The sequence below is a fragment of the Methylomonas methanica genome (assembly GCF_001644035.1).
Lineage (GTDB): Bacteria > Pseudomonadota > Gammaproteobacteria > Methylococcales > Methylomonadaceae > Methylomonas > Methylomonas methanica_A.
Genome location: NZ_LUUG01000082.1, coordinates 1 through 57,671, shown reverse-complemented (window position 1 = coordinate 57,671; position 57,671 = coordinate 1). Strand labels below are relative to the sequence as shown.

Genomic DNA, 57,671 nt, shown 5'->3' with positions numbered 1-57,671 from the left:
TGCGCCTACTAGTACGCCGCCCTCGCCGTGATCCTTGGCTTCCTTGCGGTTAAACGCGAACGGAATATCGCGCTGCAAGCGGGAATAGGCAATCGAGGTGGTACTGACCAAGGGGATGCCTTTATAGGCCGGCCCGTATAATACATCTACCTCGACACCGGCGCTGATCAGCGCCTGCGCATAAAACTGCCCCAATTTATCCAGCTGAGCGCCGCTGTTGAATAGGCCGGTATTAAAGAAATAAGGGCTGACTCGTCCGGACTTTAAGTGAAATTCGCCAAACTTTAATACGCCGCAATCCAAGGCGTACTGGATGAACTGTTTTTGGTAATCGAGCATTGGAATGTGACAAATCTAAAATGAAAGCAATTATACCCGTGCGCATTTAAACGATGAACTTTTCTAGGACCACGTCCAGAAAATCCCAGCCTTTTTCTGTACAGGTATAAACCAAGCCCTCCCTGCGCAGCAGGTCTTGCTCCAGACAAACCGACAAGTTCGGCTCCAAGCTATCCGCCGCCAAACCGGTAGCCGCTTCATAGTCGTTCAGACTAAATCCAGCCTTCAATCGCAATTGGTTCATCAGAAACTCTAACGGCAATTGTGCGACATCAATCACTTCGCATTGCGACCCACCGGTTTGAGACAAATACTGTTCCGGGCTTCTCGGTTTAACCGTGCGAACGATGTCGTTAGGCAAGGCCCGGCTGACTTTGCCGTGCGCACCGGCGCCTATCCCCAAATAATCCCCAAATTGCCAGTAATTGCGATTATGCCGAGACTGCTTGCCTGGCTTTGCATACGCAGACACTTCGTACTGCTGGTAACCGTGTTCCGCCAACAGTTGCTGGCAGCGCTTTTGCGCGGCAAATATCAGATCGTCTTCCGGCAGTTTCGGCGGAAACTTATAAAAATACGTGTTGGGTTCCAGCGTCAATTGATAAAAGGAAATATGGGTTGGGGCCAGGCTGACGGCGGTTTCCACATCATTCAAGGCTTCGCTCTCGCTCTGATCAGGCAAACCGAACATCAAATCCAGATTGAAATTATCGAACCCGGCTTTAACGGCAATTTCCACCGCAGCCATGGCTTCGGCGGCGGAATGCACCCGCCCTAATGTCCGCAAATGCCGATCCTGAAAACTTTGAATACCTATCGACAGGCGATTGATACCTAGAGCCCGAAACTCATGAAACTTTGCACTTTCGAAAGTGCCTGGATTGGCTTCCAAAGTAATTTCGCAATGCTCTGCCACGGGTACTGATTGCCTGACGCCGGTCAACAAGCGGCACAATGCTTCCGCCGAAAACAAGCTGGGAGTGCCGCCCCCCATGAATATGCTATTGATGCTCCGCTGCGCACCCAGCAGTTCCAAATCGGCTTGCAAGTCAGTCAGCAAGGCATCGATATAAGCCTGTTCGGGAATCGGGTTTTTAACCGCGTGGGAATTGAAGTCGCAATACGGACATTTCTGGATACACCAGGGGAAATGGATATAAAGACTCAGCGGCAACAACTCGGCAGACCTTACCACACGCCGACATTCGCCATGGACGCCCACGGCTCTTGCGGCGGCAAAGCCTGGCCTTTTTGTAACAATTCGATAGAGATCTGGTCTGGCGAGCGCAGAAATGCCATATAACCGTCGCGCGGTGGCCGGTTAATCGTTACACCTTGCGCCATTAACTCTTGGCAAACCGCATAAATATCGTCCACTTCAAAAGCTAAATGCCCAAAATTACGGCCACCGCCGTAATCCTCCGCATCCCAGTTGTAGGTCAACTCGAGCAATGGCGCGTCAACCGTTGCGGCGTTTTGCCGGTCGCCAGTGGCAGCCAGATACACCAAGGTAAAACGTCCGGCTTCGCTTTCCATGCGCCGCACTTCAATCAAACCAAGCTTATGGCAATAAAAATCCAGCGATTCGGCAAGATCTTTTACTCGAACCATGGTGTGTAAATAACGCATATTGGCCGCCCCAGAAAATAAAAGCGCAATTATGAACGAGTCGGCGGCGGAGAATAAAGTTTTGCGCTCAAGTCAGACGAGCCAGAGCGGCCCTATGAACCCAATGCTTTGCGATAAACCGAGGGCATGATGGTTTGCAGCTCGGTTTTCATGCCACTTAACGACTCGGAATGGCTAATGAAAAAATAGCCGCCGGGCCGCAGGTATTTAACAATTTTGTCCAGCAAGCGTTGCTTGGTTTCAATATCAAAATAAATCATTACGTTACGCAAAAAAATCACGTCGAAACTCCCCAGGTCCGGCAATGTTCCAATCAAATTGGCATATTCGAACTTAACGCGACTGCGTAGCTCCGGCGCAACCAGCAAAAAACCATCATATTCACCTGTCCCTTTCAGGCAATACTTTTTCAGCAAGGTTTGGGGGATTTTTTCGGCGGCATTACTGGGGTACAAGCCACGCCGGGCTTTTTCCAGAATCCGCGTGGAGATATCGGTCCCGACAATATCCCATTGCCGGGTTCGCAGATACTCCGCCAACAGCATCGCCAGCGTATAGGCCTCTTCGCCGCTAGAGCTGGCAGCGCTCCACACCCGAAACGGCTTGGCCGGGGATTGCTGCGGCAAAATTTGCTCAACCAGATAATCGAAATGCTTGGACTCGCGGAAAAAATAGGTTTCGTTGGTGGTTAGCAAATCGATAGCCATCGTCGTTTCATTTTCGAAGCCCGGCTTGCCGAATTGCCGAAAATACTCGCCATAGCTATCGATGCCATGATGACGCAAACGCTTCTCCAAACGCCCCATCACCATGGCCTGCTTACTATCGTTTAGGACAATACCAGCGTGCTTGTAAAGATAGTCCCTGATCCAGGCAAACTCTTGCTTATGAAGTATCGGCGCGCCGACACGATGGATTGACGACACTCTATACTCCTATTTGTAAGTTATGCACATCAACTCTCCCAAGTAATACGGTCGCTTGTGCCTAAAACCGCTCGAAGTGATTAAGATCGAATTCCGGTTCGCTGTTTTCGTGGAATTTAGGTTTTTTAGTGTACAGTGTTTTTTTCGTGGTTTGCCGTCGATTAGAGTAAGCAGCTCTCTCGTTTGGCGATTGCTCGCCAGTCATCCTAAAAAAGCTCATCAGCAATTGTAATTGCTCGGATTGTCCGGTCATTTCTTCGGCTGTTGCCGCCAATTCTTCGCTCGCGGAGGCATTTTGCTGAGTCAGCTGACTCATCTGATTCATAGCCGTATTGATCTGACCAGCCCCTGTCGATTGCTCCTGAGAAGCGGCAGCGATTTCCTGCACCAAATCCGAGGTTCTGGCAATACTCGGTACGATAGCGTCCAGCAGCTTGCCTGCGCTTTCGGCCGTCATCACGCTGCTTTCCGCCAATTCACCAATTTCCTGCGCGGCGATTTGGCTGCGCTCGGCGAGTTTGCGCACTTCCGCTGCCACCACCGCAAACCCCTTGCCATGATCGCCTGCCCGCGCCGCTTCGATAGCGGCATTCAAAGCCAGCATATTGGTTTGATAAGCAATGTCATCGATGATGCCGATTTTGCTGGCGATTAATTTCATGGCTGAAACGGTATGCTTAACAGCCTCACCGCCCTCAATGGCTTCCCGAGACGCTTGACTGGCCATGCCTTCTGTAATCCTGGCGTTTTCGGCATTCTGATTAACACTGGCCGCCATTTCCTCAATGCTGGCACTGGTTTCATCGACGCTGGCAGCTTGTTCGCTTGCCGACTGAGCAAGTGACTGGGAGGTTGCACTGATTTGCTCGGAAGCATTTAACAACTCGCCAGCCGAGGATGTCACCTCACTTACAATTTTCGACAAAGCTTCGACGGTGCCGTTTATGCCGTCCTTGGTCTCGCCAAACAAACCCGGATACGCTTTAATAATGGTTTGCGACAAATCGCCGTTCGCCAACGCACCGGCCACCCGACTTATATCCTGCAAAGCCACTTCGGTTGTCTCGGTCAACTGGTTTAATAACTGGGCAATTTGCAGATCGCTGCCTTGCTTGCCGTCCAGGCTCATCTTGGCACTAAAATCACCACTTACCGCATCTTCCACAATCATGCGAATTTCGGCAACATTACTACTCAGCCTAGTCTGCATGGCTTTTAAACCCGATAACACCTGACTGACTTCATCATCTCCTTCCACGTCAATCACGGAGTCCAATTGACCACTGGAAATTTTGTCAAAAACTCCAAGCGCCTGTGCGAGGGGCCTGGTGATCGACCGGGTGATGGCAAAACCCAACCAAATCAGAATGGCTATCGATCCACCCAACAAACCAAAAGTCACCATTTGCACGGTTTCATAGCGACTGACGCCTGCCTTGTATTCGCTCTCAGTCATGGTCAACAGATGGTTTTTTAACGCTTCCAAATGTTCATCTACGGGAAGATAAGAATGCTCAACAAGTCCTACCAGCTTTCCTGCCTCACCAGTACGACCTGTACGTAAGGCTTCAAGTCCAGGCAACATGATAGCTGCTTCAAATTTTTTATAGGTGTCGTCAAAGCGTTCGGCAAGCCGTTTTTCATCTTCCGTCAACGAGGAAACCATGTAAGTCTTCCATCTATCCTTGATTTCCGCTGTATTTTTATCGATAGTCTGCAACGTATCTGAATTACTTTCTGACCCCGTCTTACTTTTAGCCAATTCATCCAGCATCCCCTTGAGCTCGTTTACACTGTCACCGATCAATTCGTTCATCACTGCCAGGTTCTGCAATGGCTGCATCCGATTTTCATAGACTGTCTTTAGACTTTGCTGACTGGCGTTTAAGCCCTGCAAACCTTGCACTGCCAAGATAATTGCAACCAACACGCCAAGGCTGATCAAACCGGCCAGGCGGGTACCTATTTTGAATTTGAGTAACATGTTTTTAATTCTCCAAGATAAATTATCTCTGACCACTCTGCCCTGATAAATGCGCATGCCTTTGGCTTCGGCTTCACGGAACAACCGATAAGCATTTTCAGCGACATCAATTTGTGAGCGCGTCTGCTTGTGCCTGACCGATGTATAGGCGATAACTTTGCCGTTTTCAATAATGGGCGTGGCATTTGCCACCACCCAATAATGATCGCCATTTTTGCAACGATTTTTGACCAATCCTGTCCAGGTCCGACCAATCCTCAGAGTTTCCCAAAAATCAGCAAATGCCTCGACTGGCATATCGGGATGCCGGACGATGTTATGCGGTTTGCCTAACAACTCGGCTTCAGAAAAGCCGCTGATATTGACAAAAGTGTGATTGATTTGGGTGATTTGGCCCTTTCCATCGGTTTTGGAGAAAATTAAATCATCGTCACCAAGATTTATCTCATGCTGGGTAACCGGTTGATTATTTCTCATGAAACAGTGCGAGTTGCGAATGACCAATTAAAAACAGACTACTCCGTCAGTTGGACCGTGCAAGGCCAACGACATATAGAAAAATTCGACTCCCGCTGTCCGCCTACTCAAACTGCGCTTGACGTTCATGCCCTACCTTGCTTAAAGCGGACATTTCTTCCACCGACAATACTTTGCTGACGTTTAATAAAATAACAAAGCGACCGTTCCGCTTAGCCATACCGTTAATAAAATCAGGTCGAATCCCCGCCCCAAAACTTGGCGGGGGCTCGATATCCTGCTGAGAAATTTCGACCACTTCGTTGACTGCGTCGACGATGATACCGAGGTCCTGAGAACCGCCATCCTCATCCTCACTGGCAGTTTCGACGATGACAATACCTGTGCGCTTGGCAATGGGCGTCGATCCCTTACCGAAACGCGCCAGCAAATCCACCACCGGCACCACGCTACCTCGCAGATTAATCACACCGCGCACAAACACCGGCATCATCGGTACTTCAGTAAGATTCCCGTAATCGATGATTTCCTTACTACTCAAAATGCCCAGTGCATAAAGCTCTCCACCAAGGGTAAAGGTTAGGTATTGACCCGCCAACGCAGTCTGTTTGCTCTGCGTGGCCGGTAACTTTTCCTGAATTGTTGCAAGTTCTGTCATGGCCCGCTCCTAGAAACGTTCGAACTGGTTTAAATCGAAATCATGATCGATATTCGCACTTGACTGAGCGACGGACTTTACTTTGATAGCCTTCTTTGCCGCTTTGACTTCCGTTGGCGTCGTAGCTTTTCTAACACCATTGTCGAGTCTAAAAAAGCTCATCAGCGATTGCAGTTGTTCAGCTTGACTGGTCATTTCTTCGGCGGTTGCCGCCAGTTGTTCGCTGGCGGACGCATTCTGCTGAGTAATCTGGTTCATCTGGTTCATCGCATTGTTGACTTGGCTGACACCGGCCGATTGCTCTTGCGACGCGGCGGCAATCTCCTGGACCAAATCGGAGGTTCTGGCAATGCTGGGCACAATTTCGTCCAACAGTTTGCCGGCCGATTCGGCTGTTTCCACGCTGTTTTCCGCCAACTCGCCGATTTCCTGCGCCGCCACCTGGCTGCGCTCGGCCAGTTTGCGCACTTCTGCGGCCACGACCGCAAAGCCTTTGCCATGATCGCCGGCCCGGGCTGCTTCGATGGCGGCATTCAGTGCCAGCATGTTGGTTTGATAGGCAATGTCGTCGATGATGCCGATTTTTTTGGCAATCTCGCGCATGGCGTCAACGGTCTGCTTAACGGCTTCTCCGCCTTGGCTGGCTTCGGTAGCCGCTTTACTGGCCATGCCGTCGGTGACTTTGGCATTGTCGGCGTTCTGGTTGATGCTGGCCGCCATTTGCTCGATGCTGGCGCTGGTGATCTCGACGCTGCCCGCCTGCTCGCTGGCGGCTTGCGATAGGGATTGGGAGGTGGAACTGATCTGCTCGGACGCATTACCCAGCTGATCTGCCGCCGAAATAACCTCGGAAATGGTTTGGGAGAGTTTGGCGACAGTGTTATTCACGGTGTCTTTGAATTCACCCAACTGGCCTTGGTAGTTACCTGTTACGGTGCGGGTCAGATCGCCTTGTTCAACCAACGCCAGCACTTCGACGGCTTCGTTGAGCGGTAAGATCACGCCATCCAGGGTTTCGTTGACACCTTGCACAATTTTGCGGAAGTCACCTTGGTGTTTGCTGGCATCGGCACGGGTTTGCAGGCGGCCTTCGACGGCGGCCGTCGCCAGCATATTGGCGTCAGCCACCAGAGCATTGACCGCATCAATACAGGTGTTGAGGTTGTTTTTAATCGTGTTGAAGTCGCCGTTGTAACTATCGGTGATTTTGGCCGGAATGTGTCCTTTGGAAATGTTATCGACGTAGTTGGCAGCCACATTCAGCGGGCCGATCACGGCATTCAGGGTCAGGTTCACGCCCTCGACAATCTTGCGAAAATCGCCTTGGTGTTTAGTGGCATCGGCTCTAGTCGCCAGGTGGCCTTCTACTGCTGCGGTCGAGAGCATATTGGCGTCGGCCACCAAACTGTTAACCGCGTCGATGCAGGTGTTGAGGTTGTTTTTGATGACGTTGAAATCGCCGTTGTAATTGTCGGTGATTTTTGCCGGGATGTTGCCTTTGGCAATGTTGTCCACGTACTCGGCGGCGACGTTGAGCGGGCCGATGACGGCATCCAGGGTGTTGTTGACGCCTTGGACGATTTTCCGGTAGTCGCCTTGGTATTGGCTGGCGTCGGCCCGGGTAGCCAGACGGCCTTCAATCGCGGCTTTCTCCAGGTTCATCGCTTCGGCGACCATGTTGGAAATCGCGTCGATACAGTTGTTCAGGTTGTTTTTGATGGTGTTGAAGTCACCGTTGTAGTTGTCGGTGATTTTCGCCGGGATCGCCCCGCGCGAGATGTTGTCCACGTACTCGGCGGCGACGTTCAAGGGCCCGATCACCGCGTCCAGGGTGCTGTTGACGCCTTCGACGATTTTACGGAAATCACCTTGGTGCTGGGTCGCATCGGCACGGGTGGCCAGACGGCCTTCGACCGCAGCGGTCGCCAGCATGTTGGCGTCAGCGACGAGGGCATTAACGGCATCGATACAGGTATTCAGATTGTTTTTGATGACGTTGAAATCGCCGTTGTAGGTGTCGGTGATTTTCGCGGGGATCGCACCTTTAGAAATGTTATTCACGTACTCGGCGGCGACGTTGAGCGGGCCAATCACCGCATCCAGGGTATTGTTGACGCCTTGGACGATTTTCCGGTAGTCGCCTTGGTATTGGCTGGCATCGGCCCGGGTCGCCAGGCGACCTTCAATCGCGGCTTTTTCCAACGCAGCCGCTTCCTCCACCATGTTGCCGATCGCGTCGATGCAATTGTTCAGGTTGTTTTTGATGGTGTTGAAATCGCCGTTGTAGTTATCGGTGATTTTCGCGGGGATGGCACCTTTAGCGATGTTGTCCACGTAAGCGGCCGCCACATTAAGCGGCCCGATCACCGCATCCAGGGTGTTGTTGACGCCTTGGACGATTTTCCGGTAATCGCCTTGGTATTGGCTGGCGTCGGCGCGGGTGGCTAAACGGCCTTCAATCGCGGCTTTTTCCAGATTCATGGCTTCGGCGACCATGTTGGAAATCGCGTCGATGCAGTTGTTCAGGTTGTTTTTGATAGTGTTGAAATCGCCGTTGTAGTTGTCGGTGATTTTCGCCGGGATCGCACCTTTGGAGATGTTATCCACGTACTCGGCCGCGACATTCAAAGGTCCGATGACCGCATCCAGGGTGCTGTTGACGCCTTCGACAATTTTACGGAAATCACCTTGGTGTTTGCTGGCGTCGGCGCGGGTGGCCAGGCGGCCTTCAACGGCCGCGGTTGATAAGCTGTTGGCGTCGGCCGCCAGGGCGTTAACCGCATCAATACAGGTGTTTAGGTTGTTTTTTATGACATTGAAATCGCCGTTGTAGTGGTCGGTGATTTTCGCGGGGATGGCACCTTTAGCGATGTTGTCCACATACTCGGCGGCCACGTTCAAAGGACCGATGACGGCCTCCAGCGTATCGTTGACACCTACGACGATTTTCCGATAATCACCTTGGTGTTTAGTAGCATCCGCACGGGTAGACAGTTGGCCTTCTACAGCAGCGTGCGACAGCATAACGGCATCGGCAATCAAAGATTGCACGGAGAACACGGCCGCTTTGACCCCTTCATTCAGTTGATTGAATTCCAAGCCATAGTTATGACTATCGTTTTGCGGCATTTGGCCCCGGCCGAACAGGGTCATCGCATGAGTCATCGCATTCACGGGACGGAGTACGCCCATGACGATGTACCAACTCATTGCCAGGAAACCGAATAGCAAAATCGACAGCACCAGCAATGTGGTGTTTAGAATCTCATCTAATCGCGTCACACGTGCATCCAAACCTGTGTACAACAGCTTGCTGAATCCGGATGACAGCGCGAAGTTTTGTTGGATGGCTCGAGTAAATGTACTGAAATATTCATTTACCGAAAACTCGAGCTTCGCGGCTTGCAAAATTTCGGTTTCGACCAATGTCAGAGCTTGTTTGGCATCGGCGCTAGCTTTCAGTAATGCCGAGCGGAATCCGGCATCCATATTGCCGATTTTGGCAGCGCTCTCGTCGATAATAGTCAGGATTTCTTCGGTATTTGCAATAACCTCCCGCAGATAAGCTGCTTCAGCCGGCGTAACCGTTTTTCTGAGCAAAATCGGCGAGCCTACCCCTCTTAGCATACCCAATTGTTCCGACAGGTCGGGAAATAAGCTAATCGCCAACACTTGTGCATAATACGTATCGATTTCAGGGTCCAACGCTAATCCTGAAGCGTCTGTCACCTTACGGTTGAATGCATGCAATTGCTTGATAAATTCGCCATGCTTGGCAAGGTTAGTCTGAGCATCGAATGTGTTAGCCGAAGCCGCCAACTCCTGCCACTTTTCCCGTAAGGCTTGCCAGGGCAAAGTCAACTTTAATGCAGACAAACGGCCGTCCAATGCGGAGATATTGACAATCTGCTGATTGACTTCGTTGCGTTTAGCCTCCCGGCGACTAGCTTCCTGTGAGTTGCCGGCGATAACCATCGCATTCAAGCCACGGTGCTCCACCACCAGCTGCATTAATTTAATAGTCTCGGCGGTGTAATCGACGCCCTGTTTTTCCTTTAATGCAAAGTCTTTATCTACAATTCTGTCTACTACCAAAAAGTAGGTTGGCACCGCGAACATAGCGATAGCCAGAACGACCAGGGCAACAAATTTTTGCCAAAGTTTTATCTTGTTTAGTAGGCTAGAAAATTTTCCTTCTTTGAAAGGCGCTTTAATACGACCTGCTTTGATATCGGCGTATAAAGCGGCTGCCTTTTTAACCTCGTTCCCGTTGGGTTTGAATCGGATAGAACGATAGCCGATAGCTTGTCCTTCGCTATAAATTGGCGAGACGTTGGCTTCCACCCAATAAAAATCGCCATTTTTGGAGCGGTTTTTTACCAAACCGCGCCAGGTACAACCGGACTCGATGGTCCTCCACATCCATTCATAAGCTTCTTCGGGCATATCCGGGTGGCGAACCAGATTATGTGGTTGGCCAATTAACTCCTGTTCGCTAAAACCGCTTAGCTTTACGAAGGCCGGGCTAACACTGGTGATATATCCACGCAAATCTGTGGTGGAAGTAAGAATGTCTTCTTCGGAAAAAGTCAGTTCGACGTCGGTAACAGGTTGATTATTTCTCATGGCTATTGTCCTTAGTTTGCAATTGGCGTTTTACCAATTTGGCTCAAGCCTGAGCCAAGTGCATATTGCCCTGAAGCTTATGTTCAAAGGCACTCACCAGTACTGGTACATCCAAAATTAAAGCGACTTCGCCACTGCCCAGAATAGTCGATCCACCCAGCCCCTCCAGGTGACCGAATAACTTGCCGAGCGGTTTGATCACGGTCTGGAACTCGCCGATTAAGCGATCCACAACTAAACCGGTTTTGACACCGGCAGCATGCACCACTACCACGTTCGGTCTGCGCGGCTGATCACCGCGAATATTGAACAGATTGCGCAGGCGGATAAACGGTAATACCTCGCCGCGCAAATCCATGTAATCTCTATCATTTAAATCGCCGGATAACTCCAGACACTCGACAACTCGGTCAAGAGGAATCACATACGATGACTTACCCACCCCCACCAGGAAGCCATCGATGATGGCTAATGTCAGTGGTAAGCGAATACGGATGGTGGAACCTTGGCCCGGCCTGCTTTCAACTTCGATATCACCGCGTAAGTCGGTAACATTCCGCTTGACAACATCCATACCCACACCGCGCCCGGACAAATTGGAAATCTGGCTGGCGGTGGAAAAGCCGGGTTCGAAAATCAAGCTATAAATTTCTTGATCGCTTAGCTTCGCATCGGGTTGAACCAGACCTTTTTCGATGGCTTTTGCCAAAATACGATCTCGATCAAGGCCACCACCGTCATCGCTGACTTCTATCGCGATACTGCCCGACTCGTGGTAGGCGTTCAATCTCAGCTCGCCGCGGCTGGATTTACCGCGGGCGGCGCGAACTTCGGCAGACTCGATACCATGATCCATCGCGTTGCGGACCAAGTGCATGAGCGGATCGCCGATTTTTTCGACAACCGATTTGTCAACTTCGGTATCGCCGCCGGTAATTACCAAGCTGATATCTTTGCCCAGCTCTTTTCCGACATCGCGTACCACTCTCTGGAAGCGGCTGAATGTGGCGCCTATGGCCACCATGCGTAGTTGCAATGCACCGTCGCGTACTTCTTCGACCAAGCGCATCATTTCGCTGGTCGCTTCCAGTAGCGCGGAATCGCTGGTCTGTAAGGCGCGCAGATTGACACCCGCACCGGAAATAACCAGCTCGCCTATCACATCAATTAGTTTGTCCAGACGCTCGGCATCGACGCGTATGGTTTGGTTTTCTCGGGCTTTGTTGTCTTTAATCTGTTGTTGTTTTTCCAACGCCGCATTCACCAGCGGCTGTTGCACCACTTGTTGATCGACCAGAATTTCACCGAGACGCGTATTCGGTTGCGGCACTTGCGCTTGTTGCGCATTGAGTCCCTCTTGCAGTTCGCGCTGGGTAATCACACCGCTTTTCAGCAACAGTTCGCCGAGTTGGGAATTGTCTTCACCCAGCGAATTGATCAGTTCCACGTAGTAGGGGATTTTGTCTTCCAGCGGCAAAATATGGATGTAACTGCCATCGCGCACAAAATCGAACACGCCTTCGATAGTGGCTTTGTCGGCATCGCTTTTTAGGACAATTTCAAACCCCAGGTAGCTGCTTTCGGGATCCATGCTTTCGGCATCCGGCATCGCGTGACTGAAAGTAGTCAGCGACATAATTTCACCCAGCGTCGCCAAATAACGGATGAAAGACAAGGGATCCATGCCGTCCCGTAGACAGTTTTCGCCGAATTGAATAAACAAATGCCAATTGCCGCTGTCGATTACGCCGCCACCGCTGGCTTCGAACTGCTCGCCAGCAGTCTGCGCGGTAGTCATCGCCTGCTTCGGCTCCGGCTTCAAAAAAGACTCTAATCCATCGAGCAAATGTCGTTCAGCGTTCGTCATTGATGGGTTGGCGCTTACATTTCCGTCGGCCACAGTTTGAATCAGCTCAATCATATGGTCGCAGCAAGGTAGTAGGATGGCGACCAGTTTCGGTGAAACGCTCAACTTTCCGTCGCGCAAGGTATCGAGCACGCTTTCCACCACATGGGTGAAGGCAACGATGTGATCCAGACCGAACAATCCCGCCGAACCCTTGATAGTATGTGCGGCGCGGAAGATGGCGTTAATTCGTTCGGATGGCTCCTGATCGTCTTCCAGACCGAGTAAGCCGTCTTCCATGTCTTGCAACAACTCCAGACTTTCAATCACAAAAGTCTTCAGAGCATCCCGCATTTGGTCATCAAAACTCATTTCGCATACTCCTTAATTTTGGGTCAGTACAACCTGATCGCCAAAAGCACCCGTCAGATTCGCTAGTTCCAATACATCCAACACGGCTTTGCTGTGCATCACGAAGCGCAGGGTTTTGCCCAAATGCGCGGCTTCCCGTTTGATTAGAATCAACAACTGTAGGCCGGCAGTATCGATTTCGGTGACGTTGGCAAGATTGATTTCCAAATCGTCCCCAGCCGTTAGAAACATCAGCAGATTGGATTTCTGATCTGCCGCGGTATAGATGGTTAACTCGTCTTTAATAGTTAGGCTGGGCATGGACGATCTCGATAGAAATAGGCTGAGGTGTTTATATGAATCGGCGGAAACCGTGCGAACGACCGCCCTTCATATCCGATCAAGGCAAAATTAACTTGGAAACCGCCGCTAACATTTGCGCAGGCTGAAACGGTTTGACGACCCAGGCTTTGGCGCCCGCAGCTTGGCCTTCCTGTTTTTTGCCTTCCTGGGATTCGGTAGTCAGCATAATCACCGGGGTAAATTTATAGGCCGGCAACTGTTTAAGTTCCTTCACGAAGGTAATGCCGTCCATGTTCGGCATATTGACGTCGGATATGATTAGATGAATCTTCTGGCCGTTGAGCTTGCTTAGCCCATCCTTGCCGTCGCAGGCTTCTATCACGTCGTAACCGGCACCTTTCAGAGCAATACCTACTACCTGACGGACCGAAGCCGCGTCGTCCACTACCAATATTGTTTTTGCCATATGCTTAAATCCTAGAAAAATGTAATTTCTTGCGTTTGAGGTTCAACTGCTTGACCGCCATGCCCATGGGCTTGGTGTTCGGATTCCATGGTATAGGTACCGGTTAAGCCGCTTAAAATGTGATCCGCATCTATCGGCTGCAAGGCAAATACGCCACCGGCATGGCTGCGATTGAGTTGCTTGGGGAAATCGGCAATGCTGTCTTTGACGTGTTGCAGAATTTGGCCGATCCGATCTTGAAATTGAAAATGCACCAAGGATTCGCCTATCTCACCTTTTATGGCAAGCGCCGAATGGCTTAGGTTGCTTGAATAGCCTTGCAATTTGGCAAACACGTCATGCAGGTTATCCATTACTGTTTGAATATTGCCGTTACAGGTCGATACGGCCTCCGCCTCGTTTTGTGCACTTTTTTCCACCGCTACCAACGCGGTTTGAATAGCGGAGCTAACTTGCTCTACTTTGGAACCGATCTGCTTGCCGGTTTCGCCGGACAAGTTGGATAGCTTTCTAACCTCATCTGCTACCACGGCAAAACCGCGGCCGGCTTCGCCCGCTCGAGCGGCTTCGATAGCGGCGTTCAAGGCAATCAGATTGGTTTGTTCGGCAATCCGCGCTACTTCCTTGGCCATCTGTTTTAATTCATCTATAAATCCAGCCAAGGATCGGATTTTTTGCAAGACCGCCAAATTCTCTTGCAATGCCGCATCCATGGAGCTAACCACTTTTTGCAAATGGGTGTTGCTGTTTACGAATACCTCTTCGCCATTGCCACCGAGAGTGGAATGAGAAGATCTCAAAGCCGTATCCAGATTACTGGTGATCCCGGCAAAGCGTTGAGTCAACAAAGTAATCGCCTGTTCGATTTGTTGCCGGGTCGAATCGATTTGCGCTGCCCATACCGGCGTGACTTGCTCGGCAAACCGATCCAGACCGGAAATATATTTTTCTACTTCGGCTGCCGATAAGGCAGGGGCCTTGTCAGCCAAGGTGTTTTTGGCGGCGGCAATGCAGCGTCCTTTAGTAATCCAAGCGGCTAGTCCTGCCGAGATCAATGCAACGCAAATCAATATCGCGAATTGGAATATAGACATGTTGGCGTAATCTCCCTTGGTCTTTATGATTTCGCAGCACAATTACCGCCGGTCATTTCGGTTCAGTGGCCTTGAATTCAACTTGAAAAAAAAGTATAGGCAGGAAAAGTCGGTTTATCTACAAAGCCTCCGTTAAACTGTAGGATTAGTCCCACAACTCATATTTAATTTGCGAACTTGCTAACGGATGTCGCTTGCAATACGTGTTTAAGGCTTTTAAAGTGCCGAACTGTTTTATCCAGTATTACAAGGACATTTGCTTTCATGACTCAATACCCAGAAAAATCTTGCAGCATCGACCGATTGGTTCGTCACCCGAAATTGGTGGCGGCAACGTTGGCCGGCGAAAAAACCCAGCAACGCCGCGACGGTCTATATGCGTACCCCGGCGAAACCTTTGTGTTGGAAGACGTAGTATTTGAAGTAACTAGCGTGGAGCGGCAGAGAATAGGGGAAATGAGCGATGCGGATGCCAGGGCGGAAGGTTATCCGAACTTGGCAATATATAAGGATTTAATACTGAAAATGCACAGCGGCATGGAGTGGAACGAGGACGGACTGGTCTGGGTACACAGCTTTAGGCGTCAACAGCTGGAATAAGAATACCTTTCTCGGCTAGTTCCCGCAGCATCGGCGGGCCGTTTACCATTAAGGCTTGGCTATCGAGGTGCGGGAATTCCGTGGCAACCGTTTGTAAACAGTGCTCACCGGTCATCGGCCCCCTATCCTGCAAAATTTGCAGCAAGCGTATGGTCAATCCGGTGGTTTTGAGGAAATGTACGCTGTCGAGATTGTCGCGGTAAACGATCAAACAAGTGGGTTGCTCCGGCGGCTCTAGCGGTAAAAAGCCAGGGCCTATTGCCTGCACCGGATAGCGGTACAGCAGCGGCCAGGCCAAGGGCGATAACGCCATGCTGCGCGGCAACAAGTTCTCCAGAAAATTGCTGTCACCCATCACCGGCGTGTCCTTGGCAATCGACAAGGCCATTTCCACCCACTCGTAATGCGCCAATTCCAGCAGAAACGGATAATCGTTTGGATTGCGACGTTCGTTTTGCAGATAGGCTAAAAACTCTTCAGCAATTTCCGAGAAATAGGGCGTTTCGCAGCTATGCCGGGTAAAAAAATCCTGGGTGATTTCCAGCCATTGCTCATCATTCAGAATGGCTCGCAATACCGGAAAATTACTGGCAATAAAACTGTCGATATTGTTGAAAAACAACTCCCGATACATCGCCATGCGCCGTGGCTCGACATCTCCCGGCGGCGGATTATTTTCCGGATCGCGAATATGAGCGGCAAATTGGCCTTGGGTAGCCTGAAAATCGGTAGCCATCAGGCCACCTGTTTTTGCCGCTCAGCCGCATAATGCTGCTGAATGGTTTGGATGGTGTCTACTTCTTTGCTTAATTCAAGCAACGAGGGAATGTTGAAGTCCCGCTCCAGCAGGGTAGGAAACACGCCGAAAAGCTCGTAAGCCTTGCCCAACAAAGTCCAGACCGGATCGACCACCGGCGCGCCGTGGGTATCGACCAGAAAATCCTCTGCTTCCACATAATGACCGGCGATGTGCGCGTAAGCGATACGCTCGGCAGGCATGGCCCGCAGAAAGCTCTCGGCATCGTAGCCGTGATTGACGCTGTTGACGTAGATATTGTTGATGTCGATCAGCACATCGCAGTCGGCTTCAGTGACTACCGCGTTGAAAAAATCGATTTCGGCCATTTCCTGACCCGGTGCGGCGTAATAGGAAATATTTTCGATAGCCATCCGCTGTTCCAGAATGTCCTGAACCCTGCGGATGCGCGCGGCAACATGCTCGACGGCATCTTCCGTAAACGGTATCGGCATCAAGTCATACAAATGCCCGCCGTGACTGCAATAGCTGAGGTGTTCGCTATAAAACTTGATACCGTGTTCGCGCATGAACGTTTTCAAGTCGCGCACGAATTGCTCGTCTAGCGGGTCGCTGCTGCCTATGGACAGAGACAAGCCATGACAGACAAAATTAAAGCGTTCGGTCATGGCCCGAAACTGTTTGCCGAACTTGCCGCCTATGGTCATCCAGTTTTCCGGCGCCACTTCGTAGAAACCGACATTGCTCAGTGGCGACTCGACAATCTCGCTCAAAAACGAACGCCGCAAGCCTAAGCCGGCACCGTGAACGAGATTGCGAACGCTGTCCATGACTTACTCTTCCGGCGCTTCTGGGGTTTCCGGTTTGTGCGTAGACCGCCAAAACAAGGCTACGCCAATGGCCACCAGTACGCCCAGGATATACATTTCGTATTTTTTGACCTGGCCCATGATGGACTCGGCAAATTCGCCGAAGGTGTAGCCCAGATAACCGACCGCTATCGCCCAAATGCCGGCGCCGAGGAAGTTCAGCAAGAAAAACTTCAAGGGATGAATCTTACTGGCACCGATCACGAACGGCGTTACGTTACGTACGCCGTAGAGAAAGCGAAATCCCAATATCACCGGTATCTGATGCTTGTGGAGCAAATCGAAAACCTTGTCGGTTTTGCTGTGCCAAAGCGGACGTTTCTCCAGAAAAGCGATACCCTTCCAACGGCCCAGATAGAAAAAGGTCTGGTCGCCGGCAAAAGTACCTAAAAACGCCGTCAGCATCACCCATTCCAGCTGCAAATAGCCGCCATGCGCCAAAAAGCCGGCGATGACCAGAATGGTTTCGCCTTCCAGATACGTACCGATAAACAAGGCTAGATAGCCGTAATCGATAACCAGCTGCTGTAAATCATTAAAATCCATAGTGTCGGTCTATTGGCGATGAGTCGAAATTAATGGCTGGCCGCTTTGTCGGCATCCATTTTGCTTCCGCAACTGCCTTCTTCGCCTTTCATCATGGCACCGCAGCTATGTTCGCCGGATTTTTTGTCGCCACCCATCATGGCGCCGCAGCTGCCTTCTTCGGCTTTTTTAGACTTGTCGGCACTGTGATCCATACCGCCCATGCTGCCCATACTCATCATGCCGCCACCAGTCATCATACCCATACCGCAAGCGCCTTCTTTACCCTTCATCATCGCGCCGCAAGAGCTTTCCATGCCTTTTTTCATTTTGCCGCCGCTCATCATGCCGCCGCACATGCCTTCGCCGCATGAGCCTTCGGTTTTCTTCGCTTCGGCTTTTTTAGCTTCGCCCTTTTTAACACCGTTGCCGTCCATCGCGTTGGAACCGCAAGCGCCTTGGCTAATTTTGCCGTTGGAATGATTGTCGGCAACTTGCATATAGCCGCTGGACAACTCGGAAACGGCGAAGGGGTTGGTATCGGCCTGCACGTTGACAGCCATACCGGACAAAAGCGCACCGCCCATCGCGGCGGCCAGCGGAGATTTATTAAATTTTTTCATGCGTTTATCCTCTCGTGTGATTTTTTAATTATGCTGCTCCAGCATACAACTGCCGGGGCTTACGACTGACGCGTAATCTTTATGGCTCTACTCTGATTATTGCATATTCAGTCTAAATTCTTTGCCTTAAATTCGCAGACATCGGCGATGCAGCAAGCAGCGCAACGCGGCTTTCTGGCAACGCAAATATAGCGGCCGTGCAGAATCAACAGATGGTGTGCATCTTTCTTGTATTGCTTGGGCACGGTTTTATCCAGCTTCCGCTCTACTTCCAGTACATTTTTGCCCGGCGCCAGACCGATGCGGTTGGCAACCCGGAAAATATGCGTATCCACGGCGATGGTCGGCTCGCCAAATGCAGTGTTTAAAATCACATTGGCCGTTTTACGGCCCACACCAGCCAGCGCCTCCAGCGCCTCCCGCTCGCGCGGCACTTCTCCGCCATGCTGTTCCAGCAGAGTCTGGCAAAGTTTTATGACATTTGCTGCCTTGCTGTTGAATAAGCCGATAGTTTTGATATGCTCCTTCAAACCGTCTTCACCCAAGGCCAGGATCGCCTGCGGCGTATTCGCCACCGGAAACAACTTGGCCGTCGCCTTATTGACGCCCTTGTCGGTCGCTTGCGCCGACAGTACTACGGCCACCAACAATTCGAACGGTGTGGTGAAATTCAGTTCGGTGGTCGGATTCGGCGTGGCCTCGGCCAAGCGCTGAAATATCAGCAGGCGTTTTTCGTTATTCATGCTCAAAAATCGATTCAAAGCCAAGCTTTCCAGGATTGTCCCGGCTTGCAAGGTAAATATTGGTAGCGTCGTTATTCGCCCACTAAAGAGCGATACGGTAACGAGTAATTTATTTAATTTGGAACCAAACTCCCGCGCATCAGGTCACTAGCTAGCACTCAGAAAGGGTGCGGAAAATCACAACAATTCAATCCGGGGGAATTATGAAAACATTTACAACCATTACCATTAGTGCACTACTGTTTGCCAGCGCTGGCGTATTCGCCGAAGAACACGCCGCCGCCGCGCTGGAGCACGCGAACCAGGCGGTCACTCACGGCAAAGCCGGCCATAGCCCGATTTTGGTGGAACATGCCGAAGCTGCCTTAACCCATGCCAAAAAAGGCGCCGAAGTCGCCAAGGGCGAATCTAAAACGCATATCGATGCCGGTGTAAAATCATTGGAAAGCGCGATTGAGCACGGCAAAATGGGCCATGCCGACGTAGCTACTAAAGCGGCAGAAGAAGCCGTCGGCCATATCAAGGCCGGTAATAAATAGATCCATTAGCGATCAAATAGGTAGAGACGTCAATTTCAGCGTCTCTACCTACTTCCCTAAACGGAAACAGCACCGGCGATATGCCGATGCGCTTGATAATCCAACAATTCGAAGTCGGCAAACTCATAGGAAAATAGCGATTCCGGCCGGCGCTTGAATTGCAGTTTCGGCGCCGCCAAGGGTTGCCTGCTGAGTTGTAATTCGACTTGCTCGAAATGGTTGCTATAAATATGCACGTCGCCGAACGACATGATCAGCTCCCCCACGTCCAAATTGCATTGCTGCGCCAGCATATGCGTCAACAAGCCCACACTGGCCTGATTGTAGGGTACACCCAAAAAGCAATCGGCACTACGCTGGGTCATCATGCAGGACAACTTACCGTTCGCTACGTAAAATTGATACAACACATGGCAGGGCGGCAGCGCCATTCGCCCGGCAGCGGCATTCTCGCGCGGACCAACGGTTTCGTCCGGCAAAAATGCGACATTCCAACCGCTGACGATATGCCGACGGGAATCCGGTTTGTTTTTTAAACCGTCCAGCAGAATTTGTATCTGATCGTAACACTCACCGTGCGGCCCCAACCAGTTGCGCCACTGCGCACCATACACCGGCCCCAGTTCACCCTCAGGCGTGGCCCATTCGTCCCAAATCGTTACGCCGTGATCATTTAAATACTTGATATTGGTATCGCCGCGCAAAAACCATAGCAATTCGTAAGCAATGGATTTGAAATGCAACTTCTTGGTGGTCAACAGCGGAAAGCCCTCGGCCAAGTTGTAGCGTATCTGCCGACCGAACAAGGAGCGGGTCCCGGTCCCGGTGCGGTCGCTTTTGTCGATGCCGTTAGTCATGATGTCGGCGAGAAGGTCCAGATAAGGTTGCATAGCGCTCTAAGGTCAAAAATTGGCGGGCAGTATAACTTGCCGGCTTGATGAATACGACTGTCACATGGTGGTGTTTAAGCAGCACTGATGGCTGCCACCGAGAAGCTTAGCGACACGGCAAAACCGCTTGTCGTTAGCTCTGAACGGCTCGTGGGCACCGCCAACGGATAAAATGGCACCGCTGAACAGCTCGGAAGCACCACCTAAGCATTGGCGGGTATTTCCAGGATGCTCACTGGCACCTTAGAACGAAGTGGCATTACCATCAATCAATTCGCCGCAATATCCAGACCAAAGTGTTGGCTTTTTTTACACTGGTGAACCAAAATCAACGCTGCTTCCACTACACCGCTTCAATAAACCGATTAGTTTTAATCACTTATCTATGAGTGGCGCCAATTTTGCTAGTGGTTTTATGAATAGTCGAAAACCGTTTGGCACAGACTACGCAAACCCTTGAAAATAAACGATAGACCAACAGCGCAGCAACTTCGGAGAACGCCATGCAATTTAAAATTTTATTACCTTCGGCTATATTGGCACTTTCCGCCATACCTACCGCTAGCTCTGCCCAAGGTGTGAGTTTGGCATCGGGCTTTACAGACTTCAGCACATGGAGCCTTTATGGCTCGGCAACCGCAATTAACGCAACTCCCGGCAACGGCTTTACCTACAGTAACTTGGAGTTGACCTTGCCGGGAACCGGCGGTAGCGCCGGCGCCGGATTTGCTCCAGATGCGACTACGCTAGACTTCAACCAAGCCTTCAGCTTTGACTTTCATTTCTTTATTCCGGCAAACACCGGGATTCGTGGCGACGGTTTAACTTTCACGCTATCGGATGCGCCCGGTGTTGGCGGCGGCGGTTCGGATTTGGGCTACGCCGGACTATCAAACAGCCTGGCATTCGCTGTCGATACATTTAATTTCGGCGGCGAACCGGAATCTCCCAGTATTCAGATTCTACAAAATGGCGATGTCAATCCACTGGCCTACACCGAAACAGGCTTGGGAGATTCAATCAGAGACCCAAACTGGCAATGGCGCGCTACTTTTACCTACACGCCATCGGGTTTGCAGGATGAAACGGGCGATCTGACCGGCACTATTTACCACACAGATTTGGGCACTTTTTCTGTCACCGCTACGTCAGTCGATTTAAGCAACCTGGGTACGGCAGTGGCAGCTGGTCATCAGTTGTATTACGGCTTTACTGCCGCGAACGGTTTAGCCGACGATGGTCATTTTGTCACTTCGGCTACCCCCGTGCCTGTTCCAGCTGCGATATGGTTGTTCGGCACTTCTGTCGCCGGTTTGTTTGGGTTCAACCGTCGCCGTTTGGCATAACAGTTTTCGGATTCTTTGACCCAAATAGCCAAATTGGCGTGATTTTCACGCCAATTTGGTTGGACTATATTAACAGACTAGCAAAAACAATTCGCCGCCATTAAGGAAGCTCTTAACAAATTGACTCCGCTTATGCTTTCAGGGCAAAAGTGGTCAGCAACTGTCTTTCTGCGCTGCTCTCATTCCCGCACCCTTACAGTCGATTCCAAGTGGAATCAATAATGTATTTGTCGTCTTTATGCCCTTGGATGCTGAATGTGTCGAAGGGCATAAAATCAGCGCGTCCTTAAGCACGTTGGATTCAACAATTCCGCCAAAAGCTCAACCGTTGGCGGACAGAAACATGGCTTAAAGTGTTTCAGCCAAAGCCGCGGGTCTCATAAACTCCAGCAATTTGTTATGGGACATCGGCTTGGCATACAGATAGCCCTGCCCAAACGTGCAGCCCATTTTCCGCAAAATCAGTTCTTGCCCGGGCTGTTCGACGCCTTCGGCTATGGTTTTAACCCGAGGCTTTTAGTCATGGCCGAAATCGTCGATTGCGGTTTCGACCCCGTGCGCCTTTAATTCTCGCAACTGATCAGAGTTTTAAGCGGCTGGATATTGCCGAAAAGACTGATACACTTCGCTGTCAAGATCATGCCCGGAAATGACTAGTCTGCAAACACCACGGATTTTTTGGCACGATGCGAAACTGACACAGGGCAATAGAAAAAATTTATTTACACTGATCTCAAGCTGAGTAATAGTTTTGCCCCAGCGTTTAATCTACAGGAATCCAATGAAAAATCTGTTCTTCGTTTTTGCCCTGTGCCTGTCCGTGGACAGTTGGGCCGGGGTTTTTAAATGCACTGATGCAAGCGGTCACACTAATTATCAATCTTCACCCTGCACGGTGGAACACAAAGCGGTGCAGATGAATACTAAAACCGGCAGCAGCGTCGATTTAAATGCGCTGGAAAGACAGCAAGCTGCAGAAGCCGAATTGAAAAAGCAGCAGTCTGCGCAGGAACAAACCGAGCAACAGGCCAAACTCGACGCCATCGCCAAAAATAAACAAGATGCCAGAGTTCAGAGCGAAATGACGCAGACTCTAATCAAGCAAAACCCCATGCAGTTTTCCGCATTCGCCATCCCACCTTACGATCCGGAAAAGCTACCTGCGCAAGTCAAACCCTTTGAAACCCGTCTGCCGGATGTCGAAAAATTCCGGAGGCTGGCCGCACAAAAAGCACTGGCCAGCGGTGAATGTCAACGCATCGAAACCGACGAACTGACCGCGAAAAGTAAGCTGGATCAACTAAATTTTCTAATCAATTGCAGCAGCGGCAAAACCTTTTTCTTCAACGAAGCGGATCTCGTTCAACCATGAGTGTGGGCAAAACGCTGTTCGTCACCGGCTGCTCCTCCGGCATCGGTTACCACACCGCAGTGTTTTTAAAGCAGCGCGGTCATCGGGTGATTTGCTCCGCGCGTAAGCCCGATGACGTGGAACGCTTGCGCAGTGAAGGCTTCGAATGTCTGCAACTGGATTTGGCCGACTCGCTGAGCATCCAACAAGCAGTTCGCGAGTTAATAGCGCTGACCGACGGCAAGATCGATGCGCTATTCAACAACGGCGCCTTCGGCCAACCAGGGGCAGTGGAAGATTTGAGCAGGGACGTGCTGCGCGATCAATTCGAAACCAATCTGTTCGGCACTCACGAGCTGACTAACCTGCTATTACCCGTAATGCGCAAACAAGGCCATGGCCGGGTGATCTATAACAGTTCGGTTTTAGGCATTGTGGCAATGAAGTTTCGCGGTGCCTATAACGCGAGCAAATTCGCCTTGGAGGGCTTGGCGGATACCTTACGCCTGGAATTGCGCGGTACCGGGATTCATATTGTGTTGATCGAACCGGGACCGATAGAAAGCCGCTTCCGGCAAAACGCCTTTGTTTTGTATCAACAGCACATCGACGCCGAGCATAGCTTTCATAAAGATACCTATAAGGCCATGGAAGCCCGGCTGCAAAAACCCGGCCCAGCCGCACCGTTTACATTACCGGCTAGCGCAGTCGCGGAAAAAGTGGCGCATGCTTTGGAGTCGAATCGGCCGAAAATTCGCTATCGAGTGACGGTACCCACGCATTTGTTTGCCTGGCTAAAACGCCTACTGCCCAGCGCATGGCTGGACAAGCTGCTAGTCAGCGTCGAATAAGGCCGCAACGGCATTTTTTCGCCGCCGAAAAAACCATAAAAACCGCTATAAACAGACTAGCAAACAGAATGAACTGTGCTATCATCCCGGCCCAACATGTAGTGGTTAAAGCGGTTGGGTTAGCAGCTATATGTTCTTATAAAAATAACTGTGAGGTTCAATACATGAAAATTTTAAAAAGTGCTGTTATCGCGTTCTCTTTAGCTGCTGCCATGGGTTCTTTTTCAACTGCTGCTGTTGCTGAATCTGATCCAGGTAGAGCTTCTTACAAACCTACCGATGTAATCAATGAGGTTGTAACGCGTATTACAGCTGCCGAGACAGCAATCAATAACGGTGCGGAAGGTGACGCAGTTGTCGATTTGATCAAAAAAGCGTCTGATTTCATCAAAGAACTCAACGCAAACGACAAAGTTGCCAGATATGCGGATAAAGCTAGAGGCCATTTGAAATTAGCGATTACTTCAGCTAAAGCCGCTAACCTGCAAGAAGCCAAACAACATTTGGCGGCTGGCAAAGAAGGCGTTGAAGCTTTGAAAAAAATGCTTTAATTCTGTCCCGGGGTGTCTTTCGGGACACCCCGTATTTTTCTATCCCTCCCCGTTCGTCGCCAGCTCTGGCAATATTTACAAATAATACTGACTTTTCTCCAGTTGGCTTTCCAGCCAAGCTAACAACTCCCTCGCATTCCCGGCTTTTGTCTCAGCTAAATTGAACGTGGCAGCGCGGTTTAATACTTGCCAACGATTCAGCAGCATGTGCAATTTAGCGGCATTGGTCGCCGTGAAATGAAACTGTTCAAGCCACTGTTTGTATAACTCGCTTCCCGATGTCGGCAACGATTCCCTGAGCCTAGTCAGCACGGCGATCATATGTTCGACGTCAGCAATACGCGCCTGCACCCAAGCCGCGACCGACTCTTCATTGATTTTCTCCAGTGCCGATTCGGCATTATCCGACACCACTTTTAAACAGTGAATCAATTCGCTGGAACTGAATTTAACGGCTATTTCGTAAAACGCCGACGCCTCCATATCGCGCAGATTCTCGTCGCTATAATCGGCATCGGCTCTGGACAAGGTGATTAGCGGTAGAGTCGAGCAAGGAGCATCGAAAGCCAATTGCGGATAAAAGCGCCTTTGTGTTTCGGCATCGGTGATTTTATCGGCTAAAAAACAACTGCCTAGCGCCTGTTGGCGATGCCCGGCGATACCGAAATTGAGCAGGATAGGTTGGGCGACATCGGGAAATTGCGCCATTGCGTAAGCCACCGCGCCAGCCATCGCTATTTTGCCAACGCCGCTAATCACGACAACGATGTCGGCGTTTCGGTATAGTGCAAACGGCTGCTTTTGCGGTAGTTTTTTTAGCCGCCATGCCTGAATTAACGGCTTGGCCTCACAGGGCAATGCGACAAAGATAAAAGTTGATGGTGCAAAGTCAATCACAGTTTTTAAGAAAAATTCCCTTATATTTTAATCAATTGTTGAATATTCATGATAATTCACATAAATTTAAGGTTCGTCAATTTTCAAAGGGAGACGTGCCGTGACTGAAATGAATTCCGTAGCTAACAACACCAGTTCAAATAACTTGCATCTGGTGACAGCATTGCAGGAAGAACGCTCCGCCGTCTGGGCTTTGTATTGTCAACTCGCCGAAATGAAACCATTCTCCAGCGAGAACGCGATTAGGCCGATGCTGTCGGAGTTTTCGCAACTGCTGATAGATTACATATCGCTCGGCCACTTCAGCATCTACGAACATCTAATAGCCGAAAAGCAGCATCAAACTTCAACGCTGTCTCACGCCGAAAAGATATATCCGGCATTCTCCAGTACTACCGTGTCGGCGGTTACTTTCAGCGACATATACGACGACGGCAGGCGCAAATTTAATACCGAGAACCTGGCCCAGGATTTATCCATGCTCGGCGAAAGACTTGCAGAACGCATGGAGCTGGAAGACCGGCTTTGCTCCATGCTGCTGCATTGATCACCTGAAGCAGCCCATTTAAAGGCCGCCGAATGGCCTATTTGCCTTCGGCTGCCGAAATCCCCGAAACAGAACCGGCAGCGCCCTTAATAAACAAGTCCTTCAAACGACTAAAGGCCGCCTGCAAGGTTTTATCCATCACCACCTGATTGCCTACCGAAACAATTACCCGCGCCAGCTCAGGCATCTTGGTTTTGGTCGCCAGCATGTAAATCGGCTGCACATATAAAATCGAATTGCCCATGGTTAATATCACCATTCGGCCTTTTTTAACTTCCGAGCCTTGTTGGTTCCATAGCGTAAATTGCGAGGCAATTTCCGGATTTTGATCGATCAGCGCATTGACCTGCGACGGTCCGTTAACCTGTACGGCCTTCGGAAATTTGAAAATAGTGATACCGGGTTTGTAACTGTGATCGCAGCTGGCTTGGTCGATAGTGCCGGCAATGCCGACCATGCTTAGATTATCTCTATGCACCGGCGTCATCGGATTAATCATTACAAACTCCTCCATATCGTTGCAGCGATCAAAGTCCATCGTAATGAAATAGGGTAATACCGGCTGTCCATCCACGGAGGCGAATTGCCAGGTTTCCGCCTGTTCATAAAACAACTCCGGGCTGTTTTGATGATATTTAGCGTAAATTTTCATCTGCATATAATACAAATCGCGTGGATAACGCAGATGCTGCATTAACTCGTCGGGCATTTCCCGCAAATTTTTGAAAACGCCGGGATACGCGCGGTTATACGCATTGATAATCGGATCTTTTGGGTCGGAAATATAGTAATCGACGCTGCCGTCATAGGCATCGACCACAATTTTCACCGAGTTACGGATGTAATTGAACTTGTGCTGGCCGTCCAGATAATCGTCCGCTGCCGGCTTGGAGACCGGATAATAATTGGATAAGGTATAGGCGTCCTGTATCCAGTAGAAACGTTCTTTGTTAACAACTAAATACGGATCTTTATCCAGATGTAAAAACGGCGTCAGTGCGGTAATCCGCTCGTCGATATTCCGACGCAGCAGTAACTTGCTTTGCGCCGATATATTGGGCGAGAAGAAGATTTTTTCGTCTTTCAGATAAAACGCGAACAACATCTTTCTGAACAGCGACGGGATCGGTATGCCGGAGTTACCCTGATAATCCAGCGAGTCCCCAGCCGCAGAGCTGGAAATGTCGGTGACAGCCAAATTGTTCGGCACGATCGCGTAGCGATATTTCTCCAAGCCATAATAAATGTCAGGATATTTCACGGAAAATCCGACATCGGAGGTCATGTTCAAATCGCGCAAGTACCAAACGATAGGAATTCCGGCATCCTGAGCAGCCGGAGAGATGACCGCGCCGTATCCATGGGTGTAGCGCAAATGGGTGTTTTCCCAGTTTTGCGCCTCCTTGGGTAATTTATCGATATTGACTTCACGGGCTGCCAAATTGACCTGTTGATGATGTCCGTTAATGAAATAACGGTCTTCATCGACAGTCGGAAAGCCATAATAAGGCCGAATGCCTTGTAACTGCATATAGCTGTCGATCAGAAATTCGCGATCCCAGACCGGAATATTTTCGAAATGTTTTTTGGTCGACCAAGCTTCTATATCTTTGGTGGCGTCCAGATTGACCTGAAAATCGACAGTTTTAATATTGTTTAAATCGAACGCCGCCATCGTCGCATCAATGTTATGCCGAATTGAATCACCTTCGGTGCGGGTAAAATTGGGCTTGACGATAAATTTTTCAATCAACTCAGGCAAGGTATGCGAGCCTTGCAAGCCCCAGACTGCCAAAAAACCCAAGGACGCCACGATAACCGGAGTTTTACTGCGATGTCTCTCCGACAAGGCGTAAAAAACTACCGATATGGCAATCGCCAGAAAGAACAGGACTTCAAGCCAAATCATCGGCAACTTGTAACGCAATTCGACAAAACCGGGGCCAAAAAACACCGGCTCGTTACCCGCCGAATATAACAAGGCGAAGCGTTCCAGCAAAAAGCCCCAAATCACAAACAACACCACAAAGGCAAACAGCACCGTCAAATGGATCTTCGCACCCAGTGGAAATTCCTTGCTTTGATTGGGTACAAACACATGCTCCATCCAATACAGCACACCGGTCGCCAAGAACACAATAACCGCCGTGGTTAGCAACTCCTTCTGAATCAGCATGTAAATCGGATAGGAAAACATGTAGAAACTGACGTCGTTGCCGTATACCGGATCGACGATACCCGATGCGCTGCCGAAGAAAAACAGCAGTGCCTGTTCCCATTGCATGTAGAACGGTACAGCAATGACCACGGCAAGCAGCAGTGAAATGGGAGTATAGACACGGGCCGAACCGCTCATGAACACATCGGCAAAGCGTTGAAAACGCCGGCGCTTGGAATCGTCCATCAATATTTCATCGGGCGGATTCAGGCCCAGGTAGCGAGAGGCAATCCAGAAGTGAAACAGGAAAACGGCAAAGAAAAATGCGGTAACCGCACCGGAAAAAATAAATCGGTAGAGCAGCTTCAACCAAAAGTAAGCTTCGAATTCCAGCGAACGGAACCACCACAAATCCACGAAAAAATCGAGAAACACGAAGTAGAACGCGACGTACAGCACAATAGCAGCCGCCAGGGTAGCTACAGTGATCGCCGGCAACAGTTTCCAGTTACGCATAATTTCCTCTTTACTTAGATATCCGATCGCCTACTTGCAGAACACAGCGGCAAACAATGGCCGACAATGTCCCCCTTAACATCAATGGCTGAGCATTCTAACACCCAAATCCGGATTGTGATTGTCCGGCATATTGCCTGATTGTTGACTGGATTGCCGAGTTGTTTGCCTCGGGGAAGGGGGCGTGTTTAAACCGATACCAAAAAGCTGATTGCTTGAGCCAAATAAGAGGAAGGGTGGTATGGCCACTGACATCAACAGCAGTAAGGTGCCGATTTGGCGTAGCGTGATGAACAATTCAGCGTGATCATGACTAGAAAGGTTTGTTTGCATCGTAACAACATTAGACATGATGCGGCAGTTTCTCTCATGCAGGCTGACAGTAAAACGCCGCTGCCGAGACTCTAGCTCGACAGCGGCGTTGGCTTGAAACGAAGCAGTATGAGATTACTTCTTAAACATCGCCAAGATCCGCTGGCGATTGGCAAAGCCGACGTAACTCAACCCACCCAATATCAAGCCATACAGCAATTGCCCGATAAAAGACGACTGATTTCCGGCTCCGGCTGCTTCAGCTTTCGCCGCCGCATCGCCCGTATTCAGCGGTGGAGGCGGTGGCGGCACAAAAGCTACTTGTTTTTTATTGCTGATTTCCGGCAAACCTAAGCTTTTCCAGGCATCGTAATCCTGCCAGGCCGGATACTTACCTTGCCAGAATTCTCTGGTGAAGTAAGGTGCCAGGCTCATGCCATGGACTTTCGGGATGCCTTTCTCATCGGAAAAGCCTTTGTAAACCACCAAACTGATGTCGCCGCCCTCGCCGATACCGTTAGTAGTGAAGGATTTCTCTACGTGGTCGTGAAACATCCAAACGCCTTGTCCAAAGCTGTTTAGACCATCGTCAACGCCGCTCAATTCCAAATCGATACGCTGGGCCGGCACCATGCCATGCACGTCGCGCTTGATATAAGAATTGGGACCGTTATCGACACCATCGTAATGCGTAACCATAGGCTTATGGCCGTGAATATGCATCGCAAAGGCTTCCTCGTGACCGTTCAAGATCCGCAGCTTCACCTTTTTATTTTCTTCCATCAGGATCAGCGATTCCCGCAATGTGTAAGGGAACGAGCGGCCGTTGAGCATGAAATAATCTGGCGTGGAATCAGTAATGTCATACTCCTGATTCATACGCCGGGCGATGATTCGCGGGTCATTGGCGGAACGCACCATTTCATGCAATTCCTTATCAACTGATTGATAGTGCAGATCAAACTCAGCGGCATATTTTTCTTTGACCGCCACCGATGGATGTCGAACCTGGCCGTTACCAACATTGAAAACCTGCACCCAGTTGTTGGGACGATTTTCCTCAACCACGAACATACCTTGCAAACCCATCGGAATATGGGTGTGCGGCTGCACATGGCAGTGGTAATACATGGTGCCGGGTTGACGCGGTTTGATTACATAAGTTTTGCTTTGGCCGGGCAACACATCCATCTGACCAGTTTGACCGACACCATCGTTGCCTTCGCCGCTATGATCCATGTAAGGATGATCAACGCCGTGCAAGTGGATTGAGTGCGGAAAGTAATGGCTGTTTTCCAATACCAACCAAACGATATCACCTTGTTCGACCCGTATCGTCGGCGATGGCGCGCGCAGCAAAGGGTTCGCTACCGGCTCATACAAGCTCAAGGTAGACATATCGCGTGTTTTAGGGGCGTAGACCCAGAAAGTCGGTTGAATGCCCGGCGCGATGTCAAACGTGGTGGTGGGGTCCTTCATGTCCGGCGAATGGCCGTTCAGTTCGGCAATTTCCAGCTTGATAATATAGTGATCGGGGTCGCCGTCGCCGTCCATATCTTCGCCGAGCGTAATGGCATCAGCGGCGAGTTGCGTCTCCATTAAGGTAGACATTGAAATATTATTGGTGCCTTTAACAAAAGCAGCGATTTCGGCAGGATTATCGGGGTTACACATCCGTGATTCTTGTATTTCGACTCCGTCGATCACTTGCGCATCACGCCACTTGGCATCGGTAAATTCGGAACAAACTTCCTCTGCCGCACCCATCTTGACGCTACTGGTCGCCGGTAGTTTGTCTACCGCCGCCATAGCCCATTGCGACGCCGGAAGCAGCATGGCGCCACACAGAATGGGGATAACCTTTTTATGCATACAAAACCTCATAAAACAGACGAATTGACGGAAGCCTCAACAAGGTTTCCGAATATCAGAAAAGCCAGATACTGTAACCAGAACCCATGGGTAAAGTACAGTAATTATTTAATGAACACGACGACAATCCAGACTGATATTACCGGGCCGACAAACGATCTAATTCGGCAAGGCGGCTAATGCCTTATAATTCCACGACGAGCGATTATTACCAGTCAATCCGCGACATTTTTGCAACAGACCTCTCAGCCAGATTATGCCCAGCATCAGAGTATTGCTTTGTTTGATTTTCATTTTTTTAGTTCACGGCAGTTTCGCCTGGTTGAACAATCAGCCGCAAGACGCCGGCACCGACGTGCCGTCCGGCAAATTGATGAGCCTGTCTTTTGCGCCGTTTCGGGAGGGCTTCAGTCCGCTGGAAGAAAAATTCCCGTTGCCGGAACATATTGACGAGGATTTGCGCCTGCTGGCCGACAAAACGGAAACCATCCGCACCTACTCCAGCCTTGGCGGCCAGCAACCCACCCCGAAGTTAGCCCGCAAATACAGCCTGAAAATGATCCAGGGCGCCTGGCTAGGCTACGGCTACAAAGACAACAGCAATGAAGTCAATGCGTTGATCAAGTCGGCCAACGAGCATCCCGACGTGGTGAAACGGGTGATCGTCGGCAACGAAGTATTGTTACGCGGCGATATGGATGTCGACAGGCTAATTGGCTACATCCGCGAGGTGAAGAAAGCGGTCAAGCAACCCGTGTCTTATGCCGACGTGTGGTCGATGTATATGAAGTACCCCAAGTTGATTAATGAAGTGGACTTCATCACCATCCACATTCTGCCGTATTGGGAGGACGAGCCGATTTCGGTGGAAAATGCCTCGCAACATCTGGAAAAAATCGTCAAACAAGTGGAAGACGAAGCTCGTGGTGTCGCCCCCGGCAAACCCATATTGATAGGCGAATCCGGCTGGCCCAGTGCCGGCAGGCAGCGCGGCATGGCCATTCCCGGCGTAGTCAATGAAGCCAAGTTCATACGCGGTATGATCCAGGTAGCCAATCGCCACGGCTTTGATTACAACATCGTCGAAGCATTTAACCAACCCTGGAAAAGCGAGCTGGAAGGCGTGGTTGGTGCCAACTGGGGCTTGTTCTCGGCAGACCGCGAACCGGTATTTCCATTGACCGGCCCGGTCAATGAAACGCCCAACTGGACTATCCGTTTTGCCGTCGCCACGCTGATCTGGCTGTTGGCAATCGTGAAGTATTCCAAGAAGCTGGAGCACGTCTCGCTAATTCGCATGTTAGCGTTTTTCACTCTGGCGCAAGTCTTCAGCGTTTGCCTGGTAACATTGGCCGACTTTCTCTGGTACACCAGTTACAGCAACTGGCAGCGGCTTTATACCGCAGCGCTGGTGGTCGCGAATACAGCTCTCGGCGCGCTGCTGCTTGAACGCGGGAGCGACATTTTGAGTGATAAACCAGGCCGCACTAAGTTAGCCAATAGCTTGAGGACCGGTTATCTACTCTTTATATTACTGGCACTTTATAAAACCTACGGACTCGCTATGAATGGCCGTTATTTGAGTTTCCCGATAGAGCAATTCACCATTCCGGCTTTTGGGGTAATCGGGTTGATTGCCTGCTTATGGTTGAGGGAGCACAAGTTGAATGGCCGAGTTTTAGCGTTTGACAGTTTAATTGGCTGGAGCCTACAAAGCAGCCGTGACCGGTTTGTCGCATTTTTGTTGAGTTTTGGCACTATCGCGCTGATACTGGGCGAAACCAAAGCCTTTATGGATGGCAGGGATTTTATCCAAGCTCACCCCGGCTTTTCCGAAGGCCTACCCTTTGCACTGAGTTACACCTTGCATAACCAGCAACTCCTTAGTTGGCTGACTTGTTTGGTTACCTTGTCCCTTCCGTTCTGGACGAACAGTCGTAGCAAACAGGACGCTTAAGTTTTCCGTGAGCGGGTATTGCGCCGTAATACCCGTTTTTTCCCTCCCAAATCGCATCCAATATCGAGTGACAGTTTGCCGCGCGTCAATTTGTCACATTTTCAAAACAAGCATTCACCCTTAAACTGTATGCAACTCTTATGTATGCGCTCCCTCTCCTAAAGGGTAAAGAGTTTTAATATCCTTCCTCAATGCGGCCTTTGGGCCGCATCTTTTTTCTGGATGAGGTCGCTGTCTATGGAACGAAATTACTACTCAACTACGTCAACTTTCGTGCACCCTAACGAACTGAATTGGCGCACAGCTTTTCATGAAGCCGGACACGCTGCGGCTATTCATCTTGGTAACCGCCAAAAACAATTACCTCCGGTATTTTTCGAAATACATGTCAAACGGCCAATTAACGCTTACGACGATTTCTTTGCGAAAGTCGTAGACGGCAACTTAATCCAAAACTTGCCGATTGCCGTTGTGGAAAGCTTTAACGACTTATCTGGCGACAATCAGCAGCACGCCTGCCAACGCGCTTACGAAGCGGATGTAGTCAACTTATTGGTTGGGCCTTTGGCTGAAGCCAAATATGTCTCTATTCGCGACGACGAAGTGTTTAATATTAATCTAATAAGTTTCAATGCTTTACATAACTATGGCGGCTACAGCGATCTGGAAAAAGCGCTTAGCTACCTGGATCACTTCATCGCGTCAAAAACCCAGCGCGAAGAGAAAATGCAGGAATTGTTGCTCCAGGCTTTTCGCTTTATCGATAATCGCCGCCACTGGAAATGTATCCTGAACTTAGCCCACTATATCCTGGACAGTCAGCAGGAAATCATCTCCTGCGATGAGGCGATTGGCATATTCGACCGCTGCCTGACAGCCAGCACACCATTCAGGTCCGTTCGTTACCCATTTCTGTTTGGCTGAAAGCAAGCGAACAAATCACTCAGGCGTGACGACTACTTTTGTAGGGGGCGCTAAAAACTAACATTTCGCGTTAGATAGTCGGCGAGTCTAAACGAACCGCCAAAAGTGGGGGCTACTAAAGATTACGGCTCGAACACCGTACAGCGATTGCGCCCGCCTTGTTTGGACTGATAGAGCGCCTGATCGGCCCGCACGAAGACATCGTCGTGCGTATCGCCCTCTTTAAACTCGCTGATCCCGCAGCTTATGGTCAGATTGACATTTTCGCCGTTAGAATTAAATCCGCAGCTCTGAATCATCTTGCGGGTATTTTCCGCCATTTCCAACGCCTGAAACGCACTAGTATTCGGCATTAGCATCACAAACTCTTCGCCGCCGTAGCGAGCCACGAAGTCTGTTTCCCGACAGTTATTCAGCAATAATTGCGCAACCAAAGCCAGGGTTTTATCGCCGGACTTGTGCCCATAGGTATCGTTGATGCGCTTGAAAAAATCAATATCCCAAATGATCAGCGCTAGCGGCGCTTTGTAACGCTTCCAACGCTTCAATTCCATTTCTGCACGATTGTTGTATGCCAAGCGATTCGGCAAGCCGGTCAAGGAATCGTTTAGGGCTTTGTCGTGCTCTATCTTGAGTTTAACGCGCAGGGTCTCTGTCTCGGTTTCCAACTCCTGTAATTTTTGCGTCATTAACTCAATTTTTTCTTGCGCATCCCGCTGCCTTTCATCTTCTATTTGTTTATGCTCAAGTAACCGCTCCAATAAACGATCAAGATGCTCCGCTGTCTGATTCTTTAACATATCAAGTTCATCGGCCGCCTGTGTCGAGTCCTTTAGACTGCCCACTTGCCTATGAATTTCTGTATTCATAATCTCGCGATCATCAATCAACGCTCGATTAGCTTGACCTGCGGTTTCTACGTCTTGCCCGAGTTCGTCCAGCTTCTCGCTCAAATCCCCTAGAAACACATCGATGCCTTTCTGCTCGGATGCACTGTAATCTTTGATATTCAGCAGCAAGGTAATCGCCGAGTCGATGACTTTCTTATACGAATCCTCACTGAGATTAGCCCTGACCCGTTGCTTTAACAGCGAGGTCTGTTGCTGAAAACGCAAGGGAACCTCGGCATCGCTGAGCAGTTCATCCAAACGCTCCAGCAAATAGTTGTTTTGCGACGCAGGACCATCGTCTTCCCCGGCGCTAACATCCTGTTTGGCTTGCTTGGAAATGTGTAACAAAGTTTTGGATACAGCTTGCAATTCGGACAGTAACTCATGCGAATTCGCGCCGCTCCGCAATTTGGCGCCTATCGCGAGCAGATGCGGCTCCAGCAACTTGTGGCTGCCTTGGCAAAAAATCAACAGCTGGATGACCAGCTTGTATAAAAACTTTTCGTTATCGAGCGGAGCGGAATAAGGGGTAGCAGTCGCCATATCTATCCGACTTGGTTACACGACAACACAGCGGTTACGGCCGGTTTGTTTGGCACTGTACAAGCCGGAGTCGGCTCGGTTGAAAATCGTTTCATTATTGTCGCCGTCGATAAATTGGCTAATTCCGCAGGATAAGGTGATAAATACTTTGTTGCCATTCGCATTGAAGCTACTTTTTTCCAAGGTTTTTCGAAGTTTTTCCGCGATCACTAAGGCGGATTTGGCATCGGCGCCAGGCAGTATCATTACAAATTCTTCGCCGCCGAAACGCGCCACGAAATCGGTTTCCCGGCAGTGTTTGAGCAACAATTCAGCGATAACAATCAGGGCCTTATCCCCGCATTTATGCCCGTAAGTGTCATTGATGTTCTTGAACAAATCCACATCCCAAACCATCAGTGTCATCGGCGATTTATGCCGCCGGCAACGCGCCATTTCATCGTTCAAGCGATCCTCAAATGCCAAGCGATTGGGCAAATTGGTCAACGGATCGCGGGTTGCACGATGTTGAGCAAGATCCAGTTTCGAGCGCAATTCGGAAGACTCGGATTCCATTTCCCGGAGCTTTTGCGACAAGATCTGCATTTCGCGCTGGGCCTTATCCCGTTCCTGTTGTTCCTGGAGATTGTGCGCTTGAATTTGTTGCGTGATAGTGGTTAATCGACTGCTGACAATTTGCTTCAGCGGCTCAAGTTGGGTTGCGTTCTCGGATTTTTCCCGCAACTCCATGATTTGCTCGGATACGGCCTGATCCAGCAGATTACGCTTCTTAACTCTTATTTCGTTAGCTGCATTGACGCCGGTGGCTTTTACACCCAACTCGGTTAATTGCTCGGTCAATTTCGACAAAAATGCCGCCATTTCCTGCTGTTCCGATTCCAGATGCTTTTTTACCGCCAACAACAACGCCACCGTATCGTCAAAAATAGGCCCAAGGGCTTGATCAGCGAACAACCGGCTTTTGATTTTTTCCGCATCCTCGGCAAACAGCAACGGAATTTCCGCATTGTCCAACAAACGGATCAATTGAATATTGATGGCTTTGGCATCCGCTCCGGTCAGCTCCAAGGCCAAATCAATGTTGGTCAGCGGTTTATTTTCCTCGACCAACTCCAACAGGGCCAGATAAAAGGCCTGATTGTTGCTGAACTGGCGATTTTCGTATTTTCCGCGAATCTCATCGAGCTGATCCAGGTGCCGAGGATATTGCTTACCAAGAAACTCAAACAGCAAGGAAGCGTCCGGGAGGGTGGGCTCCGGCGATTCTTCCAACATTATCAGCGCATTAGAAAAAGCCGACAGCTCTTTCTGCAATTGCTGACTTTGCAGGCCGCCTTTCAATAAATTGCGAATACGATTTAAGTGAGGATCGAGTTGCCGGTTCAGGCCTTTAACGGCCAGCGCAAAACGGACTATGGTCTTGCACAACAACTCTTCGTTGGCTTTGTATTGTTTTTCAGTTTGTTCCTGGTCGTCCAACAGCTTGAGGTATTTTTCCTTCCACCTGTCCGGACCCTCATCCTTGTTTTTAAAAAAAACCATGAAACATGCCCTAATTCTAAAATTCTTAGTCGCTTGATTATAGTCTATCGTTGAATTTGTGAAGAATATCCTACAATCAGTATTCGCCTCTCACGTCCTTGTGCGGCAATTCGCTAGTTGGCCGTTTATTTTTTCTGACTTTCTTGCGCGATCAATTGATTAACCACGGTCAACATATTGGCTTGGGATTTGGCCGACTGCGCGGTGACTTTGTATTTACCGTTGACGATCAACGCAGGTACGCCGCTGATACCATAACGCGGACCGGTAGACTCGGCTTGACGCAATTTGGCATCGACTAAAAATGAGTTAAAAGCACTACGAAACTCCTCGTCCTTAACCCCATGATCGGCAAAAAACTTAGCCAGTTCCTCTTCGCTGACTAATTTTTGCTTCTTGTTTTGAATTGCATCGAACAGATCGGCATGGACTTTATCCAAAACACCCAAAGCTTCGGCGGTAAAATAGGCCTTGGCATGCTTGCCCCACAGATCGCTGAATACCGCCGGTTGACGGATAAACTCAACATTGGCGGGCTTGGTTTTCAGCCATTCCACCATGGCCGGCTCCAGGCTGTAGCAATGCGGACAGCCGTACCAAAAAAACTCGATCACTTCGATCTTGTCCGGATTTTGTACCGGCTGCGCTGGCGTTACGGCTTCGTAACCCCCCTCAGCATTTACCAGCGAAGAAAAGCTCAACAGTCCCAATAATGCGATTATTTTTAACATCAACGTTCTCCGTAATAATGTATTCCCGATAAAAAACCATGTTCACACTCAAATGTGTAAACAATTTGACAACAAACCGAGCGCAACCATCAAGCCATTCACTTGTCATATCCGCGCGTCGTCAAGCTCTCATGCGTTCACGCAAACGACAATCCTGCAATCTATCGTCAATAAGCCCCTGCGAGACTGACCTTACCTAATTTTCTAGGGGAGGCTAGTACGCTCCAGCTGCCAGAGATAAGGGGTTTCAGTGCGAGGAAGGTAGATTGCGACATGCATGAGGAAGAGAGTTTAATCCTTGTGAATTAAGGACTGGATCAAATCCGGCAGAGTAGCGGCTCCGCCGGACAATGAATGCTTATTTCATCGTGGAGATGTAGTAAGCAACCGCTTTAATATCCTCGTCAGTCATTTTAGTGGCGATCATGTGCATCATGTTTTCCCGATTATTGCTGCGCGCGCCGGTTTTGAAATCAGTCAGGCTTTTAATCAGATAATCGGCATGCTGAGAATGCAGGGATGGGAATGAGGCCGGTTTATTACCTTCCGCATACGGTCCGTGGCAAGCCACGCACGCCGATACTTCGCGGCTGATATTACCGTTACGGTATAAATCGCTACCTTGGGTAATTAAGGCATCCAGCGCGGCTTTTTCTTGCTCAGGCGTTTTTGCGGGCGCATCGTCGTCGTCACTCGGCGGCAATTTAGGCGCCGGGTTGGTGGAAATTTTGTTGCCGGCATAATAACTGGCAAGTTCCTGAATCGTTTGATCATCAAGACCTGCCGCCAATGGCGCCATCATAGGCGCCAAGCGCGCACCGCTCTTGAATGCTTGTAATTGTTTAACCAAATAAGTCTGGTGCTGTCCCGCCAATTTCGGAAACGCCGGCATCGTGCTGTTACCGTCTTCGCCATGGCAGCCTGCGCAACTGGCGGCCTTGGTTTTTCCGGCGCTGGCATTACCCTGCGCATTTACATGACCGGCGGCGGTTGCCAACAACAAAGTGATGGAAACAGTCAGCAATTTTTTTATCATTATGGGCCCCTGCTCAGGAAGGTTGATCGACATTAAGCAAGCTGATGACAGCCACCAGACGCTATAATGGCCGGATTCTAACCGATTTATAAACACTAAGCGAGACTGTGATGAATCCCATCTACCATCAGGCCAAGTTCATCAACAGCGCCCCCAAACTGAAGGACGCACCGCCCGACCAAGGCATGGAGATCGCTTTCGCCGGCCGCTCCAACGCCGGCAAATCCAGTGCTATTAATACTCTGGTACAACAAAACGCCCTGGCTCGCGTCAGTAAAACCCCCGGACGCACCCAATTACTGAATTTTTTTGAAATCGACGCAAAACGCAAACTGGTCGACCTACCCGGTTACGGCTACGCCAAAGTCCCTGAAGCCATAAAAAAAGACTGGCGACAGATGATGGAAAGCTATTTGCATGATCGCCAAGCCCTGTGCGGCATCGTCCAGGTCATGGACATCCGCCACCCGCTCACCGATTTCGATTGGCAAATGGTTGAGTGGTGCGAACACCGCAAATTGCCCCTGCACATTTTGTTGACCAAATCCGACAAACTGAAATTCGGTGCCGCGAAGACCACGCTATTGCAGGTGCAGCGGGATTTGAGTCAGGCGGATATTGTGGTGACCTTGCAATTGTTTTCTGCTTTGAACAAAGTCGGGATTGATGATGTGCATCAGGTTTTGGATGAGTGGTTTGGGTTTAGGAAGATGGTGGTTTCGGAGGAGTAGATTTTGCTTTTTCGGCGCGGTGCGGTGTTAGATTTGTGTCGCTGGCGCGACGGCTTGATTTAATGTCGGGTCTCGGCCCGACGGCCGAGATACTTTCTTTTGCTCCGCCAAAAGAAAGTACCCAAAGAAAAGGCGGCCCGGATGCCGCTTATTCCCTGCGCTCCTCGCTTTTGAACGGGGTTGCCGAAAGGGGCTTCCTGCCCCTTCGGCAACGTGCGGCATCCATGCCGCACCCCTCCGGGCTGATCCGTTCAAAAGCTCCGGTGCTCGGCGCGGCATACGGGAGAAAACCAGTCCCAAGCTGTTGGACAACAAAACCGTTCGGTGTTGCCTACAAAACTGGCGTTGGATTCGATGCCTTAATGAATGCCACTAATTTACTAAGTTGTGCGCTAAGGTCTAGCACAGAAAAGTCTGGCTGGAACTTTGAAACAATATATCTCGCTATTTCAACCTTTGGAGCCTGTCCTTCTCGCTCCTTCTTCGATTTTATCTTTAGGACATTCTCATACTCGCCAAAGTTGGACATCGCAGTTGAGTTTGGCTTTACAACGGATAATGCAGCTTGAATTTGTGAGGGCGGCAAATAATTTTCAATTTCGCGCCCCTTTGTAATCCATGCATGACCAGGTCCACTATTAAACTCCTGTTCTAACCGACGTTTTGTTTCGTTTATTCTCGCACCGCGCTTGTCTCTGTCACTGTCGAGAATCATCACGCCGCGCCTATTCAATCTCCGGAGCGAAATAAATTCGTTCACTAAGGTTTCGTCATCATAGTTCGATAAATGAGATGCTAGGCGACCGCCGTAAAACATCACAGAGTAATGAATTCCTTCCACGAAAGTTGGTTCAAGCGAATTTATCCAATAGTTCAGATAGACCCTATCCGATGGCCCTTCGACCCATATAACGCAATTTGCTTGGAGTAAGTCAGAGGGATGAAAACCAAGATCTTCGCAAATAGCAGACTTATGATTGTTAGAAGTCGCCCTTTCGACGATGGAGCAACCGTTCTCAAGCCGAATATGGTAAATCTCGGCGTCTGGGGTATCCATTAGTGCTGCAGAATGCGTGCTGATGATGTATTGGTTACTTGTAAACTCGGACAAATAACGCATCAATTTTCGTTGAAGTATCGGGTTGAGGTGAATTTCCGGTTCTTCAATACAAATAAGGTGGTCCGAAAGCACCGTTGCCGCCGCTGCCAGAATTATCACTTCATGGATGCCCGACCCTAACGAACTAAGCGGTAACGTCTTGCCATCCATGTGGACAAGAATTGTCTCGCGATCATGGGGAACCTCAATGGATGCAGTTGGATTGTCGATTACATTGCCAACGAATTTTGTAATTTCTTTGAACTTGATGCGGTCATGCTGGCTATGTACATCAGGGTTTTGCAGGCGCGCCAATCTTTCAATGATGCCTTTCCCATCGAATCCGTCAGATTCGGAGCCCTTTGCTCCAATTTCCCTAACTGCTGGAATCAAAGCCATTTGAATACTTGGGAAGTCCGGAGTAAGCATGCGAAGTATGTCGGGTTCCCAAGATTGAGTTCGAGCACCTCCTGAAATATTGGTCAGTGCTGACCAAAGGGTGGAGATTTCGTGATCTTTGAGTGACTTAACTGCTTCCTCCCACGAATCAAACTTACCAGCGTAATTGAAGGGTGAAACCAAACTCCAAACCAGTTTAGTATCATCCAGTTTTTTCTTCTCAGCAAAAAGTTTTGAGAGTGCAAATTTAGCGGTTCTGTGGTTAGGCATGTCGTTGAGTCCTTTCAACAGGGGATGATTTTTCCGCAAACTCGCAATCCCGCCTGCGTCTATCTCAAGCACCTCACCGTATCCGACTAGAAGATCTGCGTGCTCTGGAAAGTGGGCGTCCAATGGATTTGTCAGTGTGGACCCTTGGGATATATTTCCATCAGAAACCTAATAACATTTGACTTACCGGCGTTATTTCTACCTATCAGCAGATTAATCTTGCTTAACCTATCGAAGTATTGAGTCTGCTGACCAAAACTCCTATATCCAGCAAGCGCAAAATTTTTCAGTATTAATGTCATATATTTGATTAGGCAGGCATTAAATAGGAGATTCTAGCAATTAGCTGGAGCGAGATGCAGCGGAAACCATGAGGTTGGCCAAACCCGATAAGTTGCAAACATATGTTGGAATTGGTGCAATAGGCTGGCGCTATTGCACCTTTGTTTCTCATTCCTAAACCACTTCCTAATCGCACGAGGGTTTCTCCCGTATGCCGCGCCGAGCACCGGAGCTTTTGAACGGATCAGCCCGTAGGGGGGCCGCATGGATGCATCGCGTTGACGAAGGGGCAGGAAGCCCCTTTCGGCAACCCTGTTCAAAAGCGAGGAGCACAGGGAATAAGCGGCATCCGGGCCGCATGCTGACTCGTGCCATCCAAGCACTCGCACTTCGTGCGCCTGTGGCGTCCAAATCCGCTCCCGGCGGATTTGTCTTTGGGTACCTTCTTTTGGCGGAGCAAAAGAAAGTATCTCGGCTGTCGGGCCGAGACCCGACATTAAATTCAGCCGTCGCAACAGCGAAACACTGTTAAGCCTAGCGAGTCCTGTCCAGCTTGCGATAGCCTATTGCTTCGCTGAGATGAGAGATTTCAATAGTCGGCGAATTTGCCAGATCGGCGATAGTCCGCGCCAGTTTTAAAATCCGGTGGTAAGCCCGGTGTGACAGGCCAAATTTCTCCAGCGCTTGTTCAAGGAGCTGGTGGCCAGCTTCGGACAGGGTGCAGATGGTTTTCACCTCGGCAGCGCTCAATGCGGCATTGGCTTTGCCTTGGCGCTGGTAAGCAATTTCTCGGGCTGCGACGACACGTTGGCGAATGGTCTCACTGGTTTCTTCGCCAGCTGCCGAGCCTTTGCGCAATACATCCAGTGCGACGCGCGGCACTTCCATATGCATGTCGATTCTGTCCAGCAACGGCCCGGAAACTCGGGCGCGATAGCGGGCCACTTGTTCGGAAGTGCAACGGCAGCGGCCGGAAGCATCGCCCAGGTAGCCACATGGGCAAGGGTTCATCGCTGCGATCAATTGAAAGCTGGCGGGAAAATCGGCTTGGCGGTTGGCGCGGGAAATCGTGATATGGCCGGTTTCCAGGGGTTCACGCAGTACTTCTAGGACTTTTCGATCAAACTCCGGCAGTTCGTCTAAAAATAACGCGCCGTTGTGCGACAAGGATATTTCGCCGGGTTTGGGGTTGCTGCCGCCACCAACCAACGCCGCAGCTGAGGCGGTATGATGTGGCGCTCTGTACGGAGGTTGCCGCCAACGGCTGACGTCCAGGCCATGGTCGCTGATCGAGGCCAGTGCGGCAGTTTCTTGCGCTTGCTGTTCGCTGAGTTCCGGCAAAATGGTCGGCAAGCGTGCCGCCAGCATCGACTTGCCGGTGCCGGGCGGGCCCAGCATCAATAAATTGTGTTTCCCGGCGGCGGCAATCTCCATTGCCCGCTTGACGTGAAATTGGCCATGCACATCGGCAAAGTCGACAGTGTAAACCGCTTGTTCGAAGCCTAGCTCGATTGCCGGTGGCGCAATGGCTTGCCGGCCCGCTAGATGGGCGCAGACTTCCAGCAGCGTTCTAGCCGGCAGTAATTGCGCATCCTTGATTAACGAGGCCTCCGCTGCACAACCAGCTGGCAGAATCAGTTGCCTAAAAGCATTGCGACAATGAATCGCCACCGGCAGCGCGCCGGGGATAGGTCGTAACTCGCCTCCTAGCGACAGCTCGCCTATGCATTCGTATTCATGCAATACATCCTTGGGGATTTGCCCGGATGCGGCCAGGATGCCCAAGGCAATCGCCAAGTCGAAACGGCCACCTTCCTTGGGTAAATCGGCGGGTGCCAAGTTGATAGTAATGCGCTGAAACGGAAATTCGAAGTGCGAATTAATGATCGCGCCGCGCACTCTGTCTTTGCTTTCTTTAACCGCTGTCTCGGGCAAGCCGACGATATTTAACGCCGGCAAGCCGCTACTGACATGCACTTCCACCGTCACCTGCGGGGCGTCTATGCCGGAGCGGCCCCGGCTGTAAACGACGGCCAGTGACATGGTGTTTTAGGCTTGCGGTATCCGTTGTTCCAGTTCGGCGACGCGTTTTTCCAGCTCTTCCAAGCGGGCGCGGGTTTTTGCCAATACGGCTTTTTGCACTTCAAATTCTTCGCGGCTGACCAGATCCAATTTGGATAGTCCGCTTTGCAGCAAGGCGTGCACATTTTTTTCGACGTCGTCCTTCAGGTTGGTCAAACCGGGAGGAATGGCTCCGGCGATACGCTCGGCAAGGTTGTCTATGGCTTTGGGATCAAACATGGTGGCTACTCTTGGTCTATGAATGAATTGGGAATGGGTAAATGATCGCGACATATTTTATCAGTATCCTCGCGATCCAAGGGTTGTTCGGTTAAACCGCATTGATAGTGATGCTGTTCCACCGAAAAATAATGACAGGAACGGCATAAACCAAAACTCTTGGAATCATTGACTTTCTGCAGCACGCCCAGCGTGGTTTGCAGTGCTTGGCCTATGGTATCGAACTCCTGACGGCTGACTTTGGATTCGGCCTGCTTGAAAATATCCAGCGGTTTTAACTCGTCGATCAACTGCTTGCCGGCATCTGTCAGGCTTAGATGCACTACTCTGCCGTCTAATAGATCGGTGGTCTTATCCAGATAGCGTTTACGCTCCAAAATCTGGATAGTCTGCGACACCGTACCCTTGGTCAAGCCCAGATATTCGGCCACCGCAGCATGGGTGTTGCTGTATTTATTGCACTTGGCCAGATATTCCAACACCTGACCATGTACCGGTTGCAAACCGATTGCCGCGTATTTTTTGCGCTCTTCCGAGCGGAGTAAGGCGCTAATCCGCTCGATCAACTTAAATGTGTCTAATTCCTGCATTGGCCCGATTCTAACACATGCCGCAGCGCCTGGTCTTACCCGGCGTCCGCGGCGTTGCGCCAGAACTACAAACGATCCATATTGTCGCTCCAATTTAAATTGTCTCTGACGAAATAGCGATATTCCGGAGGCTGTTGATTTTGCAGATTCAACACGTACAGAGTGCGACCAATACCGCGCCGCCGATAACCGCCCTTCTCCTTGTCGACGACTTGATCGCGCCAGGTGCCGAAGTTAACGTAGGTAAGGTTGTTATACGAGCCGTTGGGCGGGAAATCCATGTCGGCTTCCGCTTCCAGCGGAAGATGCGTGTGGCCTTCGCCGTGCAGATGAAAACCTTTAGCCAGAAATGCATCTTGAAAGGTTGGAAACGTTTGCAGGTTCTTAAAGCTGGCGCCGTCTTCTCTGTAAACCGACTCGGGCTGGATTTTTTCCAGCATATCCGCGATTAACAACACGAAACGTACCAAATGCAATTGAATCCGGAACATATTTAAACGGTCGGTTAGCATTAACCACGCCCTAGCCACTTTTAACCCAAACCGGCGCCCGGACGGCGAACTCTCTAGCGTAAAATCTTCTCTCAGCCAGAGCTTCAGGGCTTTATACAACTCTGATTCGATGATGTCGCGTAATTCCTCACTGGACTTATTCCGGGTTTCGTCCAAGATTCTGCTGACCGCTGCTGAGGTAGGCCGATACAAATCCAGTTCCGCCAGAATGCGAGTGATACGACTAAAATCCAACTGCGGATCGTTCTTGCTGCGCCGATAAGCTTCCAGCGCCAGCTGGCAGCGGTAAATGAAGGTCGATAAAGCGCCAGCCGCCACCGTGTCGCCGAAACAGGGTTCGGTAAAGGGCCGATAATTCAATCGCTGCCAAGCGTGGGCGCGCCAGCCATCTTTCGTAGTCCAGCCGGGTTGACCGCCCGCGGCACTAATGCTCAAGCAATTATCGCGGTCGCGCCAGTGGCCATGGGTGATGAAGGTCCGCAACTCCGCATCGCCCCAATAAAACGGTAGCCAGGGTACGCTGTCAGGGGCGACGAAATGCTGCTCGTCGTCGAAATACATCTTACCAATCCAGCTGCGATACGCTGCCGATAGCTGACTAACCGGCTGGCCGACACATTCTTCGTAATACATTTTCAATACGTCTGGATCGGCGAAAATCTCCTTGTCGTGATTACCCAAAAGGGTCAACACCTCGACGCTGACCCCTTGGCCTTGTAACAGTTTTACGGTTTGCCGCAAACGATGAAAAAAGCCGCAAGCACCATCCGGGTCGTTTGGCGCTGGCGCGCGACTATGCAGCTTTACGATATTGGTCATGATCCGGCGCAGGCAGGGTTTAAACTCCGGATGCGTCCGCTGCCAGGGGTAGACGCCGGCCATGGCCCATTCCGCGCTGCGAATCATGTCCACCACGTCGCCATCCAGAATCAAGGTCAATTCGTTGATGTTTTGCTTGCTACAAACCGTGGTGAGTTCATCGAAAAAAATCGGCCACACCGTTTCTTCCGCGCTTTGGCTGCCGACCGTATCGTCGGTGAAATGTAGGTCGCTGATGCAGGCGCACAGGCGGTTTTGGCCGGTGCTTGGCGTTGTCCGGGGTGGTTGCAAGGTGGTTAGCGTCAGTTGTAAATCTTCTTGGGTACTGATCATGGCTGCACTCCTCAATTCCGGTGTTTATTCAGGAATTCCACGAAGCGTGGGAATATGTCTTGAGCGGCATTCTTGCCCATGATCACATCAGCATGCCCGTAATCCGGAATCACTGCGAGCTCGTGGCGGCCGGGGACGATTTGTTCCAGACGTTGATGGCAGACGATATTGGAATTGCGGAACAAGGCATTGTCCTGGCCGGCGACGAACAGACACGGGGTGTCGATCTCGGCGGCATGTTGGAAATAATTGTCCGGCAAGCTCCGGTAACGCGGTTCGTTGGGCTGATATTTCACGGCGGTGTTATTGGCGTTGACCATTTTCAACACATGCCGGTAGTAATTGACGCTACAGCCGCCGAACAAATCGCCGCAACGGCGATGCGTCACATCGTGCAGATTTTCGTGTTTGTACAACACCGGAAACCCCCAGCCCCACATGAAACTGAGCATATGGCATTCCGGCGAATCGCATTCTTTATGAAAAGCCGAAATCGCCGTCGCCAGCAATTTACCCGCCCCCCAACCCGGTTCACGCCGCCAGTAAGGGTTTAGATAATCCACGCCCAAAATATAATCGGCGGCCAACGGTCCCAGATACAGCTTGATCTTGGCCGGCAGCGGCACGCACGGCGTCAACGCCACACCATTGGCGATCAGGCTGCGCACACCGGTCACCGCCTTGCCGAATAAGCCCATGGTAAACGCCAGTGCGCCGAAGCAGTGGCTGATGACATGGATGCGGGCAGACGGCCCGACCGCCGCGCGCACGGTGGCGATGGCCGCCGGCATGTCATAAAGCGCCAGATCGTCGACATTGTAATTGTGGCGATGCAGATTATAGGAATAGCGGTTACTGATGCGACCGTCGAGTGTCCAGACGTCGCTGAAACCGTGGTCCAGCAAATAGCTGGTCAGATTGTAATGCTCCGGCATGATGAACATATCGCTGGCGGCAGTCAGGCCAGGCACCAAGACCACCACATCATCGCTGGTCGCGCGCTTGAAGCGCAATAAACTCAGCCCCAGCCGGTCGGCGGTGGTGAAGGGATGAGTGCTGACCTCCGCATTCTTGACGCCTTCTAAGGTAAACAACGGAATTTCCCGCTCAAAGCTGCCCATCTTCGGTGTCATGGATGGCTTGTAAACCTCCCACAACGCACCTAAAAAGAAACCACCAAAGCGTTCCACCGCGTGCAGTCGGTCTTTTAAGGTGTCACCGCTCGCACGTATCGTTGTTAACTGCTTAGCAAAGTCCATCACCTCAATGTAAAGCAAGCCGGTCGCGTAAACCTTGGCTTTGGCTTCCTTATCCGCTTCCACATGGCCTTTGAATAAGTTAGTGAACAAAGTGGTGGTGTCGGCCCACAAATCCGGACCGACGTTGTTTTGAATCTGCTTGCGGCCGCTCAAGGTCAATGCCTGACCATTGGCATCGGTGAAAAACAGCCGGTAGAGCATTTGTTTGCGGTCGGCATCGGCGCTATCGACGAACAAATTGAACACGCCTTTGTCGACGTTGCGGCGACCGCCGATCAAATCACCTTCCACATAGCCGATGGCCGCCGATTGGTGGGCGTCGGACTCCAAAAACGTATCCAGATCGTCGCTTTGGATGGTCAGATGAAACATGAAGTAATGGTTGTCTTCCTTGCCTTGCATATAGCCGTCTTCGAACGCGGTTTGGCCCAGGCTGAGATAGCCTTTCATTTCTTCGGTGAACTCGAAAGAGGTTTTGTTGGTAGTTGTCATGTCAGTATTCCTGTGAATTGGGGTTTATACGCCCAGGCTGGCATCGGGTTTGATGCCGGTAATGCCTTCGGCAATCCATTCGGCGGTTGCGGAAATGGTCGCGACCGGGTTGGCGCCGACCGCACTCGGCAGGATCGCCCCATCAGCGACATATAAGCCGTGGTAGCCAAAAACTTGACCGCGCTGCTCGGGATGGCCGCTGACCACGCCTTTGTCCGGCGAGTCGGCCAGAATGCAGCCACCCAAGGGGTGCACGGTCACGTTGTGGCGAATCGGTAGCTCCCAGGTCGGCAGCGGGAAAAACCAGTTGGATTTGACAAATTTTTTGAAGCGTTCGCCGGCGGCGAGAATGGCTTGATACAAGCTCATGCTGGTGTCTTGCGGCCAATCCAGATCGATACGGTCGGACTTATTGAGCGTCAGCGTGCCGTCGCCGTTATCCAGGCCCATACACAACATCACCACGGATTTTGAAGATAAATCGTCTTTTAAAATTTCATGCAAGGAAAACCCCAACACGCCGTTCCAGGCGCCGCTACGGAAATAATTTTTCAGCCATGCCAGCAAGGCTTTCAGCGCTCTGACCAATTTGCGCAGCGTGCTGGTCGGAAACAAACCTTCAATGTACCAAGCCAGCCAGGCCGGATAAGAAGCGTCTTCCAAGACAAACGCCTGATTGCGATTGAAGCGGTCGAATAAGTTGTAGTCGGTGTATTGGGTGATCACCGGCCCGTAGTTAGGGTCGGCGTCTTTTTTGCCTTCGATGGCAAACGATAAAAAGTCGCCGTTGCCGGAGAACCAGCGGCCCAATTGTTCGCTCAGTTTGGGCAGGCTGCGATGCACGTCACGACAGCGCAGCAATAGTTCGTTGCTGCCGAAGGTGCCAGCCGAAACCACCACGCGGCGGGTTTTCAGGCTTTGCGACTGTCCCGAGGCAAAATTCTGAAATTCCACCCGATAGCCAAATTCGCCGCTGGCCGAGGCGTCGTCATCGCCTTGCTGATTGAGGGGAATAATTTTTTCGGCTTGGCAGTCGGTAAACACTTGGCCACCGTGGGTTTGCTGGCCGGCATGAATGTAGTTCAGATCAAGCGTATTTTTCGAGTGGGTGTTACAGCCGATATCGCATTCGCCGCAATAGGTGCAGGACGTTTGCGTGGCACCGTAGCGGTTTTTTTCCTGTAAACCGATCGCCAGTGGCGCCTCCGAGCCTTTGTAGTTGTAATCGTTGCCAAAGAAAACACAAATGTCGGCTAGGGTACTGGTGCGGTTTTCCTGAGCGGCAAACTCTTGAAAAAGTTCGGTACGGACGATTTTTCGGCGGTTGTCGGTTTGCCAGGAGGGTACCGGGCGGGCGCCCAAGACTTGTTTGGTAACTTGGTAATAGGGGGCAAGAGTGGTTTTATCCAAACCAGTCGGCCAGCCTTGCTCGAATACCTGCTCGGGCGGTTCCAGAAAGACGTTGGCGTAAATCAGTGAACCACCGCCCAGGCCCGCCGAAATGACCGCATCCATCTTCTTGTAATTGCGGACGTCGAACAGGCCGCGCAGGTTTTTGTTTTGAATGTGGCGTGGCCGGTCCACTGCCTCGCCTTCCACACTCCAGAAACTGTCGGCAATTTGTTTGGGTGAGCGGGCGAAAGAGCCCATCGGATAATGCCTACCGCGTTCTAGTAACAGCACCTTGGAGCCCCACTTTTGCGCCAGTCGGCAAAAGCTGATGGAGCCACCGAAGCCGCTACCGATGACTATCGCTTCGTAGTCGAAGATCTGATTAGCCATTTACACCTCCTCAAGAAAGATTTTTTATTATTTTTGGATCATTGCTCTGCTATCGGATGTTAAAGAAAAACGCTGTCGCCAAGCTATGCTTATCGCTAAAACCCTGTACAGAACAATGTCTTACAGCACTATGCGTCGACGCTGCTTGGGCAGTATAGCCTAGTTTTCGCCGTGATTCGATTTATGCGCGACGCCTTTCTGGCGGAGCCGAACAAGGCGTTAAACATTCCGTATTTCAGGGGTAGGCAGGCTATACTGAAGGTCATTTTTAGCGAAAGGTGAGGAGCTGTTATGAAGAAAATATCCGTCAAAAATCCGGTGGTGGAGATCGACGGCGATGAAATGACCCGCATCATCTGGCATTTCATTAAAGACAAGTTGATTCTGCCTTACCTGGATCTGCAAATCGATTATTACGACTTAGGCATAGAGCAGCGCGATGCCACCGACGACCAAGTCACCATTGATGCCGCCCACGCTATCCAAAAGCACGGCGTCGGTATCAAATGCGCCACCATCACCCCTGACGAAGCGCGGGTGGAAGAGTTTGGCTTAAAAAAAATGTATAAATCGCCGAATGGCACGATACGTAACATTTTGGATGGCACGGTGTTCCGCGAGCCCATCATCTGCAGCAACGTACCGCGCCTGGTACCGAATTGGACCCAGCCTATCTGTATTGGCCGGCACGCGTTTGGTGATCAATACCGCGCCACCGATTTCGTTACCAAAGGTAAAGGCAAATTAAAAATCAGCTTTACCCCGGACGACGGCAGTGCCGAACAGTCTTTTGAGGTGTATCACTTCGAAGGCGATGGCGTGGCATTGGCCATGTACAACACCGACGAATCCATCGCCGGTTTTGCGCGGAGTTGTTTCAATGTGGCTCTGGATAGAGGCTGGCCGCTGTATTTGTCTACCAAAAACACCATCTTGAAAAAATACGACGGTCGCTTCAAAGACATCTTCGAAGAGATTTACCAGGCCGAATACAAAGATTTATACGAAGCCAAAGGCATCGTCTACGAACATAAACTGATCGACGACATGGTGGCGTCTGCCTTGAAATGGAACGGCGCATTTGTCTGGGCCTGCAAAAACTACGACGGCGACGTGCAATCCGACACCGTGGCGCAAGGCTTCGGTTCGCTGGGTTTGATGACATCTACCTTGGTGACGCCGGACGGCAAAACCATGGAAGCCGAAGCCGCGCACGGCACGGTCACTCGGCATTACCGCATGCACCAGCAGGGCAAAAAAACTTCTACCAATCCGATTGCCTCGATCTTTGCCTGGACGCGCGGCTTGGCGTTTCGCGGCAAATTGGACGGCAACGCCGAGCTAATTAACTTTTGCGAAACCCTGGAAAAAGTCTGCGTCGATACCGTCGAAGCCGGACAAATGACCAAGGATTTAGCCTTGTGCATCTACGGCGATGATTTAAACGACACGCATTATTTGACGACCGAAGATTTTCTGGAGGCCCTGCGCGTCAATCTGGAGCGAAGCCTTTCCGCGTGATGCGGTTTTTGCAATTCGCTGGGATTTACTCGTATTCCCGGCGAACTTTTAAGTTGCACACTTGCTCACAGAACACTGCTAAATCATTGCTACAATCCAGGCTAAGTTAATCACTCAGCCCATAGGTATACAAATCATGCGCTTATTATTGGTAGAAGACGATGCCATCCTCGGTGATGGTTTGAAAGCCGGCTTAACGCTGGAAGGTTATGCGGTGGATTGGTTAATCGACGGCGCGCAGGCCGACGAAGCCCTGAAACTGAACCATTATGATCTGGTTGTGTTGGACCTGAACTTGCCTCGCATGGACGGTATGAGTGTGTTGAAAAACCTGCGCCGCCGTAAGGACAGTACCCCGGTTTTGGTATTGACCGCTCGCGAAGGCGTCGCCGAACGGGTGGCCGGGCTGGACAATGGCGCCGACGACTTTGTCACCAAGCCTTTCGATCTGGCGGAAATTTGCGCACGCTTGCGTGCATTGGCCCGCCGCCATGATGGCCATAGTTTGCCCTTGCTGGAACATAAAGGCGTCACCATCGATCCCGCCGCGCACCAGGTTTATTTCAATGGCAAACCGGTTGACCTAGCGCAAAAGGAATTTGAAGTACTTAGCTATCTAATGGGTCATATCGGCCAGGTTATTTCCCGTGCCCGATTGGAAGAGTCCTTATATGCCTGGGGCTCTGAAGTGGAAAGCAATGCCGTGGAAGTACATATCCATCATCTGCGGAAAAAACTGGATACCAATCTGATTCGCACCATTCGCGGGGTCGGCTACATCATCGACGAGAATTAATGGCTAAGCGCTTTCGCCTGGCGCCGCAGTCGCTGAAAAAACAGTTGCTGCTGTCGCTGCTAACCTCGCTATTGCTGGTTTGGGGCGTTACCGCCTACATCAGTTACAAACAAACCCGAGACGAAGTCACCGAACTCTTTAACGCCGAATTAGCCCAGTCGGCACGCGTGGTACACGCCTTTGTCGAGAACATGGTCCGGCAACGAGCCCTGACAAAACTCTGGGAGCGCGACAAAACCCCAGAGCTGTTCGACACACCCATCCTCGGTCACAAGTACGAACGCAAGATTGCCTTTCAGTTGCGTTCAGTGAAAGAGGGTCTGGTGTTACGCTCGGAAAGCGCACCGGAATTTGCACTGTCCTTGACTCGTAACGGCTACAGCGAAACCATGCTGGATGGTCAGCTGTGGCATGTGTTCAGTTTGAGTACCGAAAATGGCAATTATGTGATTCACGTCGGTCAGCGCGACGATATCCGCCGGGAATTGGTGGAAGGTATCGCCGGCCAGCAAGTGATCGGTTTTTTGATCGCATTGCCGATATTGGGCATGATGATTTGGTGGATTGTCAGTCGCACCTTGTCGCCGGTCAATCAGGTCAAGGAACAACTGGCCAGCCGTGCCGCCGGCTATCTGCAACCACTGTCGGTTGATAACTTGCCGGACGAAGTATTGCCGGTAGTCACGCAAATCAACAGCTTGTTTGCGATGTTGGAACAGGCTTTTGCTAACGAGCGCAACTTTACCTCCGATGCCTCCCACGAACTGCGCACGCCGTTAGCTGGTCTGTTGACCCAGATTCAGGTGGCGCAAAAAACCACCGATACGCAGATGCGCGACCAGGCCCTGCAAAAAGCCCAGCAAGCAGTGTCGCGGATGACGCATACGGTGCAGCAATTGCTGACCCTGTCGCGAGTACAGCATCAACAGGCCGGGATTGCCAAGCAGTCTGTTGATGTTAACGAAGCCTTGATCGAAGTGATTTCCGACCTGGACCACGCAGCCCGCGACAAACGTATCGATATCGAACTGCAAGGCGAACCGGGTCTGTTGATCTACGCCAATCCGCAGTTATTTCAAGTGTTGATACGCAATTTGATCGATAACGCCATCAAATATTCGCCGATTGAAGGACACATCAAAGTAGCTTGTCACCGCGAAAACAACCGGTTGCGGTTGACGGTAGACGACAGCGGCCCCGGTGTTGCCGACGACGATTACCAGCGCATCACCCAGCGCTTTTACCGTTGCGTGGAAACCGCCAATAGCGTTGAAGGCAGCGGCTTGGGTTTGTCCATCGTGCAGCGTATTGTGGCTTTACATGCGGCGGATATTGATTTTGCCAAGTCGGGGCTGGGCGGTTTGCAAGCGCGGTTACAAATGGATTTGGCGGGTTCTGCATCTGTGAAGTAGGGTCGAATTTATTCGACCTATCCACTGGTTCCCAAGCTCTGACTTGGGAACCCAACGCTTGTAAGCTCTTGATTCCTGTGGATTTGGTAAGCCGTAGCTTGGAATCTAGGCGAAAAGTACGGCTATACTGTCTAGGCGTTTTGGACTTTTTCAGCCAACGGCCAGCATTGTGTTTATCCATCACCTCTCCCCGTATCTTAATCATGCTTAATCGAATCATCGTAAACTGGGTTTACGGAGGCTTCATGGCCGGGCTGCTTTTACTGTTGCTTATGCCCTTGCTGACAGCATCATGGTCAACAGCGTTAACGGCGACGTTTGTTTTGTTGCCGGTTTATATGCTGCATCAATACGAAGAGCACGACCATGATCGTTTCCGCCTGTTCTTCAATGCAACGATTGGCAAAGGCAAGGATGTACTCTCGCCAACTGCGGTATTCATCACCAATGTTCCCGGCGTGTGGGGCGTCATCACCTTGTCGTTGTATTTGGCGGCGGCAGGCAATGTCGGCTGGGCGCTAATCGCGGTGTATCTGGTGCTAATTAATGCCTTAGTCCACGTTATCCATGCCTTCGTCTTCCGCGGCTACAATCCCGGCCTTGGCACTGCGTTGGCGCTGTTCATACCCTTAGGCGCCTATGCCTTGGGGCAGGTGCAAATCGCCGGCGGAGGAGCGCCAATGTTCCATGCGATAGGCCTAGTAGCGGCCATTGCTATCCACGCGGCTATTTTGCTGCATGTTCGGCGCCAGCTGTAATCCAAACGAAGATACGGAATTTAGGGAAAACGAAATAGTATCGATATTCCACTATTGCACCAATCCTGGCGGGTCTCGGGTTTAACCGGCAAACATGCCACGCATGTTAAACCGCAATCCCCAGTTCTGCTTTGTGTGGCAATATGGTCTAATCATCGCCCCGTTTTATTTTTAAGTGATCGATCTCATGCCTAATTTCAAGGCTCGCATTTTTGGCGGCTGTTTAGTCGTTGCTTTGGCTTTGTTCGGTTGTAGCGAGCAAGCTTTCGAGCCGTTTTCCACGCCAGCCTTGCGCGCTAATGTCCTCAGTCCTATCGGTGCTCAAGCTCTTTCCCTACCGAATCTGGTCAGTTTCGATCTCTATGTCGACCGGCAGACCGTGCATGCAGCCTTCGTCGCAACGCCAACCGGCAGTAAACAACCTTATATAGGCTATATGCATTCCGAAGATGGCGGTTTGCACTGGTCGCTGCCCAGCGCTTTAAGCCAGCAATTTACTCAAGCTGTCGAGGCGAAAATCGGCAACGATATACAAATTGCCGCAGCCGGCGACAAATTGCTGGTGGTCTGGCAAACTACCGGCGAATTACCGGGGATGGGGCCGCTGTTGACGGTTTATTCCAATGACGCCGGCAAAACCTGGCAGCAAGGCGCCAAACCGACCGGCAGTGATGCCGATCAATCACATCATGAATTATTGGCTGACAGCGAAGGCCGCTTTCATGCGGTGTGGCTGGATGACAGAGACGAAAATGGTTACCAGGGCGTGCGCTATGCGCGAAGCAGCGATGTCGGCAAAAGCTGGGAGCTGGCGCAAACTATCGATGACTCCAGTTGCTCGTGCTGCTGGAACCGCTTGGCTTTCGGTGCCGATGGTAAATTGAATGTGTTGTATCGGGATATGAAACCGCGCGACATGGCGCTGGCGCAAACTGCCGATGGCGGCGCCAGTTGGCAACGCCTGAGTACGGTTGGCGAGTTTAATTGGATTTTCGACGGTTGCCCGCATAACGGTGGCGGTTTGACTGTCGCTGGCGATGGTTCCTTGCATAGTCTGGTGTGGACCGGCGCAGAAAATCAGGTCGGGCTGTATCATATGCAATCCACCGACAGCGGCAAAGGCTGGACGCCGCCGCAGCGCCTGGGCGAAGCCGGAGCGTTTCACTCGGACATCGCTTTCGGTGCCGAGCGCTTAGTCGCGGTTTGGGATGCGCTGGGGCCGGAAGGTTCTAAAGTGTTTGTGGCCGAATCCGCCGATAATGGCGGGCATTGGTCGAAGGGAAAACAGTTATCCTCGGCTAGCGGTTCGGCGACCTTCCCGCGCATCGTCGCCACGCCCACTGGCTTGCTGGCGATGTGGTTAGAGCAAACGGCGACCGGCAAGCAATGGTCGGCGGCGGTTTTACAATAGCTTTGGATATATTGTAAGGGCGAATTTATTCGCCCTTTCGGTTAAAAGCAAAGGTCGAATGAATTCGACCCTACATTTGGATTAGGCGGATAGTTGCCAATGATTTTAATACTTTAAGAGGTGCTCATGCCCAAGTTAGACATAACAAAAATAATAAAACCCAGCTTGTTGGCGATTGCGTTATTCAGCCCGGTGTCGGCATTTGCGCACGCTATTCTGGTGAAATCGCAACCGGCCAAGGACGAGATAGTCACCGAATCGCCCAAGCAAATCGATCTGTGGTTTAACGACGCGGTGCGCAGCGAATACAAAGCCCTGGCTGTCATCGACAGCACCGGTAAACGCGTGGATAACCACGACGTCGCGCAAAGCCTGACCAACGGCGCCAACATTTACGCCACGGTGCCAACCCTGGCGCCCGGCACCTACACTATCCGCTACCGGGTGGTATCAGAGGATACGCATATCGTCACCGGTAAATTCGAATTTACCGTCAAACCCTAGTCAGCATTCTTCCATCGGCTTAAATCTATGACTATTCAGCGACTTCCCGCTCTTTTTATAGCTGGGCTTCTGGCCTGCGTCGTTTTACTGAGCGGCTGCGACAAGCTCGGCTTCGGTACCAAACAATCCAATGCGCTGGGCAACCGCCCGGATTTGGATTGCATTATTGCCAACGATTTTTACGCCGTGCATTTCAGTGCCTACTTGCAGCCGGATAAGAACGATAAAAATCCCGATCCTAAAGCCGCTTTTGTGCCGTTTTGTCAGAAAATCCCCAGAGCAGGCAAGATGTTTTTTACGGCCGATTTGATCGACCGCGACATTCGCGCCACGCCGATTGGCATTAAGTTGGTGGAAGTGGAAAAAACCGGCCAAAAAGCCCCGGATGATGTGCGCGAGATTCGCACCGTCACCGAAATCCCTTCCAAGCTTTATCCAAAAGGCGCGGTAGAAGCCCAAGCCGATGTGGATAAAAACGGCAATTACGTACTGTATCTATTGATCGGCGAAGCGATGGAAGACGACGATAAATTCCGCATCGCGCTGGAAGTGGGCGTCGATCCCACCAGCGCCGATTTGCCGCTGCTGGCAATTGGCGGTGTCGTGGCCCTGGTGTTGCTGGTGCTGGGGTTTTTGGTCTATCTGCACAAACGTAAAAAAGCCGCGCAAACCAATGGTAACGGGGAACAGCCCTAATGATGATCGGATGGAAAATGCATGGGCTGTTGGGCTTGTGGAATTATCTGCTGCTGGGCGGCTTGCTGTTGCAGTCAGGCTGGGCCGTGGCACACGCCCCAGGTCTTAGCTCGATAGATGTGGCCGTCAAATCCGACCAAGTAGTGACTAAACTGACCTTTGCCCTGCAAGACATCGAAGCGTTTGCGCCGATGGACAGCGATCTGGACGCCGAAGTCAGTGCGGCCGAGCGCGAAGCCGCCAAACCGGACATCGCCAAAATGTTGGCTGAGCAGTTGCGGGTCAATATCGACGGTGTTGATGTGCAAGCCGTTGGGCCCGGAACAGTCACCTACGATGAGCAGAACAATGCCCATGTCGAGTTCAACTTCCAGAACGTCCCGCATAAACAGTTGTTATTGCAATCCAAATTGCTGGCCTGGTTGCAGGATGGGCATCAGCAGTATGTCACGGTGCGCGATGCCGCCGGCAAACCGCTGAGCGAGAAAATGCTCAGCAGGGCCGACGACCAGTTGCAACTGGCATTGTCTCCGGCTGATCAATCCGTGGCGCAAAACGATTCCCGATTTTCCGCGTTTGCGGATTTTTTGAAGCTGGGTATCGAGCACATTCTCACCGGGTACGATCACCTGTTGTTCTTGTTTGCCTTGCTGGCGGTTACCCACAGTTTCTGGCCGGCGATCAAGATCGTTACCTTCTTTACCATCGCCCACTCCATTACCTTGGCCTTCGCCGGGCTTAACATCATCGAATTGCCCAGCAGTTTCGTCGAGCCGGTGATTGCGCTAACCATTATTTACGTGGCGGTGGAGAACATCATTCGCGGCGATCATCCGAAAGGCCGGCAGTGGCTGACCTTCGGCTTTGGCTTGATTCACGGTTTCGGCTTTGCCAGCGTCCTGCGGGAAATGAACATTTCCAGCGGCGACACCGGTATTTTGTTGCCATTGCTGTCGTTTAACTTAGGCATAGAAACCGGCCAGATTGCGGTCGCGTCGGTGGTGTTGCCGATAATCTGGTGGCTGAACAACAAACCCGCTTTTGCCGAGAAATTCCTGAAAGGCTGCTCGGCGATGGTAGCGTTGATGGGAGCTTATTGGTTGTTGGAGCGGACGGTTTTGTAGATCGTAGCCGGCATAATTGGAAGGTTTGGGGCTAGGTTAACGGCGCAATGTCATCGGTTTGCGGGTATTTGGTGGAATCGTAGTTTGGGGTGAGGCACGAACCCCAACACGACAACCGTTAAACAACCGGCAAACCATAAAAGAAAGATAACCCCGCCAATAAAGCAGTCAGTGATGGGCAAGAGCGAACCGGTCGGCCATGTTGGGGTTCGTTGCCTCACCCCAACCTTGTATCTTAACTCCCGCCATGGTTAGCTACTGTGGCGCTGAGACAGGAGCAGCTTGCCCTCACCCTTGTATGATGAATTTTA

The 57,671-nt window shown here is 50.9% G+C and carries 50 protein-coding genes (1 of these 50 running past the window's edge); 18 read left to right on the top strand and 32 right to left on the bottom strand.

The window, feature by feature from the left end:
• The 11 genes from pyrE to A1332_RS26335 all read right to left on the bottom strand — a co-directional run.
• Nucleotides 1-339: the 5' portion of an orotate phosphoribosyltransferase gene (gene pyrE / locus A1332_RS14340; RefSeq protein WP_064009163.1), read on the bottom strand. 300 nt of this gene lie to the left of the window's left edge; the window shows 339 of its 639 coding nt (coding positions 1-339); the start codon lies at nucleotides 337-339; its stop codon lies off the left edge, out of view.
• Between the two features lie 46 nt (nucleotides 340-385).
• A complete protein-coding gene (hemW, locus tag A1332_RS14335; RefSeq protein ID WP_231890302.1) occupies nucleotides 386-1,561 on the bottom strand; it encodes a radical SAM family heme chaperone HemW in 1,176 nt (391 codons plus the stop codon).
• A complete protein-coding gene (locus A1332_RS14330; RefSeq protein WP_064009162.1) occupies nucleotides 1,528-1,968 on the bottom strand; it encodes a VOC family protein in 441 nt (146 codons plus the stop codon). The genes hemW and A1332_RS14330 overlap by 34 nt, the downstream gene beginning before the upstream one ends.
• A 92-nt stretch (nucleotides 1,969-2,060) precedes the next feature.
• Entirely contained in the window at nucleotides 2,061-2,894 is an 834-nt protein-coding gene (locus tag A1332_RS14325) for a CheR family methyltransferase (protein ID WP_082879700.1), read from the bottom strand.
• A 61-nt stretch (nucleotides 2,895-2,955) separates the two neighbouring features.
• On the bottom strand, nucleotides 2,956-5,355 hold the full coding sequence (locus A1332_RS26040; RefSeq protein ID WP_082879699.1) for a methyl-accepting chemotaxis protein: 2,400 nt from the start codon (nucleotides 5,353-5,355) through the stop codon (nucleotides 2,956-2,958).
• 103 nt (nucleotides 5,356-5,458) lie between these two features.
• Nucleotides 5,459-6,013 carry a chemotaxis protein CheW gene (locus tag A1332_RS14315; RefSeq protein WP_082879698.1) on the bottom strand — a complete coding sequence of 185 codons (555 nt, stop codon included), beginning with the start codon at nucleotides 6,011-6,013 and terminating at the stop codon, nucleotides 5,459-5,461.
• A 9-nt stretch (nucleotides 6,014-6,022) separates the two neighbouring features.
• A complete protein-coding gene (locus tag A1332_RS26035; protein ID WP_082879697.1) occupies nucleotides 6,023-10,639 on the bottom strand; it encodes a methyl-accepting chemotaxis protein in 4,617 nt (1,538 codons plus the stop codon).
• A gap of 43 nt (nucleotides 10,640-10,682) precedes the next feature.
• Entirely contained in the window at nucleotides 10,683-12,857 is a 2,175-nt protein-coding gene (locus A1332_RS14305) for a chemotaxis protein CheA (RefSeq protein WP_064009161.1), read from the bottom strand.
• 12 nt (nucleotides 12,858-12,869) lie between these two features.
• Complete coding sequence (locus A1332_RS14300) at nucleotides 12,870-13,157, bottom strand: STAS domain-containing protein (protein ID WP_064009160.1); 288 nt, start codon at nucleotides 13,155-13,157, stop codon at nucleotides 12,870-12,872.
• Nucleotides 13,158-13,236: 79 nt separating this feature from the next.
• Complete coding sequence (locus tag A1332_RS14295) at nucleotides 13,237-13,605, bottom strand: response regulator (RefSeq protein WP_036277478.1); 369 nt, start codon at nucleotides 13,603-13,605, stop codon at nucleotides 13,237-13,239.
• Between the two features lie 11 nt (nucleotides 13,606-13,616).
• Nucleotides 13,617-14,699, bottom strand: coding sequence for a methyl-accepting chemotaxis protein (locus A1332_RS26335; protein WP_064009159.1), 1,083 nt, complete (start codon nucleotides 14,697-14,699; stop codon nucleotides 13,617-13,619).
• Between the two features lie 264 nt (nucleotides 14,700-14,963).
• Here A1332_RS26335 and A1332_RS14285 point away from each other — a divergent pair, with 264 nt between their 5' ends.
• Complete coding sequence (locus tag A1332_RS14285) at nucleotides 14,964-15,299, top strand: ASCH domain-containing protein (protein ID WP_064009158.1); 336 nt, start codon at nucleotides 14,964-14,966, stop codon at nucleotides 15,297-15,299.
• Here the strand turns inward: A1332_RS14285 and A1332_RS14280 are convergent.
• The 5 genes from A1332_RS14280 to nth form a co-directional block, all read right to left on the bottom strand.
• The gene (locus A1332_RS14280; RefSeq protein WP_064009157.1) at nucleotides 15,277-16,035 is read right to left on the bottom strand and encodes a DNA-binding domain-containing protein; all 759 of its coding nucleotides are present in this window, start codon (nucleotides 16,033-16,035) and stop codon (nucleotides 15,277-15,279) included. The two genes, A1332_RS14285 and A1332_RS14280, sit on opposite strands and share 23 nt — an antisense overlap.
• On the bottom strand, nucleotides 16,035-16,886 hold the full coding sequence (locus A1332_RS14275; protein WP_064009156.1) for a DUF692 domain-containing protein: 852 nt from the start codon (nucleotides 16,884-16,886) through the stop codon (nucleotides 16,035-16,037). Before A1332_RS14275 ends, A1332_RS14280 begins: the two co-directional genes overlap by 1 nt.
• Nucleotides 16,887-16,889: 3 nt before the next feature.
• Nucleotides 16,890-17,471 carry a DedA family protein gene (locus tag A1332_RS14270; protein ID WP_064009155.1) on the bottom strand — a complete coding sequence of 194 codons (582 nt, stop codon included), beginning with the start codon at nucleotides 17,469-17,471 and terminating at the stop codon, nucleotides 16,890-16,892.
• 29 nt (nucleotides 17,472-17,500) lie between these two features.
• A complete protein-coding gene (locus A1332_RS14265; protein WP_064009154.1) occupies nucleotides 17,501-18,073 on the bottom strand; it encodes a hypothetical protein in 573 nt (190 codons plus the stop codon).
• Between the two features lie 107 nt (nucleotides 18,074-18,180).
• Complete coding sequence (gene nth / locus A1332_RS14260) at nucleotides 18,181-18,816, bottom strand: endonuclease III (protein ID WP_064009302.1); 636 nt, start codon at nucleotides 18,814-18,816, stop codon at nucleotides 18,181-18,183.
• Nucleotides 18,817-19,019: 203 nt separating this feature from the next.
• Here nth and smbP point away from each other — a divergent pair, with 203 nt between their 5' ends.
• Nucleotides 19,020-19,355, top strand: a complete 336-nt coding sequence (gene smbP / locus A1332_RS14255) for a small metal-binding protein SmbP (protein ID WP_064009153.1) — start codon at nucleotides 19,020-19,022, stop codon at nucleotides 19,353-19,355.
• A gap of 56 nt (nucleotides 19,356-19,411) precedes the next feature.
• On the opposite strand, the gene A1332_RS14250 is transcribed toward smbP, so the two are convergent.
• On the bottom strand, nucleotides 19,412-20,245 hold the full coding sequence (locus tag A1332_RS14250) for a thymidylate synthase (RefSeq protein ID WP_064009152.1): 834 nt from the start codon (nucleotides 20,243-20,245) through the stop codon (nucleotides 19,412-19,414).
• A gap of 503 nt (nucleotides 20,246-20,748) precedes the next feature.
• Between A1332_RS14250 and A1332_RS14245 the strand changes: the two genes are divergently transcribed.
• Nucleotides 20,749-21,591, top strand: coding sequence for a lectin-like domain-containing protein (locus tag A1332_RS14245; protein WP_064009151.1), 843 nt, complete (start codon nucleotides 20,749-20,751; stop codon nucleotides 21,589-21,591).
• Between the two features lie 348 nt (nucleotides 21,592-21,939).
• On the opposite strand, the gene A1332_RS26525 is transcribed toward A1332_RS14245, so the two are convergent.
• On the bottom strand, nucleotides 21,940-22,089 hold the full coding sequence (locus A1332_RS26525) for an EAL domain-containing protein (protein WP_082879696.1): 150 nt from the start codon (nucleotides 22,087-22,089) through the stop codon (nucleotides 21,940-21,942).
• A 283-nt stretch (nucleotides 22,090-22,372) separates the two neighbouring features.
• On the opposite strand from A1332_RS26525, the gene A1332_RS14240 reads away from it, so the two are divergent.
• The 3 genes from A1332_RS14240 (at nucleotide 22,373) to A1332_RS14230 (ending at nucleotide 24,344) form a co-directional block, all read left to right on the top strand.
• A complete protein-coding gene (locus A1332_RS14240; RefSeq protein WP_064009150.1) occupies nucleotides 22,373-22,963 on the top strand; it encodes a DUF4124 domain-containing protein in 591 nt (196 codons plus the stop codon).
• A complete protein-coding gene (locus A1332_RS14235) occupies nucleotides 22,960-23,793 on the top strand; it encodes an SDR family oxidoreductase (protein ID WP_064009149.1) in 834 nt (277 codons plus the stop codon). Before A1332_RS14240 ends, A1332_RS14235 begins: the two co-directional genes overlap by 4 nt.
• A gap of 68 nt (nucleotides 23,794-23,861) precedes the next feature.
• Nucleotides 23,862-24,344, top strand: coding sequence for a hypothetical protein (locus A1332_RS14230; RefSeq protein WP_231890301.1), 483 nt, complete (start codon nucleotides 23,862-23,864; stop codon nucleotides 24,342-24,344).
• Between the two features lie 75 nt (nucleotides 24,345-24,419).
• Here A1332_RS14230 and A1332_RS14225 read toward each other — a convergent pair whose 3' ends face one another.
• Nucleotides 24,420-25,241 (bottom strand): hypothetical protein, encoded by an 822-nt coding sequence (locus tag A1332_RS14225; protein WP_064009147.1) that lies wholly within the window; start codon nucleotides 25,239-25,241, stop codon nucleotides 24,420-24,422.
• Nucleotides 25,242-25,350: 109 nt separating this feature from the next.
• On the opposite strand from A1332_RS14225, the gene A1332_RS14220 reads away from it, so the two are divergent.
• On the top strand, nucleotides 25,351-25,788 hold the full coding sequence (locus A1332_RS14220; protein ID WP_064009146.1) for an Rsd/AlgQ family anti-sigma factor: 438 nt from the start codon (nucleotides 25,351-25,353) through the stop codon (nucleotides 25,786-25,788).
• Nucleotides 25,789-25,825: 37 nt separating this feature from the next.
• Here A1332_RS14220 and A1332_RS14215 read toward each other — a convergent pair whose 3' ends face one another.
• Nucleotides 25,826-28,462: a UPF0182 family protein gene (locus A1332_RS14215; protein ID WP_064009145.1), complete on the bottom strand. Its 2,637-nt coding sequence runs from the start codon at nucleotides 28,460-28,462 to the stop codon at nucleotides 25,826-25,828.
• Nucleotides 28,463-28,909: 447 nt separating this feature from the next.
• The gene (locus A1332_RS14210; RefSeq protein ID WP_064009144.1) at nucleotides 28,910-30,646 is read right to left on the bottom strand and encodes a multicopper oxidase domain-containing protein; all 1,737 of its coding nucleotides are present in this window, start codon (nucleotides 30,644-30,646) and stop codon (nucleotides 28,910-28,912) included.
• A 256-nt stretch (nucleotides 30,647-30,902) separates the two neighbouring features.
• Here A1332_RS14210 and A1332_RS14205 point away from each other — a divergent pair, with 256 nt between their 5' ends.
• Both A1332_RS14205 and A1332_RS14200 read left to right on the top strand, forming a co-directional pair.
• Nucleotides 30,903-32,603: an exo-beta-1,3-glucanase gene (locus A1332_RS14205; RefSeq protein WP_064009143.1), complete on the top strand. Its 1,701-nt coding sequence runs from the start codon at nucleotides 30,903-30,905 to the stop codon at nucleotides 32,601-32,603.
• A 237-nt stretch (nucleotides 32,604-32,840) separates the two neighbouring features.
• A complete protein-coding gene (locus tag A1332_RS14200) occupies nucleotides 32,841-33,527 on the top strand; it encodes a hypothetical protein (RefSeq protein ID WP_064009142.1) in 687 nt (228 codons plus the stop codon).
• Between the two features lie 122 nt (nucleotides 33,528-33,649).
• Here A1332_RS14200 and A1332_RS14195 read toward each other — a convergent pair whose 3' ends face one another.
• From A1332_RS14195 to A1332_RS14180, 4 genes are all read right to left on the bottom strand, one after another.
• Nucleotides 33,650-34,960, bottom strand: a complete 1,311-nt coding sequence (locus tag A1332_RS14195) for a GGDEF domain-containing protein (protein WP_064009141.1) — start codon at nucleotides 34,958-34,960, stop codon at nucleotides 33,650-33,652.
• A gap of 15 nt (nucleotides 34,961-34,975) precedes the next feature.
• Nucleotides 34,976-36,502 (bottom strand): GGDEF domain-containing protein, encoded by a 1,527-nt coding sequence (locus A1332_RS14190; protein WP_064009140.1) that lies wholly within the window; start codon nucleotides 36,500-36,502, stop codon nucleotides 34,976-34,978.
• 125 nt (nucleotides 36,503-36,627) lie between these two features.
• On the bottom strand, nucleotides 36,628-37,233 hold the full coding sequence (locus tag A1332_RS14185) for a thiol:disulfide interchange protein DsbA/DsbL (protein WP_020484400.1): 606 nt from the start codon (nucleotides 37,231-37,233) through the stop codon (nucleotides 36,628-36,630).
• Nucleotides 37,234-37,591: 358 nt separating this feature from the next.
• On the bottom strand, nucleotides 37,592-38,269 hold the full coding sequence (locus A1332_RS14180; RefSeq protein ID WP_064009139.1) for a c-type cytochrome: 678 nt from the start codon (nucleotides 38,267-38,269) through the stop codon (nucleotides 37,592-37,594).
• A gap of 110 nt (nucleotides 38,270-38,379) precedes the next feature.
• On the opposite strand from A1332_RS14180, the gene yihA reads away from it, so the two are divergent.
• Nucleotides 38,380-39,000, top strand: a complete 621-nt coding sequence (gene yihA / locus A1332_RS14175) for a ribosome biogenesis GTP-binding protein YihA/YsxC (protein ID WP_064009138.1) — start codon at nucleotides 38,380-38,382, stop codon at nucleotides 38,998-39,000.
• Nucleotides 39,001-39,331: 331 nt separating this feature from the next.
• Here the strand turns inward: yihA and A1332_RS14170 are convergent, their stop codons facing one another.
• The 7 genes from A1332_RS14170 to A1332_RS14140 form a co-directional block, all read right to left on the bottom strand.
• Nucleotides 39,332-40,840, bottom strand: coding sequence for an ATP-dependent nuclease (locus A1332_RS14170; protein WP_157204017.1), 1,509 nt, complete (start codon nucleotides 40,838-40,840; stop codon nucleotides 39,332-39,334).
• Between the two features lie 744 nt (nucleotides 40,841-41,584).
• Nucleotides 41,585-43,093, bottom strand: a complete 1,509-nt coding sequence (locus A1332_RS14165; protein ID WP_064009136.1) for a YifB family Mg chelatase-like AAA ATPase — start codon at nucleotides 43,091-43,093, stop codon at nucleotides 41,585-41,587.
• Between the two features lie 6 nt (nucleotides 43,094-43,099).
• Complete coding sequence (gene ubiK, locus A1332_RS14160; protein ID WP_033158177.1) at nucleotides 43,100-43,351, bottom strand: ubiquinone biosynthesis accessory factor UbiK; 252 nt, start codon at nucleotides 43,349-43,351, stop codon at nucleotides 43,100-43,102.
• Between the two features lie 5 nt (nucleotides 43,352-43,356).
• On the bottom strand, nucleotides 43,357-43,941 hold the full coding sequence (locus tag A1332_RS14155; protein WP_064009135.1) for a MarR family winged helix-turn-helix transcriptional regulator: 585 nt from the start codon (nucleotides 43,939-43,941) through the stop codon (nucleotides 43,357-43,359).
• Nucleotides 43,942-44,006: 65 nt separating this feature from the next.
• The gene (locus A1332_RS14150; protein ID WP_064009134.1) at nucleotides 44,007-45,605 is read right to left on the bottom strand and encodes a hypothetical protein; all 1,599 of its coding nucleotides are present in this window, start codon (nucleotides 45,603-45,605) and stop codon (nucleotides 44,007-44,009) included.
• Between the two features lie 11 nt (nucleotides 45,606-45,616).
• A complete protein-coding gene (locus A1332_RS14145) occupies nucleotides 45,617-47,356 on the bottom strand; it encodes an alpha/beta fold hydrolase (protein ID WP_064009133.1) in 1,740 nt (579 codons plus the stop codon).
• A gap of 24 nt (nucleotides 47,357-47,380) precedes the next feature.
• Nucleotides 47,381-49,138 carry a GMC oxidoreductase gene (locus tag A1332_RS14140; RefSeq protein WP_064009132.1) on the bottom strand — a complete coding sequence of 586 codons (1,758 nt, stop codon included), beginning with the start codon at nucleotides 49,136-49,138 and terminating at the stop codon, nucleotides 47,381-47,383.
• Between the two features lie 291 nt (nucleotides 49,139-49,429).
• On the opposite strand from A1332_RS14140, the gene A1332_RS14135 reads away from it, so the two are divergent.
• The 8 genes from A1332_RS14135 (at nucleotide 49,430) to A1332_RS14100 (ending at nucleotide 57,360) form a co-directional block, all read left to right on the top strand.
• Nucleotides 49,430-50,659: an NADP-dependent isocitrate dehydrogenase gene (locus A1332_RS14135; protein WP_064009131.1), complete on the top strand. Its 1,230-nt coding sequence runs from the start codon at nucleotides 49,430-49,432 to the stop codon at nucleotides 50,657-50,659.
• A gap of 136 nt (nucleotides 50,660-50,795) precedes the next feature.
• On the top strand, nucleotides 50,796-51,455 hold the full coding sequence (locus tag A1332_RS14130) for a response regulator (RefSeq protein ID WP_064009130.1): 660 nt from the start codon (nucleotides 50,796-50,798) through the stop codon (nucleotides 51,453-51,455).
• Entirely contained in the window at nucleotides 51,455-52,867 is a 1,413-nt protein-coding gene (locus A1332_RS14125) for an ATP-binding protein (protein ID WP_064009129.1), read from the top strand. The genes A1332_RS14130 and A1332_RS14125 overlap by 1 nt, the downstream gene beginning before the upstream one ends.
• Nucleotides 52,868-53,112: 245 nt before the next feature.
• Complete coding sequence (locus A1332_RS14120; RefSeq protein ID WP_197491467.1) at nucleotides 53,113-53,625, top strand: HXXEE domain-containing protein; 513 nt, start codon at nucleotides 53,113-53,115, stop codon at nucleotides 53,623-53,625.
• A gap of 187 nt (nucleotides 53,626-53,812) precedes the next feature.
• On the top strand, nucleotides 53,813-55,036 hold the full coding sequence (locus A1332_RS14115) for a sialidase family protein (RefSeq protein ID WP_064009301.1): 1,224 nt from the start codon (nucleotides 53,813-53,815) through the stop codon (nucleotides 55,034-55,036).
• A gap of 126 nt (nucleotides 55,037-55,162) precedes the next feature.
• A complete protein-coding gene (locus A1332_RS14110; protein ID WP_064009127.1) occupies nucleotides 55,163-55,540 on the top strand; it encodes a copper resistance CopC family protein in 378 nt (125 codons plus the stop codon).
• A gap of 27 nt (nucleotides 55,541-55,567) precedes the next feature.
• Nucleotides 55,568-56,236 carry a hypothetical protein gene (locus A1332_RS14105; RefSeq protein ID WP_064009126.1) on the top strand — a complete coding sequence of 223 codons (669 nt, stop codon included), beginning with the start codon at nucleotides 55,568-55,570 and terminating at the stop codon, nucleotides 56,234-56,236.
• Nucleotides 56,236-57,360 carry a HupE/UreJ family protein gene (locus tag A1332_RS14100; RefSeq protein ID WP_064009125.1) on the top strand — a complete coding sequence of 375 codons (1,125 nt, stop codon included), beginning with the start codon at nucleotides 56,236-56,238 and terminating at the stop codon, nucleotides 57,358-57,360. The genes A1332_RS14105 and A1332_RS14100 overlap by 1 nt, the downstream gene beginning before the upstream one ends.
• Nucleotides 57,361-57,671 lie beyond the last annotated feature (311 nt).

Bases quoted from the DNA above. Each gene is read 5' to 3' on its own strand.
- A1332_RS14330 (WP_064009162.1), bottom strand. From the start codon at position 1,968: ATGCGTTATTTACACACCATGGTTCGAGTAAAAGATCTTGCCGAATCG.
- A1332_RS26040 (WP_082879699.1), bottom strand. From the start codon at position 5,355: ATGAGAAATAATCAACCGGTTACCCAGCATGAGATAAATCTTGGTGAC.
- A1332_RS14315 (WP_082879698.1), bottom strand. From the start codon at position 6,013: ATGACAGAACTTGCAACAATTCAGGAAAAGTTACCGGCCACGCAGAGC.
- A1332_RS26035 (WP_082879697.1), bottom strand. From the start codon at position 10,639: ATGAGAAATAATCAACCTGTTACCGACGTCGAACTGACTTTTTCCGAA.
- A1332_RS14305 (WP_064009161.1), bottom strand. From the start codon at position 12,857: ATGAGTTTTGATGACCAAATGCGGGATGCTCTGAAGACTTTTGTGATT.
- A1332_RS14300 (WP_064009160.1), bottom strand. From the start codon at position 13,157: ATGCCCAGCCTAACTATTAAAGACGAGTTAACCATCTATACCGCGGCA.
- A1332_RS14295 (WP_036277478.1), bottom strand. From the start codon at position 13,605: ATGGCAAAAACAATATTGGTAGTGGACGACGCGGCTTCGGTCCGTCAG.
- A1332_RS26335 (WP_064009159.1), bottom strand. From the start codon at position 14,699: ATGTCTATATTCCAATTCGCGATATTGATTTGCGTTGCATTGATCTCG.
- A1332_RS14285 (WP_064009158.1), top strand. From the start codon at position 14,964: ATGACTCAATACCCAGAAAAATCTTGCAGCATCGACCGATTGGTTCGT.
- A1332_RS14280 (WP_064009157.1), bottom strand. From the start codon at position 16,035: ATGGCTACCGATTTTCAGGCTACCCAAGGCCAATTTGCCGCTCATATT.
- A1332_RS14275 (WP_064009156.1), bottom strand. From the start codon at position 16,886: ATGGACAGCGTTCGCAATCTCGTTCACGGTGCCGGCTTAGGCTTGCGG.
- A1332_RS14270 (WP_064009155.1), bottom strand. From the start codon at position 17,471: ATGGATTTTAATGATTTACAGCAGCTGGTTATCGATTACGGCTATCTA.
- A1332_RS14265 (WP_064009154.1), bottom strand. From the start codon at position 18,073: ATGAAAAAATTTAATAAATCTCCGCTGGCCGCCGCGATGGGCGGTGCG.
- nth (WP_064009302.1), bottom strand. From the start codon at position 18,816: ATGAATAACGAAAAACGCCTGCTGATATTTCAGCGCTTGGCCGAGGCC.
- smbP (WP_064009153.1), top strand. From the start codon at position 19,020: ATGAAAACATTTACAACCATTACCATTAGTGCACTACTGTTTGCCAGC.
- A1332_RS14250 (WP_064009152.1), bottom strand. From the start codon at position 20,245: ATGCAACCTTATCTGGACCTTCTCGCCGACATCATGACTAACGGCATC.
- A1332_RS14245 (WP_064009151.1), top strand. From the start codon at position 20,749: ATGCAATTTAAAATTTTATTACCTTCGGCTATATTGGCACTTTCCGCC.
- A1332_RS14240 (WP_064009150.1), top strand. From the start codon at position 22,373: ATGAAAAATCTGTTCTTCGTTTTTGCCCTGTGCCTGTCCGTGGACAGT.
- A1332_RS14235 (WP_064009149.1), top strand. From the start codon at position 22,960: ATGAGTGTGGGCAAAACGCTGTTCGTCACCGGCTGCTCCTCCGGCATC.
- A1332_RS14230 (WP_231890301.1), top strand. From the start codon at position 23,862: ATGAACTGTGCTATCATCCCGGCCCAACATGTAGTGGTTAAAGCGGTT.
- A1332_RS14220 (WP_064009146.1), top strand. From the start codon at position 25,351: ATGAATTCCGTAGCTAACAACACCAGTTCAAATAACTTGCATCTGGTG.
- A1332_RS14215 (WP_064009145.1), bottom strand. From the start codon at position 28,462: ATGCGTAACTGGAAACTGTTGCCGGCGATCACTGTAGCTACCCTGGCG.
- A1332_RS14210 (WP_064009144.1), bottom strand. From the start codon at position 30,646: ATGCATAAAAAGGTTATCCCCATTCTGTGTGGCGCCATGCTGCTTCCG.
- A1332_RS14205 (WP_064009143.1), top strand. From the start codon at position 30,903: ATGCCCAGCATCAGAGTATTGCTTTGTTTGATTTTCATTTTTTTAGTT.
- A1332_RS14200 (WP_064009142.1), top strand. From the start codon at position 32,841: ATGGAACGAAATTACTACTCAACTACGTCAACTTTCGTGCACCCTAAC.
- A1332_RS14195 (WP_064009141.1), bottom strand. From the start codon at position 34,960: ATGGCGACTGCTACCCCTTATTCCGCTCCGCTCGATAACGAAAAGTTT.
- A1332_RS14190 (WP_064009140.1), bottom strand. From the start codon at position 36,502: ATGGTTTTTTTTAAAAACAAGGATGAGGGTCCGGACAGGTGGAAGGAA.
- A1332_RS14185 (WP_020484400.1), bottom strand. From the start codon at position 37,233: ATGTTAAAAATAATCGCATTATTGGGACTGTTGAGCTTTTCTTCGCTG.
- A1332_RS14180 (WP_064009139.1), bottom strand. From the start codon at position 38,269: ATGATAAAAAAATTGCTGACTGTTTCCATCACTTTGTTGTTGGCAACC.
- yihA (WP_064009138.1), top strand. From the start codon at position 38,380: ATGAATCCCATCTACCATCAGGCCAAGTTCATCAACAGCGCCCCCAAA.
- A1332_RS14165 (WP_064009136.1), bottom strand. From the start codon at position 43,093: ATGTCACTGGCCGTCGTTTACAGCCGGGGCCGCTCCGGCATAGACGCC.
- ubiK (WP_033158177.1), bottom strand. From the start codon at position 43,351: ATGTTTGATCCCAAAGCCATAGACAACCTTGCCGAGCGTATCGCCGGA.
- A1332_RS14155 (WP_064009135.1), bottom strand. From the start codon at position 43,941: ATGCAGGAATTAGACACATTTAAGTTGATCGAGCGGATTAGCGCCTTA.
- A1332_RS14150 (WP_064009134.1), bottom strand. From the start codon at position 45,605: ATGATCAGTACCCAAGAAGATTTACAACTGACGCTAACCACCTTGCAA.
- A1332_RS14145 (WP_064009133.1), bottom strand. From the start codon at position 47,356: ATGACAACTACCAACAAAACCTCTTTCGAGTTCACCGAAGAAATGAAA.
- A1332_RS14140 (WP_064009132.1), bottom strand. From the start codon at position 49,138: ATGGCTAATCAGATCTTCGACTACGAAGCGATAGTCATCGGTAGCGGC.
- A1332_RS14135 (WP_064009131.1), top strand. From the start codon at position 49,430: ATGAAGAAAATATCCGTCAAAAATCCGGTGGTGGAGATCGACGGCGAT.
- A1332_RS14130 (WP_064009130.1), top strand. From the start codon at position 50,796: ATGCGCTTATTATTGGTAGAAGACGATGCCATCCTCGGTGATGGTTTG.
- A1332_RS14125 (WP_064009129.1), top strand. From the start codon at position 51,455: ATGGCTAAGCGCTTTCGCCTGGCGCCGCAGTCGCTGAAAAAACAGTTG.
- A1332_RS14120 (WP_197491467.1), top strand. From the start codon at position 53,113: ATGGCCGGGCTGCTTTTACTGTTGCTTATGCCCTTGCTGACAGCATCA.
- A1332_RS14115 (WP_064009301.1), top strand. From the start codon at position 53,813: ATGCCTAATTTCAAGGCTCGCATTTTTGGCGGCTGTTTAGTCGTTGCT.
- A1332_RS14110 (WP_064009127.1), top strand. From the start codon at position 55,163: ATGCCCAAGTTAGACATAACAAAAATAATAAAACCCAGCTTGTTGGCG.
- A1332_RS14105 (WP_064009126.1), top strand. From the start codon at position 55,568: ATGACTATTCAGCGACTTCCCGCTCTTTTTATAGCTGGGCTTCTGGCC.
- A1332_RS14100 (WP_064009125.1), top strand. From the start codon at position 56,236: ATGATGATCGGATGGAAAATGCATGGGCTGTTGGGCTTGTGGAATTAT.